This is a genomic window from Streptomyces sp. NPDC051776 (assembly GCF_040681345.1).
GTDB lineage: Bacteria > Actinomycetota > Actinomycetes > Streptomycetales > Streptomycetaceae > Streptomyces.
On sequence record NZ_JBFAYQ010000045.1, the window covers coordinates 1 to 54,413 of the forward strand.

At 68.3% G+C, this 54,413-nt stretch carries 48 protein-coding genes and 5 pseudogenes; 29 read left to right on the forward strand and 24 right to left on the reverse strand.

Annotated elements, in window-relative coordinates; genetic code table 11:
• Window positions 1–355: 355 nt before the first annotated feature.
• Complete coding sequence (locus AB0M26_RS26165) at window positions 356–913, reverse strand: hemerythrin domain-containing protein (protein WP_365264524.1); 558 nt, start codon at window positions 911–913, stop codon at window positions 356–358.
• Window positions 914–1,220: 307 nt separating this feature from the next.
• Between AB0M26_RS26165 and AB0M26_RS26170 the strand changes: the two are divergent.
• Window positions 1,221–1,655 (forward strand): annotated as a pseudogene (locus AB0M26_RS26170) (DUF6098 family protein); the annotation flags it as partial.
• An 81-nt stretch (window positions 1,656–1,736) separates the two neighbouring features.
• Window positions 1,737–2,069: a plasmid stabilization protein gene (locus AB0M26_RS26175; protein WP_365264635.1), complete on the forward strand. Its 333-nt coding sequence runs from the start codon at window positions 1,737–1,739 to the stop codon at window positions 2,067–2,069.
• A gap of 205 nt (window positions 2,070–2,274) precedes the next feature.
• Here AB0M26_RS26175 and AB0M26_RS26180 read toward each other — a convergent pair whose 3' ends face one another.
• The 4 genes from AB0M26_RS26180 to AB0M26_RS26195 form a co-directional block, all read right to left on the reverse strand.
• Window positions 2,275–3,315: a Ku protein gene (locus tag AB0M26_RS26180; RefSeq protein WP_365264527.1), complete on the reverse strand. Its 1,041-nt coding sequence runs from the start codon at window positions 3,313–3,315 to the stop codon at window positions 2,275–2,277.
• A gap of 123 nt (window positions 3,316–3,438) precedes the next feature.
• Window positions 3,439–3,609 (reverse strand): hypothetical protein, encoded by a 171-nt coding sequence (locus tag AB0M26_RS26185; protein WP_365264530.1) that lies wholly within the window; start codon window positions 3,607–3,609, stop codon window positions 3,439–3,441.
• Window positions 3,610–3,619: 10 nt separating this feature from the next.
• Complete coding sequence (locus tag AB0M26_RS26190; protein WP_365264532.1) at window positions 3,620–4,210, reverse strand: MOSC domain-containing protein; 591 nt, start codon at window positions 4,208–4,210, stop codon at window positions 3,620–3,622.
• Window positions 4,211–4,213: 3 nt separating this feature from the next.
• Window positions 4,214–4,771: a hemerythrin domain-containing protein gene (locus AB0M26_RS26195; RefSeq protein ID WP_365264535.1), complete on the reverse strand. Its 558-nt coding sequence runs from the start codon at window positions 4,769–4,771 to the stop codon at window positions 4,214–4,216.
• Between the two features lie 493 nt (window positions 4,772–5,264).
• On the opposite strand from AB0M26_RS26195, the pseudogene AB0M26_RS26200 reads away from it, so the two are divergent.
• From AB0M26_RS26200 to AB0M26_RS26215, 4 genes and pseudogenes are all read left to right on the forward strand, one after another.
• Window positions 5,265–5,666: pseudogene (locus AB0M26_RS26200) on the forward strand (Ppx/GppA family phosphatase); the annotation flags it as partial.
• A gap of 191 nt (window positions 5,667–5,857) precedes the next feature.
• Window positions 5,858–6,682, forward strand: coding sequence for a SigB/SigF/SigG family RNA polymerase sigma factor (locus tag AB0M26_RS26205; RefSeq protein WP_365264538.1), 825 nt, complete (start codon window positions 5,858–5,860; stop codon window positions 6,680–6,682).
• A 36-nt stretch (window positions 6,683–6,718) separates the two neighbouring features.
• Complete coding sequence (locus tag AB0M26_RS26210) at window positions 6,719–6,910, forward strand: hypothetical protein (protein WP_365264541.1); 192 nt, start codon at window positions 6,719–6,721, stop codon at window positions 6,908–6,910.
• Window positions 6,911–7,225: 315 nt separating this feature from the next.
• On the forward strand, window positions 7,226–8,326 hold the full coding sequence (locus tag AB0M26_RS26215) for an aromatic ring-hydroxylating dioxygenase subunit alpha (RefSeq protein WP_365264543.1): 1,101 nt from the start codon (window positions 7,226–7,228) through the stop codon (window positions 8,324–8,326).
• Between the two features lie 60 nt (window positions 8,327–8,386).
• On the opposite strand, the gene AB0M26_RS26220 is transcribed toward AB0M26_RS26215, so the two are convergent.
• Window positions 8,387–8,944 carry a hemerythrin domain-containing protein gene (locus AB0M26_RS26220; RefSeq protein WP_365264546.1) on the reverse strand — a complete coding sequence of 186 codons (558 nt, stop codon included), beginning with the start codon at window positions 8,942–8,944 and terminating at the stop codon, window positions 8,387–8,389.
• A 357-nt stretch (window positions 8,945–9,301) separates the two neighbouring features.
• Here AB0M26_RS26220 and htpG point away from each other — a divergent pair, with 357 nt between their 5' ends.
• Complete coding sequence (htpG, locus tag AB0M26_RS26225) at window positions 9,302–11,212, forward strand: molecular chaperone HtpG (protein ID WP_365264549.1); 1,911 nt, start codon at window positions 9,302–9,304, stop codon at window positions 11,210–11,212.
• Between the two features lie 125 nt (window positions 11,213–11,337).
• Here htpG and AB0M26_RS26230 read toward each other — a convergent pair whose 3' ends face one another.
• The gene (locus AB0M26_RS26230) at window positions 11,338–11,517 is read right to left on the reverse strand and encodes a hypothetical protein (protein ID WP_365264552.1); all 180 of its coding nucleotides are present in this window, start codon (window positions 11,515–11,517) and stop codon (window positions 11,338–11,340) included.
• A 195-nt stretch (window positions 11,518–11,712) separates the two neighbouring features.
• On the opposite strand from AB0M26_RS26230, the gene AB0M26_RS26235 reads away from it, so the two are divergent.
• Together AB0M26_RS26235 and AB0M26_RS26240 are read left to right on the forward strand one after the other, a co-directional pair.
• A complete protein-coding gene (locus AB0M26_RS26235; protein WP_365264555.1) occupies window positions 11,713–11,856 on the forward strand; it encodes a hypothetical protein in 144 nt (47 codons plus the stop codon).
• Between the two features lie 24 nt (window positions 11,857–11,880).
• Window positions 11,881–12,195, forward strand: coding sequence for an ANTAR domain-containing protein (locus AB0M26_RS26240; protein WP_365264638.1), 315 nt, complete (start codon window positions 11,881–11,883; stop codon window positions 12,193–12,195).
• Here the strand turns inward: AB0M26_RS26240 and AB0M26_RS26245 are convergent.
• On the reverse strand, window positions 12,123–12,926 hold the full coding sequence (locus AB0M26_RS26245) for a helix-turn-helix domain-containing protein (protein ID WP_365264558.1): 804 nt from the start codon (window positions 12,924–12,926) through the stop codon (window positions 12,123–12,125). The genes AB0M26_RS26240 and AB0M26_RS26245 overlap by 73 nt on opposite strands.
• Before the next feature lie 67 nt (window positions 12,927–12,993).
• On the opposite strand from AB0M26_RS26245, the gene AB0M26_RS26250 reads away from it, so the two are divergent.
• Window positions 12,994–13,647, forward strand: a complete 654-nt coding sequence (locus tag AB0M26_RS26250) for a flavin reductase family protein (RefSeq protein ID WP_365264560.1) — start codon at window positions 12,994–12,996, stop codon at window positions 13,645–13,647.
• Window positions 13,648–13,729: 82 nt separating this feature from the next.
• Here the strand turns inward: AB0M26_RS26250 and AB0M26_RS26255 are convergent, their stop codons facing one another.
• Window positions 13,730–14,377, reverse strand: a complete 648-nt coding sequence (locus AB0M26_RS26255; RefSeq protein ID WP_365264563.1) for a dihydrofolate reductase family protein — start codon at window positions 14,375–14,377, stop codon at window positions 13,730–13,732.
• A 26-nt stretch (window positions 14,378–14,403) separates the two neighbouring features.
• Window positions 14,404–15,231: a methyltransferase domain-containing protein gene (locus AB0M26_RS26260; protein WP_365264565.1), complete on the reverse strand. Its 828-nt coding sequence runs from the start codon at window positions 15,229–15,231 to the stop codon at window positions 14,404–14,406.
• A gap of 102 nt (window positions 15,232–15,333) precedes the next feature.
• Between AB0M26_RS26260 and AB0M26_RS26265 the strand changes: the two are divergent.
• A pseudogene (locus AB0M26_RS26265) lies at window positions 15,334–15,516 on the forward strand (SAM-dependent methyltransferase); the annotation flags it as partial.
• Window positions 15,517–15,599: 83 nt separating this feature from the next.
• Here AB0M26_RS26265 and AB0M26_RS26270 read toward each other — a convergent pair.
• The 7 genes from AB0M26_RS26270 to AB0M26_RS26300 all read right to left on the reverse strand — a co-directional run bounded on the left by AB0M26_RS26270 (window position 15,600) and on the right by AB0M26_RS26300 (window position 21,996).
• Window positions 15,600–16,835, reverse strand: coding sequence for a serine hydrolase domain-containing protein (locus tag AB0M26_RS26270; protein WP_365264567.1), 1,236 nt, complete (start codon window positions 16,833–16,835; stop codon window positions 15,600–15,602).
• A gap of 549 nt (window positions 16,836–17,384) precedes the next feature.
• On the reverse strand, window positions 17,385–17,945 hold the full coding sequence (locus tag AB0M26_RS26275; RefSeq protein WP_365264569.1) for a hypothetical protein: 561 nt from the start codon (window positions 17,943–17,945) through the stop codon (window positions 17,385–17,387).
• Window positions 17,946–18,313: 368 nt separating this feature from the next.
• On the reverse strand, window positions 18,314–18,505 hold the full coding sequence (locus AB0M26_RS26280) for a hypothetical protein (protein WP_365264572.1): 192 nt from the start codon (window positions 18,503–18,505) through the stop codon (window positions 18,314–18,316).
• A 147-nt stretch (window positions 18,506–18,652) separates the two neighbouring features.
• Entirely contained in the window at window positions 18,653–19,558 is a 906-nt protein-coding gene (locus tag AB0M26_RS26285) for an amino acid ABC transporter permease (protein WP_365264575.1), read from the reverse strand.
• Window positions 19,555–20,220, reverse strand: coding sequence for an amino acid ABC transporter permease (locus AB0M26_RS26290; RefSeq protein ID WP_365264578.1), 666 nt, complete (start codon window positions 20,218–20,220; stop codon window positions 19,555–19,557). Before AB0M26_RS26290 ends, AB0M26_RS26285 begins: the two co-directional genes overlap by 4 nt.
• Window positions 20,221–20,310: 90 nt before the next feature.
• Window positions 20,311–21,144 carry a glutamate ABC transporter substrate-binding protein gene (locus AB0M26_RS26295; protein ID WP_365264581.1) on the reverse strand — a complete coding sequence of 278 codons (834 nt, stop codon included), beginning with the start codon at window positions 21,142–21,144 and terminating at the stop codon, window positions 20,311–20,313.
• Window positions 21,145–21,213: 69 nt separating this feature from the next.
• Entirely contained in the window at window positions 21,214–21,996 is a 783-nt protein-coding gene (locus tag AB0M26_RS26300; RefSeq protein ID WP_365264584.1) for an amino acid ABC transporter ATP-binding protein, read from the reverse strand.
• A gap of 927 nt (window positions 21,997–22,923) precedes the next feature.
• On the opposite strand from AB0M26_RS26300, the gene AB0M26_RS26305 reads away from it, so the two are divergent.
• The 4 genes from AB0M26_RS26305 to uca all read left to right on the forward strand — a co-directional run bounded on the left by AB0M26_RS26305 (window position 22,924) and on the right by uca (window position 30,476).
• Entirely contained in the window at window positions 22,924–23,223 is a 300-nt protein-coding gene (locus AB0M26_RS26305) for a DUF4232 domain-containing protein (RefSeq protein WP_365264587.1), read from the forward strand.
• 922 nt (window positions 23,224–24,145) lie between these two features.
• Window positions 24,146–25,231 (forward strand): PP2C family protein-serine/threonine phosphatase, encoded by a 1,086-nt coding sequence (locus tag AB0M26_RS26310; RefSeq protein ID WP_365264590.1) that lies wholly within the window; start codon window positions 24,146–24,148, stop codon window positions 25,229–25,231.
• A 461-nt stretch (window positions 25,232–25,692) separates the two neighbouring features.
• Window positions 25,693–26,100, forward strand: coding sequence for an ATP-binding protein (locus AB0M26_RS26315; RefSeq protein WP_365264593.1), 408 nt, complete (start codon window positions 25,693–25,695; stop codon window positions 26,098–26,100).
• A gap of 779 nt (window positions 26,101–26,879) precedes the next feature.
• Window positions 26,880–30,476, forward strand: a complete 3,597-nt coding sequence (uca, locus tag AB0M26_RS26320) for an urea carboxylase (RefSeq protein ID WP_365264595.1) — start codon at window positions 26,880–26,882, stop codon at window positions 30,474–30,476.
• Between the two features lie 183 nt (window positions 30,477–30,659).
• Here uca and AB0M26_RS26325 read toward each other — a convergent pair whose 3' ends face one another.
• The 4 genes from AB0M26_RS26325 to AB0M26_RS26340 all read right to left on the reverse strand — a co-directional run bounded on the left by AB0M26_RS26325 (window position 30,660) and on the right by AB0M26_RS26340 (window position 35,855).
• A complete protein-coding gene (locus AB0M26_RS26325) occupies window positions 30,660–33,488 on the reverse strand; it encodes an AAA family ATPase (protein WP_365264597.1) in 2,829 nt (942 codons plus the stop codon).
• 319 nt (window positions 33,489–33,807) lie between these two features.
• The gene (locus AB0M26_RS26330) at window positions 33,808–34,026 is read right to left on the reverse strand and encodes a ferredoxin (protein WP_365264600.1); all 219 of its coding nucleotides are present in this window, start codon (window positions 34,024–34,026) and stop codon (window positions 33,808–33,810) included.
• A complete protein-coding gene (locus tag AB0M26_RS26335) occupies window positions 34,023–35,363 on the reverse strand; it encodes an NADH-ubiquinone oxidoreductase-F iron-sulfur binding region domain-containing protein (RefSeq protein ID WP_365264603.1) in 1,341 nt (446 codons plus the stop codon). Before AB0M26_RS26335 ends, AB0M26_RS26330 begins: the two co-directional genes overlap by 4 nt.
• A 66-nt stretch (window positions 35,364–35,429) precedes the next feature.
• Window positions 35,430–35,855 (reverse strand): hypothetical protein, encoded by a 426-nt coding sequence (locus AB0M26_RS26340; RefSeq protein ID WP_365264605.1) that lies wholly within the window; start codon window positions 35,853–35,855, stop codon window positions 35,430–35,432.
• A 418-nt stretch (window positions 35,856–36,273) separates the two neighbouring features.
• Here AB0M26_RS26340 and AB0M26_RS26345 point away from each other — a divergent pair, with 418 nt between their 5' ends.
• The 8 genes from AB0M26_RS26345 to AB0M26_RS26380 all read left to right on the forward strand — a co-directional run bounded on the left by AB0M26_RS26345 (window position 36,274) and on the right by AB0M26_RS26380 (window position 45,599).
• The gene (locus AB0M26_RS26345) at window positions 36,274–36,969 is read left to right on the forward strand and encodes a response regulator transcription factor (protein WP_365264608.1); all 696 of its coding nucleotides are present in this window, start codon (window positions 36,274–36,276) and stop codon (window positions 36,967–36,969) included.
• A 29-nt stretch (window positions 36,970–36,998) separates the two neighbouring features.
• Complete coding sequence (locus tag AB0M26_RS26350) at window positions 36,999–38,306, forward strand: HAMP domain-containing sensor histidine kinase (protein ID WP_365264609.1); 1,308 nt, start codon at window positions 36,999–37,001, stop codon at window positions 38,304–38,306.
• Between the two features lie 212 nt (window positions 38,307–38,518).
• Window positions 38,519–38,920, forward strand: a complete 402-nt coding sequence (locus AB0M26_RS26355) for a hypothetical protein (protein ID WP_365264611.1) — start codon at window positions 38,519–38,521, stop codon at window positions 38,918–38,920.
• On the forward strand, window positions 38,917–39,882 hold the full coding sequence (locus AB0M26_RS26360; protein ID WP_365264613.1) for an FAD:protein FMN transferase: 966 nt from the start codon (window positions 38,917–38,919) through the stop codon (window positions 39,880–39,882). The genes AB0M26_RS26355 and AB0M26_RS26360 overlap by 4 nt, the downstream gene beginning before the upstream one ends.
• Entirely contained in the window at window positions 39,879–40,517 is a 639-nt protein-coding gene (locus AB0M26_RS26365) for a ferric reductase-like transmembrane domain-containing protein (RefSeq protein ID WP_365264616.1), read from the forward strand. Before AB0M26_RS26360 ends, AB0M26_RS26365 begins: the two co-directional genes overlap by 4 nt.
• 315 nt (window positions 40,518–40,832) lie before the next feature.
• Window positions 40,833–43,652: an AAA family ATPase gene (locus AB0M26_RS26370; protein WP_365264618.1), complete on the forward strand. Its 2,820-nt coding sequence runs from the start codon at window positions 40,833–40,835 to the stop codon at window positions 43,650–43,652.
• A gap of 324 nt (window positions 43,653–43,976) precedes the next feature.
• Window positions 43,977–44,156 (forward strand): hypothetical protein, encoded by a 180-nt coding sequence (locus tag AB0M26_RS26375; protein ID WP_365264620.1) that lies wholly within the window; start codon window positions 43,977–43,979, stop codon window positions 44,154–44,156.
• Between the two features lie 1,014 nt (window positions 44,157–45,170).
• Window positions 45,171–45,599, forward strand: a complete 429-nt coding sequence (locus AB0M26_RS26380; protein ID WP_361006217.1) for a VOC family protein — start codon at window positions 45,171–45,173, stop codon at window positions 45,597–45,599.
• A 68-nt stretch (window positions 45,600–45,667) separates the two neighbouring features.
• Here AB0M26_RS26380 and AB0M26_RS26385 read toward each other — a convergent pair.
• A pseudogene (locus AB0M26_RS26385) lies at window positions 45,668–45,963 on the reverse strand (IS5/IS1182 family transposase); the annotation flags it as partial.
• A gap of 149 nt (window positions 45,964–46,112) precedes the next feature.
• On the opposite strand from AB0M26_RS26385, the gene AB0M26_RS26390 reads away from it, so the two are divergent.
• Window positions 46,113–46,463 (forward strand): hypothetical protein, encoded by a 351-nt coding sequence (locus tag AB0M26_RS26390; RefSeq protein WP_365264622.1) that lies wholly within the window; start codon window positions 46,113–46,115, stop codon window positions 46,461–46,463.
• 189 nt (window positions 46,464–46,652) lie between these two features.
• On the opposite strand, the gene AB0M26_RS26395 is transcribed toward AB0M26_RS26390, so the two are convergent.
• Complete coding sequence (locus AB0M26_RS26395; RefSeq protein ID WP_365264624.1) at window positions 46,653–48,119, reverse strand: hypothetical protein; 1,467 nt, start codon at window positions 48,117–48,119, stop codon at window positions 46,653–46,655.
• 592 nt (window positions 48,120–48,711) lie between these two features.
• On the opposite strand from AB0M26_RS26395, the gene AB0M26_RS26400 reads away from it, so the two are divergent.
• The 5 genes from AB0M26_RS26400 (at window position 48,712) to AB0M26_RS26420 (ending at window position 53,915) form a co-directional block, all read left to right on the forward strand.
• The gene (locus tag AB0M26_RS26400; RefSeq protein ID WP_365264626.1) at window positions 48,712–49,017 is read left to right on the forward strand and encodes a hypothetical protein; all 306 of its coding nucleotides are present in this window, start codon (window positions 48,712–48,714) and stop codon (window positions 49,015–49,017) included.
• A 48-nt stretch (window positions 49,018–49,065) separates the two neighbouring features.
• The gene (locus tag AB0M26_RS26405; RefSeq protein ID WP_365264627.1) at window positions 49,066–50,496 is read left to right on the forward strand and encodes an HAD family acid phosphatase; all 1,431 of its coding nucleotides are present in this window, start codon (window positions 49,066–49,068) and stop codon (window positions 50,494–50,496) included.
• Between the two features lie 184 nt (window positions 50,497–50,680).
• Window positions 50,681–52,108 carry a carboxylesterase family protein gene (locus AB0M26_RS26410; RefSeq protein WP_365264630.1) on the forward strand — a complete coding sequence of 476 codons (1,428 nt, stop codon included), beginning with the start codon at window positions 50,681–50,683 and terminating at the stop codon, window positions 52,106–52,108.
• Between the two features lie 434 nt (window positions 52,109–52,542).
• Window positions 52,543–53,190, forward strand: coding sequence for a DUF3105 domain-containing protein (locus AB0M26_RS26415; RefSeq protein ID WP_365264632.1), 648 nt, complete (start codon window positions 52,543–52,545; stop codon window positions 53,188–53,190).
• Window positions 53,187–53,915 (forward strand): DUF305 domain-containing protein, encoded by a 729-nt coding sequence (locus AB0M26_RS26420; protein WP_365264633.1) that lies wholly within the window; start codon window positions 53,187–53,189, stop codon window positions 53,913–53,915. Before AB0M26_RS26415 ends, AB0M26_RS26420 begins: the two co-directional genes overlap by 4 nt.
• Before the next feature lie 185 nt (window positions 53,916–54,100).
• On the opposite strand, the pseudogene AB0M26_RS26425 reads toward AB0M26_RS26420, so the two are convergent.
• A pseudogene (locus tag AB0M26_RS26425) lies at window positions 54,101–54,413 on the reverse strand (hypothetical protein); the annotation flags it as partial.

A 54,413-nucleotide genomic window follows, 5' to 3' on the forward strand; every position in this document is an offset into this window, starting at 1 on the left:
CAAGACCCCGGGGAGCTACCTTGCCGGCCTACACCTCCGCGCCTCGATGATCTGGATCAAGGACCTCACGCGAGCCGCCCCTTGATCACGACCAATTACGCTCCCTAGGGGCGCCCTCGGCCTTCCCGAAGGCTGAACGCGGGGCGAGCCCGGCCCCCGCATCTGTCCGGTCGCTCGATGGCCCCCGCATCTGTCCGGTCGCTCGATGGCGGGCTGCCTCGCGGCCCCTGCGGTCAGGCGCGGGCTTGAGCCGTCGGCCGTGCCCGAGCCTCAGCTGTGCCCGAGCCCACCGTGGGAGCGGGTCTGTTCGGTGGAGTGGAGATCCACCAGGGGCCCAGGCCACCTGGAGTGTTGGTTACTTCCCGCGTCCGGTGACGAAGTCGCGGGCCCGGTCGACGAGGCCGGCGCCGGGTGCCAGCAGCTTGTTTGCGGGCGGGGCGCTGGGGGCTGCGGGGTGAGGTCGGGTCGGGGCCGTCTTCTTGGCGGCCCGGATCTTGTCGCCGAGTTCGTCGAGCATCTCCTGCGAGCACGATTCGCGCAGCCGCACGAAGAGATTGTCCTCCTCGTCCTGCACGTGGTTGGTGACCTCCCGCTCGAGGCTGTTGACCATACGGGTGAAGTCCCCCTCGCCGGGTTCCAGCTGTTCCAGGCCTTTGAGGATTTCCTCGATCCGTGCGTGGTCGGCGAGCTCCCGATCGGCGAGGACCCCACCGTTCTGCACGTGCTCGCGTACGGCGGGGTAGAGGTACTGTTCCTCGGCCACGGAGTGGCGTACGAGTTCGATCGTGAGCTGATCGAGGAGGCTCTTGCGTTGGGGATCGCCCTCAGGCGTCGCCTTGATCTGGCCGAACATCTCCTCGACCTCGCGGTGGTCGCTGGTCAGCTCCGCGATGACGTCGCCGCCGTGTCCCATGGTGTGCCCTTCCTGGCTCGTGCCTGCCGGCGGATCTGTCGTCCGGCTGGACGATACGTCCCACGCCGCCGTTGACCACTAACCCCGCGTGCGCCGACTGACGGAGCGACACCCGCCCGCTCCACGCGGCGGGGCCGGTGAGTATGGAAGGAACTCTTCGCGCGCTCGTCGTCCGGCCTGCGTCCGGGGGATCTCGATTCCGAGGCTGCCTTCGGCGGGCTCGGCGGGCTCGGCGTCCGCCGGCGAATGTGGCGCCGTTTGCCTCATTGCGGTGAGCAAGGCCTGTGGTGGGGTACCCGTGGTGATCATGCCAGGACACCGGTTCCCCACCTACACCCGGCTCTCCCAGCTCGTCGAGGTGGTCGAGCACCGGGGGCCGGTCTTCGTGCGCTGGTCCCGAGGCCCCGGGCCGGATCTGGCCCGTGCACCCGAAAGCCAGGACACACTCACCGGAATCCGGATGTCCGGGCTCTCGGCAAATCCTCTGGACCCCGAGGACTGGTGGGACCGCCCGGCCAGGGTGTGGGTGGCGCGGCGGCTGTACGACTACAGCCACTTGGGCAGAGCCCACGGCCCGGGAATTCGCCCCTGGGTGCTCCATGGCCAGGAGCGCGGCCGCGGACCGGACAACGAACCTCTGGTGCAGAAAGCGGAGCCCATCGCCTGGATCGCGGACAGCGTGATCGAGGAAGCGGAAGCAGAAGTGGCTCAGCAGGCGGGCCCGTTGGGCCCGATGGACCGCCCGCAAGAGACCTCGACGAGCCGGGACAGCGAGCCGGCTGCGGACGTCGAGCACCGGTACCCCTATCAAGGAGGAGTGGACATGCCTGCAGGATCGAACCGCAAGCGTGAGCGTCAGTACGAGCACATCAAGGAGAGTCAGCAAGAGCGGGGCGCCTCCACCCGGCGCGCGAAGGAGATCGCCTCCCGCACCGTGAACAAGGAGCGCGCCCGCTCGGGCGAGTCCCGCTCGGCCAGTCGTACCTCCACCAAGGACCCCAAGTCCGCGCCCCAGCGCGGCGGCGAACGCTCGGGCAAGGGCCAGGGGCCGCAGGGGCCCACGCGCGACCAGCTCTACAACGAGGCCAAGCAGAAAAACATCAAAGGCCGCTCCTCCATGAACAAGGACCAGCTCGCCAAAGCCCTCGGTCGCTGACGCCCACGCCCAAGAAGCCGGACACCCGAAGAATGGGGCGTGGCCGCCGCTCACCCGCGCGGGCCACGCCCCTCTGCGGTGCACCACGGCGTCCGCCGAGATCGCCTGATCCTTCTCGTCCCGGCCGCTGGAGAGCGAACAACGGGAGACGGCCGGCTCGCGTCGGCATCCGGGCCGGCGCAGGCCAGGTCGTGTCCGATGCGGGTCAGGACGCCTTCCGCCTGGAGCGCGCAGTCTTGCCACCCGACGTACGGGACCTGCGGCCGGCTCCCGCAACGGCTTCCTGGAGCTCGTCCCGGCTCATGCCGGAGCGCCCCGGGATCCCCTCCTGCGTGGCTCGCTCGTAGAGGTCGGCCTTGGTCATCTCGCTGAGGTCTTCCGAACGGCTTTGGCTTCGCGACCGGGTTCGCGAACCACCTCGAGTACTGGCGGGTCTCCTGGTTCTGCTGGACCTGCGCTCGCCGCTGCCGCCCCGGGCCTGATCGACCGAGGCTTCCAGGGCGGACATGAGGTCGACGACCTTGGTCGAATCCGGTGCGGGCTCGGACTTCTCCACGGACTTCCCGGACTGTTTGGCCTTGACGAGGTCGCGAACGCGCTCCTGCGTGCGGTCGCGATAGTCGTGCGGATCCCACTCCATGGCCATCGCCTCGATGAGCTGCACCGCCATCTTGCGTTCCTTCGGTGACGCCTTCGCGGCGGAGGGCAGGTGCTCGAGGGTCGCGTGCGGATCGCGGACTTCGTCGGCCCAGTGCAGCGTGTGCATGACGACCACGCCGCCCTCGGTGTGCACCGCAACCAGGTACTCCTTCTGCCGCATGGTGAGCGTGGCGATCCCCGCGCGGCCGGACTCCTCCAGTGCGTCGCGCAGCAGCCCGTACGTCTTGCTGTCCGCATCCGATTTCGGCTGGACGAAGTAGGTGGCGTCGAAATAGATCGGCTCGATCTCTTCAAGATCGGCGAAGCCGGTGATCTCGATCGCCTTCGAACGTCCCGGAGTGATGTCGTCGAGCTCATCCGGCTCGATGATCACGTACTCGTCGTCGGCGTCGTAGCCCTTGACGATCTTTTCGTACGGGACTTCCTTGCCGGTGCGTTCGTTGACCCGCTTGTTCCGGAGCCGGTCGGAGGTGCCGCGCTCGAGTTGGTGGAAACGGACCGTGTGCGACTCGGTCGCCGTGACCAGCGCTACGGGCAGCGTCACGAGGCCGAAGGTCAAGGATCCCGACCAGACCGCGCGTGCCATGCTTGCCCGCCTTCGTCCATCGGCTCGCAACCAGGTGAGAGTCCCGAGGGGCCCTCGTACCCGATTTCCTCGGCTTTCCTTCTTTGTGCGCGGGCCGCGCACAAAGGCCGGGTGGCGAGGCGACTATTCGCCGTGACTCTGCTGTTGAGCGTCGATATTGGTGCTCAGCGCATCACCGGCTTCTCCGTCACCGGCATCCTCGGTGGTCTCCTCGGCCACTCCGCTCTCAGCGTCGCGCACCTCACGTTCCACCTCATCAGCCGCGGACTTCTGCCTCTTCTTGTGATCGCCCATCACAGGAACCTCACCTCTCCTTGAGAACGCGGTGCTGCCGGACATGAGCTGTTCGGCAGAGCGCCTCGCAGGGTGCGAATGACGAGGCGCGAGATGTGCAGAGAGACGTGTGCCCACCGTCCGAAGCACAGGATGCGAGTGCCCGGCGACCCCCGCGGGAAACCGCGCCGCGCTCAGGTCGCCGACCGATCGCAGCAGGTTGCGCGAAGGTGCGGCAGGGGATACGGGCGCCGGTCACCTCCAGTACGACGGCGGGCCCTATGCGCCAGCGTTCGCCGACCAGGGCCGCGCGCACGTCGATGCCGAGGGTGGTGAGGTTCTCGCCGAACGTGCCGTTGGGCAGCCGGCGCCCCAATTCGGATTCCCAGCCGTCCAGGTCCTCGCGTGCAAAGGCGTACACGGCCCGGTCGTCACCCCCGTGGGAGCGCAGATTGCACACCGCGTCCCCCGCCACGCCGCTGCCTCCCACCCCCGGACGGCCAGGCGGGCTCACCTGGACCGGTGTTTCGACCGGCTGCTTGTCGATGCCGGTGGTGTCGCACGGGGCATTGCTGCAGGCCGCGGGCTCGGCCGATCCCACGTTCACGCTGAGGATTTTCACGGCCTATTTGCCGCGGCCGGAGACGAAGTCGCGAGCCCGGTCGACCAGGCCGGCGCCGGGGGCGAGCAATTTGTTCCCGGGCGGGGTGCTCGGGGCGCCGGGGTGAGGCCGGGTGGGTGCGATCTTCTTCGCGGTGCGCACTTTCTCGCCGAGTTCCTCCAACGCGGATGGGGGACAGGCGTTGCGCAGCTGGACGAAGAGGTTGGTCTCCTCGTCCTGGACGTGGGAGGTGACGTCGGTCTTCAGCTTGATGACGAGGCGGTCGAAGTCCTTGTCGTCGGCGGTGCGTTCTTCGAGGTCCTTGAGGAGTTCTTCGACCCTGGCGTGGTCGGCGATTTCCCTGTCGGCGAGGTTGTCGCCTCCGGCGAGGTGTTCGCGGACGGCCGGGTAGAGGTACATCTCCTCGGCGACCGAGTGGCGCACCAGCTCAATGGTCAGCTGGTCCACCAGCCGTTTGCGCTCGCTGTTGCCCGGAGTTGTCTTCTCGATCTGTTCGAAGAATTCGTCGACTTCGCGGTGGTCCGTGGTCAGCTCCGCGATGACGTCTCCGCCGTGACCCATGACGGTCAGCCTCCTTCGGGTCGGTGCCTCCGCCGCCGTGGCAACCAGGCCGGTCCGGCGACGCGCAGCACGGGTTCCCAGGCGCTGGCGATGTCAAAACGTTGAAGGGACGGCTTTCTCCGAAGATGGCCCGACGTTCGCGAACTCGGCTGACACAGACGGGCCGGCGGACCCCGGAGGAGTGGGACAAGGCGCGACCACCGTCCAGGCGGCGATCTTCTTGTGCGCGGGCCCGCCGCTTCCCCCCGGCCTCTTCCCCCGCCTATTCCCCACCCCGTAGCCGGATTCCGAATGAAGTTTGTACACGGCGCGGCTCCTTAGGGGGCGAAAGCTGCATACAGGTCACCCGCAGCAGGCAACAGGCCGCTGCGTTCGGTCGGGCTTGCCCCTTGAGTTCACGGGTAATCGGTCCCCATGCGTCTTGGTGTAGTGGACGTCGGCTCGAACACGACACGTCTCGTGATCGCGGACGGAGAAGGGACGATTCCCTTGCCGGACCGCCGTGGCCACGTCGCGCACGTTCCAGCAGTTGGCCCAGCTGTGCGGGGCTGCTCGGGGCCGGGAGGGCCCGTTCGTCCACCGTGAGCTGTCGCGCAAGGCCCTTCGCGCGGCCACGAAGAAGCTGGCCTCCGCGCCGGCGGCCGAGCGGGCACGAATGCCGGGCATCACCCGTCCCCGTGCGAGGCAGTCCCTGGCCGGAGCTGTGGTCGCGGGTACGACGATGAAGATGCTCGGCATCGAGACCGTCACCATTTCTCCCTGGGCGCTTCGCGAGGGAATCCTGATCACCTATCTCGAAGGCGGTGACGTCACCTGGCAGGACGAGCCGACCGGCAACGGCGCGGGCGGGTCCGACCACGGGCCGGTCCACTTGCCGTCACCGCGGACCGCGTGACGCCCCGTCGGGGCCCGAACAAGCTCTCAGGAGCGGTCGGTTTTCCTCGCATGGTCTCGGGCATGCGCGAAGAAGTGCTTCGGAACGTAGGCACATCCGCGGGAGCAGCATGCTCCCTCGCATGCGCCCGATCGGACTACGGGCTGGGCTCTCGCGGCGGTCATGACGCCGTAAGGGGAGCTGTTTCTTCCATGCCGATCGCGCCCGCACAGGCCGGCACGACGATACGAGCAACACGATCCCGAAAGCACCCGCATGACGATGCGCCAGATACGTCGGCGGAGTTCGAGGAGATTGCCCGCCTTCCCGATGGCCCGGAGAAGGAAGGGCTGCGTCAGCAGGTCGTGGAGGCCTGGATTCCGATGGCGGACCGGCTGGCGCGCCAGTTCCGTCATCGAGGAGAGGCCCTGGAGGACTTGGAACAGGTGGCCGCCCTCGGTCTGGTGAAGGCGGTGAACCGCTACGACCCCGATCGCGGCGTTGCCTTCGAGAGCTTCGCCGTGCCCACCGTGGTCGGCGAAGTCAAGCGCCACTTCCGCGACTACACCTGGGGCATGCACGTCCCTCGCCGGGTTCAGGAACTGCGCAACCGAGTTCGCGCCGCACACCGCGAGCTCTCCCACTCCGTCGACGACCGGTCACCCGTCGTCGAAGAGGTCGCGGAGCACACCGGCCTGAGCGAGGACGAGGTCCGCGCCGGCCTGGAGGCCATCAACAGCTACAGCCCCCTCTCGCTGGATGCGGAGGCCCCCGGCTCCGACGACGGCTTCAGCCTCACCGACACGCTCGGTGCCCAGGAGACCGGCTATGACCGCATCGTCGATCGCGAAGCCGTCAAGCCGAAACTCGCGCTCCTGCCCGAGCGCGAACGGGACATCCTGTACATGCGGTTCTTCCAGGACATGACCCAACGCAGCATCGCCGAACAGGTCGGCCTCTCCCAGATGCACGTCTCCCGCCTGCTCAACCGCACCTGCGCCACGCTCTGCGAGCAAGTCCTGGCTGACGCGCGCTGAAGCAAGCGGATGCCGCCTTTCGACCGGAGGCCGGTCATGGGTGATCACGAAAAGCAGCACGAATCGGCAGCGGGCGAGGTCGAGGGTGAAGTGCGGGACGCCGAGAGGCGGATGGACGAAGGCGACGGGAGAGGCGAAGGAGAAGCCGGTGACGCACTGAACGTGAACAGTGACGTTCATTGGCTGAGCCGCGGCGAGGAACCCCCTCAGGGCAGTGATGGCCGGTGACGGAGCGGCAGGCGGAGGCCCCGGGCCGGGCCGTTCAGCTTGCCGACCGCAGCCCGGGCATTATGTCGGTGTCTTGGGTGGGAGCGAGGTCGGGGACCGGGGCCCCAGTCGGCTCTCTCCGCGGTCAGGGGCAGGGGCTCTCAACCGCTGTTGCGTGAGCGCTCCTCGATCACGTCGGTGACCGGCTTGGTCGTGCACTCTCTCTTGACAAGCGGTGACGAGAGCCGGTTACCTGACTGATCAGTTAGTCAATCCGTCCATGTGGCCCCGAGGTCCGCATGGAGGGTTCGGAGGGCCGAGAGGAGGGGGACCACAGTGCGAACAACCCTGCCCGGGACCGACTACCACGATCCGGCGATATTCGAGCTCGACCGTGAGGCCATATTCTTCAGGTCCTGGATCTGCGTGGGGCGTACTGAGGATCTCCTCGAAGCGGGGCAGTGGATCACAGCCGACGTCGCAGGTGAAAGTGTCCTCATAGCGCGGGGCAAGGACGACGCTCTCCGGGCTTTCTATAACGTGTGCCGCCACAGAGGATCCCGGCTGTGCGACGGAGACTCCGGCCGCGTGGGGTCTGCTTTCAGTTGTCCTTACCATGCATGGAGCTACACGCTCGACGGCAAACTGCGGGGGACTCCGAACGTCGACCGCAGTGAAGTCGTACGCGAGGACTACAGCCTCTGGCCGGTCCACATCGACACCTGGAACGGGTTCATCTTCGTCAACCTCGACAGAGGCGCACCGGCATCACTTCGCTCGGAACTGGCCAAGAGCAGTGGAGTCCTCGATCTTGAGCGGTTCGACCTGGCCGCCCTCCGGCGAGGATTCCGTACGGCCCATGATGTGCGGGCCAACTGGAAGATTCTCGTTGCCAATTACAACGAGTGTCTTCACTGCCCCACCGTGCACCCGGAGCTGGTGGACCTGGTCCCGGCCTTTCGCTCAGGATCCACGTTCGAGGAAGGACGAGACGATGGAGGCGTTTCCCTGGCCGCGGGGAGGAACAGCGTGGCCGACGCCCCGGACTCGAAGCTCCTTCCCATCCCCGGGATGACGGAGGAATCGGCCACCTCGTACTACGGGGCTCTCGTTTTCCCGGCCATGTTTCTGGACGTCAGCGGATGCGAAGCCATCGCCAGCATGATCCAACCGACCGGTCCCACGACCAGCAGGATCGTGACCGACTATCTGTTCCATCCCGAGAGCGTGAGCAGTCGGAACTTCGACCCCGGCCCCGTGGTCAGGTTCAACGAGCTGGTGGCTCAGCAGGACAACGCAGTCTGCGAGCGTGCCCAGAAAGGGGTCACGTCGAGAGCTTTCACCCACGGGATCTACCCTGAGAAAGACGCGGAGGTGTATGCATTCGACCTTCGCTATCAGCAACTACGCGACGGCATCGACGTCGCGCAACGTTGACGGCCCGGCTGAGTGCGGGCCTGCGCCGGGCTGTGTTCTCAAGAGGCCCACATGACGTGCTTACCTGCCGCGGCCGGAGACGAAGTCGCGAGCCCGGTCGACCAGGCCGGCGCCAGGGGCGAGCAACCTGATTCCGGGCGGCGTGCTCGGCGCGCCCGGGTGAGGCCGGGTGGGAGCAATCCGCTTGGCGGTGCGCACCTTCTCCCCGAGATCGTTGAGAGCCGACTGAGAGCACGCGTTGGCGAGCTGCGGGAAGAGGTTGGTCTCCTCGTCCTGGACGTGGGAGGTGACTTCGGTCTTCAGCTTGATGACGAGGCGGTCGAAGTCCTTGTCGTCGGCGGTGCGTTCTTCGAGGTCCTTGAGGAGTTCTTCGACCCTGGCGTGGTCGGCGATTTCCCTGTCGGCGAGGTTGTCGCCTCCGGCGAGGTGTTCGCGGACGGCCGGGTAGAGGTACATCTCCTCGGCGACCGAGTGCCGTACGAGCTCGATCGTGAGCTGATCGAGCAGGCGTTTCCGCTCGCTGTTGCCCGGGGCGGTTTTCTCGATCTGCTGGAAGAGCTCGTCGACCTCGCGGTGGTCGGTGGTCAGTTCCTGGACGACGTCTCCACCATGTCCCATGTCTTCAGCACCCTTTCCTGGTCTCTCGCCGCTCGCGCACCGCACCGGCCGGTGGCGTGCCACCGGTTCCCCCGCACCGTCACCCGCAAAACCCCGCAATCCGGACACCGTCCCAACAGGGGACACGAGCCGGAGCAGGCGGCTGTCTGCGGCCGGTGACCGAGCCTGGCCGGTCGGGGTGCCCCGCGCCCGGCCCCGGCTGCCGGGTGGCGCACCGGGTTCGGTAGGGCTGAACCGAGCGCTGACGCCCGGTGCGGAACCAGCCAGCGCTCACACATCCCGGTCACTGCTCTGACGTGGTGTTTTAGAGTGGAGTCCATCAGTTCCGGTGACAGGACCCGTGAGGTATTCGCGAACATGGCGACTGAAACGTTTGAGTTTCAGGTGGAGGCCCGTCAGCTGCTGCAGCTGATGATCCACTCGGTGTATTCGAACAAGGACGTCTTCCTGAGGGAGCTCGTCTCCAACTCCTCCGACGCGCTGGACAAGCTGCGCATCGAGAAGCTGCGGGACGATTCGCTCGACGCCGACGTGTCCGATCTGCACATCGAGATCGACATCGACAAGGACACCCGCACCCTCACGGTGCGGGACAACGGCATCGGCATGTCGTACGACGAGGTCGGCCGGCTCATCGGCACCATCGCCAACTCGGGCACCGCGAAGTTCCTCCAGGAGCTGCGCGAGGCCGAGGACGCGGGCGGGGCGGAGGGGCTCATCGGCCAGTTCGGCGTCGGGTTCTACTCCGGCTTCATGGTGGCGGACGAGGTCACTCTGGTGACCCGGCGCGCCGGCGAGAGCCAGGGCACCCGCTGGACCTCGCGCGGCGAGGGCACGTACACGCTGGAGACGGTCGGCGACGCGCCGCAGGGCACCTCGGTCATGCTGCACCTCAAGCCGGCCGACCCGGAGGACCAGCTCCACGACTACGCCTCGCCGTGGAAGATCAGGGAAACCATCAAGAGGTACTCGGACTTCATCACCTGGCCCATCCGGATGGTGCCCGAGGGGCCTGCGCAGGCCGACGAGGGCGACGACGCACCCCGCCCCGAGACGCTCAACTCCATGAAGGCGTTGTGGGCGCGGTCGCGCGACGAGGTGTCCGACGACGAGTACCACGAGCTCTACAAGCACATCGGTCACGACTGGCGCGACCCGCTGGAGACGATCCGGCTCCAGGCGGAGGGCACCTTCGAGTACCAGGCCCTTCTGTTCCTCCCCGCTCACGCGCCCCACGACCTGTTCACGCGGGACTTCCAGCGGGGGGTGCAGCTGTATGTCAAGCGCGTGTTCATCATGGACGACTGCGAGGCGCTGCTGCCGCCGTACCTGCGGTTCGTCAAGGGCGTCGTCGACGCGGCGGACCTCTCGCTGAACGTCTCCCGCGAGATCCTCCAGCAGGACCGCCAGATCGAGATGATGCGGCGACGGCTGACGAAGAAGGTCCTGTCCACGGTCAAGGACATGATGACCAAGGACCAGGACCGCTACGCCACGTTCTGGCGTGAGTTCGGCGCGGTCCTGAAGGAGGGTCTGGTCACCGACTCGGAAAACCGCGACGCCATCCTCGCCGTCGCCTCGTTCGCCAGCACGCACCACGACACCGAGCCGACCACGCTCAAGAGTTACCTGGAGCGGATGAAGGACGGTCAGGAAGACATCTACTACCTGACCGGCGAGTCCCGGCAGAGCATCGAGAACTCCCCGCACATGGAGGCCTTCCGGGACCGGGGCATCGAGGTGCTGCTGCTCACCGACCCCGTCGACGAGGTGTGGGCCGACGCCGTCGGCGAGTACGAGGGCAAGAATCTGCGGTCCGTCGCCAAGGGCCGGATCGACCTCGACACCAAGGACGAGGACACCCCCGACGGCGAGCGGGAGAAGCAGGCCGAGGAGTACGCGGGGCTGCTCGGCTGGATGAAGGAGCAGCTGGACGAGGAGATCAAGGAGGTGCGCCTGTCCTCCCGCCTCACCGTCTCCCCGGCCTGCGTCGTCTCCGACGCAGGCGACCTGCCTCCGGCCCTGGAGAACATGTACCGAGCGATGGGCCAGGAGGTGCCCAGCACCAAGCGGATCCTGGAGCTCAACCCGGACCACCGGCTCGTGAAGGGCCTCAACCGTGCGTACAAGGAGAGCGGGGAGCGGACGGATCTCGCCGAGACCGCCGAGCTCCTGCACGGCCTGGCGGTGCTTGCCGAGGGCGGTCAGCCCAAGGAACCGGCCCGGTTCGCCAAGCTGATGGCGGACCGTCTGGAGCGCGTGCTGTAACTCGGCGCACCCAGGCGTCGGAGGCCCGGCCCGAGAGGAATCGGGCGGGGCCTCCGACGCCTGGGGTTCGCCTTTTCCGGGCCCCTGTTTTGCCGTAACCGGTGGCATTCGGGGCCTGAGGTTCGTCAGCCAGGGTGGGCGGGGGTCTTGAGGACCCAGGAGTGGCCGGTGCACGCGCTGGGGAGGGGTGGGAATGTCTTGCCTTCCACATCGGTGCTGGTGAACTCGTGGCTCTCGCTGCAGTCGCACCGGTAGATCCCGCTCTGGGGGACCTTCTCGCCGGGGTGGTAGGTCTTCTCGTTCATGATCCTGTTGTACTGCCGCCCGGAGTGCCGGGCGGCAGGATCCCAGCACATTGGGGGAGCGGGGACGGCAGCCGACGGCGGCCGTCCCGGCCGGTGGAGGGGCACGGCGTCGCAGACGGGGGCCGGTTCCGCCCCATGGTGTTTCGAAGTACGGACGCTGATGCTGAAGGGGGGACACCTGGGAAGGAACCGGGTATGCGGCACTCCAAGCGCGTCTCCGACCGTCGGTCGGCCCGGCGAACATCACAAGGCGCCGACCCCCACAACAGCGCCCTGGAAGCGCTCCCCGCCGCCGCGTCCATGGAGCAGTCCGCCCCGCCCACGGAGCAGGAGGCGTAGGGACTGCGAGCGGAGATCGCCCAGCTGCGCGAGGCGATCGACCGGCGCCCCGTGGTGGACCAGGCCCGCGGCGTGATCATGGCCCTGGGCCCCTGTACGCCCGAAGAGGCCTGGGAGGTCCTGGTCGACGTCTCCCAGCACACCAACCGCAAGCTCCACGCCATCGCCTGCAGCATCGTCGACAGCACCGCCGGGCCCGATCTCTCCGAGGAGATACGTACCGGCTGCGCCAGGCGCTCCTGCGGGCACAGGCCCGCAGGAAGGCCTCAGGTGCGGCCGCCGACGACGGGCCCGGGGCCTGACCGAGGCGCAGCCGTTCGCGCCCCGGCCGGCGGGTGAGGGTGGAGAGCCGGTAGGGGAGCGCGGATGTCGTCGGACAAGCGGAGGTGGTCCCGGAGAGCATGCCGGCCCAGGTCGGTGAGAGCGACGGCGCGGCTGGTGCCGATCCGCTTGATCCAGCCGGAGTCGAAGGCATGCGTGCACAGGGCGGCTCCGACGGCTCCGGCCAGGTGGGGGCGGCGTTCGGTCCAGTCCAGGCACGAGCGGACGGGTGGGCGCCGTGTGGCGGATTGCTGCGCGATGCCGAGTTCGGCCAGCCAGGCGGTTCCGTCGGCGGTGAGCGTCAGCCCTCGCTCCCAGTCCAACATCCCCTTCTGGGTCATTGCGTCGGTGATCGCGACCCCGAGAGCGCCGGCGAGGTGGTCGTAGCATGTGCGGGCGTCGGCCAGTGCCCGGTTGCGGTTGACAGCGGACAACGAGCTGGGGGGAGCAGGGCGTCGAGGAGCCCTGGAGGCAAGTGTCTCGATCAGTTCGGCCGTCTCGGGATCGGCCAGGCGAACGTAGCGATGGCGCCCGTGGCGCTCCTGGCTGAGCAAGCCTCCTTCGACAAGGAGGTTCAGGTGCTCGGTCGTGGTCGAGGCGGCCACCCCGGCATGGCGCGCCAGTTCGGTCGCGGTCCACGCGCGACCGTCCAGCAGTGCCAGGCAGAAGCCTGCGCGCGTGCCGTCGGCCAGGAGTCCGGCCAGGGCGGCCAGGTCCGGGCCCTCGATGTGCGCATCATGGCTGTTCATCGCCGTCCATCATCCACCCGTGATGCTTCGGGGGGAACCGAAGGATCTCCGCCCTACCGTCGAGCCCATGAACACCGCGACGCCCGGCGGCGTGCTCAACGGCACGTCGGCCGATCACGTGACCATCACGCCGAGCATCCTGTACTTCGGAACGCCGGTCGTGCTGCTCTCGACGGAGAACGAGGACGACTCCTTCAACCTGGCGCCGATGTCGTCGGCCTGGGCACTCGGCCAGGTGCTCGTCCTGGGCGTGGGGGTAGAGGGACAGACCGCGCACAATCTGTGCAGCCGCCAAGATCTGGTGGTCAACCTGCCCGCGCCCGCTCAGTGGCCGGCGGTGGAACGGCTGGCGCCGTTGACCGGGCGCACCCCGGTACCCGTGGGCAAGCGCGGCACCTTTCGCTTCGAGCGGGACAAGTTCGCCGCTGCAGGCCTGCGTCCTGAGCCCTCCGAGCTGGTCCGGCCACCGCGAGTTGCCGAATGCCCCATCCAGTTGGAGGCCCGCGCGGCCCGGGTCCGAACCGACGCGACCGGAGCGTTCGTCATCGTCGAAGCCCAGGTGCTCAAGGTTCATGCCGATCCACGCATCGTCGTCCCCGGTTCCCAGCACGTCGACCCGGGCAAGTGGAGCCCACTGATCTACAACTTCCGCCACTACTACGGACTCGGGACGGAACTCGGCCACAGTTTCCGTTCGCAGACACCTCGGCGAAACCAGTGACTCGCCCGAAGCCGGGTGCCCGGGCGGGGGGACAGGAAAGGCATGGCCCCCGAGCCCCCTGGGGGTCCTCGACGGAGGCGGTTCACAGACCTGCACGGGTGAACGTCACATGCGTGACTCCGCTGGGCGAGGAGACGGCCTCGACCTCGTAGTCCTTCTCGAGGCCCTCCACTCCGTCCCAGAGGCGTACACCTCGGCCGAGCAGGATCGGAACCACCACGATGTGCATGTGGTCGATGAGCCCGGCGGCGAGGAAGTCGCGGATCAAGGTGGGTCCGCCGCCGATGCGTACGTCCTGGCCGCCCGCAGCCTCGCGGGCCGTTTCGAGAGCCTTGGCGGGCGAAGCGTCGAGGAAGTGGAACGTCGTCCCGCCTTCCATCTCGATCGACGGGCGCGGGTGATGGGTGAGGACGAAGGCCGGTGTGTGAAACGGCGGGTCGGCCCCCCACCACCCCCTCCACTCCGGGTCCTCGTGCCATCCGGGGTACCCGAACTTGCCGGCGCCCATGATCTCGGCGCCGATCCCCGGCGTGAACTGCCGCACGAAGGCGTCGTCGAGGCCGCTGCTCCCGCCGGGCCGGTCGGTCATCCGGTGCCACCACCGGGTGGCGAACATCCACTCGTGCAGCCTTTCGCCGGCGTGGCCGAAAGGCGCGTCATGGCTCAGACCCTCACCGGTGCCGAAGCCGTCGAGCGAGATGGAGAAGTTGTGGACGCGGGCGAGTGACATGACTGGCGACTCCTTCCCTCTGCTGGTTACGACTCATGAAACAGGCCCTGGGCGGGCTGCCCGGGGAGGCGGCCCCGGGCGGAGATCATGGGGGAGGTGGCGAGATCGAGGCGACCGGCCGCGATGTTGGCGAGGTGCCGCTCGATTTCCTCGTCCGTGGCGAGCCCTGCGGCGGTGAGACTGTCACGTACCTGGTGGACGGTGGCCGCCTCGAGAACGTCGCACTGGGGCGAGGCGATCGGGAAGTAGGCGTCGGCCCGGACGTCGTCGAGCCCGGCCTCGCGCAGCAGCCGCGGCAGTTTGCGTCCGTAGGCGAGGTCCGCGCCACGCTGCCGCAGCAGCTGACGGAAACCGCGGCGCAGCCGGTTGGCGAGCTCCTGCTCGGGACCGTACTCGTCTGGGCAGATCAGCGGCTGCAGGGCGGGGTCGGCGTCCTCGACCAGCAGCCATCCGCCGGGGCGCAGCGCCTTGACCATGGAACGCAGCGCAGCATCGCGGTCGGCGACGTGGACGAGGACCAGGCGGGCATGGACCAGGTCGAAGGCCCCGGCGGGCGGTTCGTCGAGGGCGACATCGTGGCGGAGCACCTCGACCCCCTCGGCGGCCGCCGTCTCGGTCCAGGAGATGTCGATGTCAGTGGCGAGCACGCGCCCGCGGGGACCGACGCGCTCGGCGAGCCACGCGGCGACCGTCGGCCCGCCGGCACCGACCTCCCAGCACTGCCACCCTTCGTCGATCCCGACAGCGTCGAAGTGCCGGAATGTCGAGGCGTCGAAGAGGGCCGACAGCGCATCGAAGCGGGTGCCCGCCTCGACCTGCCGATTGTCCAACAGGTATCCCTCGTCCTGACCCATGAACCGATCCTGCCACGGCCGGACGATGGTGGGGTTGCGCAGGTGGTGCCAGGGAGTGCCGCCTCGTGTTCGCAGAGCAGGTCGTGCCTCGCGCCGACCCGGAGTCAGAGGGCTCCGGTCACGGCGTTCGACCACAGAGTGCGACGCTGGCCGATCGACGACCTCGCGGCACAGGCCCGCGAAGCAGGATTCGCCGAAGTCGGCCGGATGCTGCGTAAGCCGCGCCAGGGGGAACGCCACCGCCCGGGACATCTGCTGCTGCGCGAAGGCAGGCAACCCGGGTGAAGGCCTGCCCGTCCAGGGCGTGGGCGTTCGCGTACTGATCGTGCAGGGCCCGGAGTCCGGTTGGAGGCGCGACCCCGCGGCGGTCAGCGGCAGAACTCAGCCGCCAGGATCGGCACTCCGCTCTCTTCGGGCGCCCCTGGCCAATCGGCGTTGTAGTTCAGCGCCACGACTCGGCTGCCGTCGCGGGTGGCGAAGGCTTTGCCCAGAGAGCCGGTGATGCGGGGGCCGTCGCCCCAGATCGCCTTCCCACAGGGCATGCGGAAGCGCACCAGCCCCAGCCCGTACCCTCCGGCCTCGGGATTCCTGGGATCGATCGGGACGGTCGAGGTCATCTCCTTCATCTGCTGGCGCGGCAGCAACTCGCCGCGGAGCAGGGAACGGTAGAAGCGGGTGACATCGGCGCCGTCGGAAATCATCTCCCCTGCCGCTCCGGCAGAGGACGGGTTCAGCTCGGTCACGTCCCGGGGCTTCGCGCCTTTGGAGAACTTGGCGTACGCCCGGCTGCTGGGCTGCGGCAGCCGGGGGTCGGTGCCGGGGACAGACGTGTTGCGCAGTCCGAGACGGTGGAGGATCCTGCGCTCGATCTCCGTGCCGTACGGGCGCCCGGTCACGCGATCGACGACCATCCCGGCCAGGATGTAGTTGGTGTTCGAGTAGTCGAAGCCTTTGCCCGGCCGGAACCGTGGCTTGTGCCGCATGGCGACGTCCACCAGTTGTCGCGGCGTCCAGGTGTCGTAGCGATGCTCGAAGAAGCCTGTGCCCGCGGTCTTCCGGGCGAACTCCTCGTCGGTGTTGTAGCTGAAGATGCCGCTGGTGTTGCGCAGGAGCTGTCGCAGCGTGACCCGTTGCCCGTCGTGGCCGTTGCCGCGCACCACACCGGGCAGCCACTTCTCCACGGTGTCGTCGAGGTTCAGCCGGCCCTCGGCCTCAAGTTGGAGCAGCACCGTGGCGACGAACGTCTTGGTCACCGAGCCGATGCGGTAGTGGTCGTGCGGCGAGCGCTCGCGGCCGGTCCGGACATCGCCGACGCCGGCCGCGTGGCGCCAGGAACCCTGCCGGTCGCGCACCTCGATCACGGCCCCGGGCACCCCGGAACGTACAGCGGCGTCGACCGCCTCCCGGGTCTTCGTATGGCTCTCCGGTGCGGAGTCCCGCACGGTGTCGGGTTCTGCGATCGCGGCGCGGGCGCCGAGAGCGGCGGCAGCCGCAGCCGCGGCCACCAAGGCCGCGGTGAGAACCTTCCCCGCCCTGGTTCGGGGCCGGTTGGGCCTCTGCCCGCCTGAATTCTCGGCCTGTGCTTCCGGCGTCGGCGGTGTCATGCATGCCTCCAGTGCGAATGTGGGGGATTTGGGGCACCGTCAGGCTAGAAAGCCGGTCCCACTCGCATCATCCGTCTCCGGACCGATTCACACCCGAGGTGATCGCCACCAAGTCCCCTAGGGGGCGCGGCCGTTGGCAATGTGAAGCGACGTCCATGCCCCCCCCGCCAAGGTCTGTCCGCCCGCGAGGCGTTCTGGTTGCGGTCGGATGCAAGGCGCGGCTGGATGCTCGCCCTCTCCGGGGTGTTCGGCCTCGCCGTGCTGCTCCTGCCGGGGCGGTCGGTGTCTCGCACTGTGCGTATGGCTCTCCTCGTCGGCCAGTGCTGATGGCTGTGGCCCTGATCCTGGCCGCCGCGGCGTAAGGCCTGACCGCTCGCTCCCGGAGCCCTGTTCTCGTGGAGGAGTTCGGCCCTCCACCTCCCTTCTCTGCCGATGGCATCCGACGGAATGGCACGGCCAACGCAAGCCCCGAAGGAATACGGCCGATCGGCCGGGTGGGGGACAAGCGCCCCCGGCCCGGCCGATCGTCATGCGTTCCCGCGCTTCACGCTACGGCTTGGGAGTGCACGGATTCCTGGAGACGCATTCCGCGAAGTGAAGCGAGGAGGTGATGCCCTTCAGGACTCCGTAGCTCTTGAACCAGTGGTGCTGGCAGTCCTCTCCCTGGACGTACTCGTCAATCATGAACTTGCGGTACTCGACCATCGGTTTGGTGTACCCGCGCTTGCCCGGGCCGACCTTCATGGTGTTCGTCACCGACCTGCCCCTGGTCACGGTCTTGGTGATGTCGTAGCTGGTCTTCGCCTCCACCTTGCCGATGCCCCAGTCCAGGCCGCCGCCGGCTTCGCGGCTGTAGGTGGACGAGCGGGTCTTGTCGGTCTTGATCTTGTACTTGAGCGTGGAGGTGGAAGAGCCGCCATTCCTCTTGCTGGCCGTGGGGCCGATGGCCTTGTACGTCGGGCGGCCCAACTTCGACACCTTGAAGTAGAACACCTCATTGCAGCGAGTCGGTTCCGCTGATGCCGTCGCCCCAGGAATCACGAACGACCCCAGAACGAGTGCGGAGGTCGCGAGGCCTGCGCCGACCAGTCGCCTCTTTACGTGGTTCATCTTTCCCCGTTTCTCCTGTGCGGCCCGCGAGTTGATCTCGCCGACCGGGGGATGGGGAGTCAACGGCGCTACTGCGGTCAACAGTTGCCCCTCCATCATCCCTCCTCGAGTCCTTTCTGCCGCATTGCTCGGTCGGACACTTCGAGCATCTGCGCTTGGCGCAATCATTCCGCGCCTCTGGTGGCGGAGTCGTTAGCGCAGCGTTCACAACTCTCTTGGCAATCCGTCTACTTGTGGATTGCCTGGTACTCGCGGATTGCCTGGCCTGGATGGCGGGGGACCGCGCAGTCGACGGCGGCAGCCATGACGTGCCGGTCGATGACAGCTCGGTCATCGGCTCCTGGCGCAGCCCCGCCGAGGCAGCGAGATCAGGCCCGGTCGTGGGCGCCGCGGATGCGCAGGATCCGATGCACCGGCACTCTCGGCAGCGGTTCGATCGCCAGCGACGCCAGCAGGCTGACGAGCGCGATACCGGCCGCGATCGTGAAGACGTTTCCGATCGCCTCGGCGTAGGTGTGCGGCGCATGGAGGCCGTGTTGCTCGACCCCGCGACACGTCATGGGCGGCCCGGACCTGCAGGCCAGGTCCAGGCTGGAGTCCAACCCCACGTGCGGTCTCCACAACATGGCACCGATGTGCCCGGCAACCACCCAGGCTGATGTCGACACCCATCTGTCCGTCTTCGAGGAGGTCGTCCGCCCGCTGACTCACTTCGCCTCGTCGCTCGGGCCGATGTGCTCACCGGGCGTGGAGAGCTCGTCGATCGCCCCTGCGGTGACCACCGCACCCGTGGTCTTCCTGCCGCGACGCAGCCTGCCCTCCAACCAGGTCGCGAAGGTCGTGAGCGCGAAGTTCAGCAGGACGAAGATGACTGCCACGACGGTGAAGCTGGCAATGGTGTTGGCACCGTAGTTCGCGCTCATCGGGCGGACGGACGCCAGCAGTTCGGAGAAGCCGAGCAGCGCTCCACCGAGGGCGGTGTCCTTCACGATGACCACCATCTGGCTGACGATCGCGGGCAGCATCGCGGTCACCGACTGCGGCAGCAGCACGTACCGCATGGTCTGGCCCTTGCGCATGCCAATGGCCTTGGCCGCGTCGGTCTGCCCTGTGGGCAGGGACAGGATGCCGGCGCGCACCACCTCGGCGAGCACCGACCCGTTGTAGAGGACGAGGCCGGTGACCACGGCGTACAGCGGCCGGGATTCCGGGCTGATGTCGGTGTACTGCGCGTACGCCGCGTTGGCGAAGAACATCAGGATGAGTACGGGGATGGCACGGAAGAACTCCACGACGGTGCCGCCCACGCCGCGCACCCACCAGTGGTCGGAGAGGCGCGCGATACCGAAGAACGCCCCGAGAGGCAGTGCGATGACCATGGCGAGCGAGGCGCTCTTCAGGGTGTTCTCCAGTCCCGGCAAGAGGTACGTACTCCAGGCGCGGGAGTCGGTGAAGAACGGCTTCCACTTGACCCATTCGAGCTGGTCCTTCTCGGCGAGACTCTGGACCACCCACCACACGAGTGCCGCGAGGGCGACGAGGAACACCACTGTGTACACGACGTTTCGCCGCGCGGCACGCGGGCCCGGGGCGTCGTACAGGACGGAGGTCATCGCTTGACCGCCACCTTCTTGCTCACCCAGCCGAGGAACAGACCGGTCGGGAGGGTGAGGCAGATGAAGCCGAACGCGAAGATGGCGGAGATGAGAAAGAGTTGAGCCTCGTTCTCGATCATTGTCCGCATCAGCAGAGCCGCCTCGGCGACACCGATCGCTGCCGCCACCGTGGTGTTCTTGGTCAGCGCGATCAGCACGCTGGCCAGCGGACCGACCACCGAGCGGAAGGCCTGCGGAAGGACGACCAGCCGCAGCACCTGGGTGAAGTTCAGGCCGATGGCGCGCGCCGCTTCCATCTGACCGACGGGCACGGTGTTGATGCCGGACCTCACCGCCTCGCACACGAAGGCGGAGGTGTAGAGGGTCAGGCCGAGCACGGCGAGCCTGAAATTGATGGTCTCGAAGTCGCTGCCACCGAGCCTGACGCCGAGCGTCTGGAAGAGGCCCAGTGAGGTGAAGACAATGATCACAGTCAGCGGAATGTTCCTCACGACATTGACGTATCCGGTGCCGAAGGCGCGCATCAGCGGCACCGGGCTGACTCTCATGGCAGCCAGGAGCGTTCCCCAGACAAGTGAGCCGATCGCGGAGTAGACGGTGAGCTGCACCGTCACCCAGAAGGCTCCCAGCAGGTCGTAACCCTCAAGAAAGTCGAACACGATTTCCCGCGCTTCCGCGTGTGTGGACGGGGTGGCGCGCCGCCCCTGCGGGCGGCGCGCCGGTAGTGCTCAATTCCAGCCGACGGTGTTTCAGCTGACGATGTTTCCGATCTTCGGGGCGGGCTCGTTCTTGTAGTTGGCCTCGCCGAAGTTGGCCTTCACGGCCTTGTCCCATGAGCCGTCCGCCACCATCTTCTCGAGGGCAGCGTTGATCTTGCCCTGGAGTTCGCTGCCCTTCTTGACGCCGACGCCGTAGTTCTCGTTGCTCAGCTTGAAGCCGCCCAGCTTGAACTTGTCCTTGAACTCGGGTTGCGCGGCATAGCCGGCGAGAATTGCGTCGTCGGTTGTCAGGGCGTCGATGACCTGGTTCTCCAGGCCGGTCAGGCACTCCGAGTACCCGCCGTACTCCTGCAGTTGGGCCTTCGGCGCGAGCTTCGTCTTGACGTTCTGCGCGGAGGTCGATCCGGTGACCGAGCAGAGCCTCTTGTCGTTCAGGTCTGCGGGCTTGGTGATGGAGTCGTCGTCCGCCCGGGTCATGATGTCCTGGTGTGCCAGGAAGTAGGGCCCGGCGAAGTCGACCTTCTCCTGGCGCTCCGGGGTGATCGAGTAGGAGGCCGCGATGAAGTCGACATCGCCACGCTGAAGCAGCGTCTCGCGGTCGGCGCTCTTGGCTTCCTTCCACTCGATCTGGTCGGGCTGGTAGCCGAGTTGCTTGGCGACGTACGTGGCTACGTCGACGTCGAAGCCGGTGTACTTGCCGTCCGGAGTTTTCAAGCCGATGCCCGGCTGGTCGTACTTGATGCCGACCGCGACCTTCTTGCCGCCGCCCGTACCGCCGTCGCCTCCGTCACCGCCGCAGGCCGAGGCGGTCACGGACAGCACGACCGCAGCGGCGGCCGCGATGGAGACCTTCAGAAGTTTCATGGTGCATTTCCCTAGGGATTGACATGTGGAAACAGAGCTTCGGAGCGGGACGGGTTCATGGCGTCGGGCTCAGTGGTGAAGGATTTTCGAGAGGAAGTCCTTGGCACGGTCGCTGTTCGGGTTGCTGAAGAACTGGTCCGGCGTCGTCTCCTCCACGATTCGTCCGTCCGCCATGAACACGACGCGATTGGCGGCCGAACGGGCGAATCCCATCTCGTGGGTGACGACGACCATCGTCATTCCGTCACGGGCGAGTTGCTGCATCACCTCCAGCACTTCATTGATCATTTCTGGGTCGAGGGCCGAAGTCGGCTCGTCGAAAAGCATGATCTTGGGGTCCATCGCCAGCGCTCTGGCGATCGCCACACGCTGCTGCTGGCCGCCGGAGAGCTGCGCTGGATACTTGTCAGCCTGAGAGGCGACACCCACCCGGTCGAGGAGCGAGCGTGTCCGCCTCTCGGCCTCCTTCTTGTCCTTCTTGCGGACCTTGACCTGGCCCAGCATCACGTTCTCCAGCACGGTCTTGTGCGCGAAGAGGTTGAAGGACTGGAAGACCATGCCCACATCGGCTCGCAGGCTTGCCAGCTCACGGCCCTCTGCGGGCACCGGCCTGCCGTCAATGGCGATCCCGCCCGAGTCGATGGTCTCCAAGCGGTTGATGACGCGGCACAGCGTGGACTTTCCGCCCCCGGAGGGTCCGATGACGACGACGACCTCGCCGCGGGCGATGGTCAGGTCGATGTCCTGGAGCACATGCAGCCTGCCGAAATGCTTGTTGACCCTGTGCAGCACGACGAGGGCGCTCTCCATGCCCGGCACGGCGACTTCCTCTGCCGCTGGTACTTCGCTCATCGGCTTCTTCCTCCGTCCTCCTCGAGTCGGCCCGCACGCTGACGTCCCACCACGAAACGGGCGCCGCGGCGAGGAAGCCGAGGTCAGGGAACGAGGACTGACCGAGGTGCCCCGGACCTTCCATCGGATTGAGCGCACGCTCGATCCGGAAGAATGCAGCACTATGAATATTTTGACCCTTTCGGGTCGGTATGTGTGAGCCCGCCACGCTGAAAAAGAGCTGGTACGAGAGCCGGCGAAGGCGCGGGTGAGCACTGCTGCACATCCGGCACGGGCGTTGGGCCCGGCTCGTGCCGGTGTCGTCGCTTTCGGTGACCCTCGTACCGGCGCCTCGCTGCTCGTACCACCAGCCCCACCAGTCCGCCTGGTGGTCGCGCTTGCGCAGGTCGGGCTCCCTGTGCCGACGTGGATGGGACGCGGTGGGGAATTCTCACGCCCCGGAAACTTCCCCGCCCGGTGATGAGGGGGCGCCCGCCCTGTGATGAGGGGGCGCGTGCATCGCTCGCCAGGGCAGGACTCTTGCCGGTCCGGCCGACCGCCGTGCCGGACAGTAGATGCTCGGTGAAGCCTTGGTGAAGCGGCTCGGTCGGCTCCCAACCCGGAGCCGGGAAGGCCCACTCCTGCCTACGTGATGTGGCCATGCCCAGCCGATACGCGGAGGGCGTGGCCGGGACCCCGAACAAACGGAAAGGGAGAGACCCGCCATGCAACGTCGAGCCGGCACCATCACCGCGGGCGCAGTACTCCTGGCGGCCTTGAGCCTCACCGCCTGCGGCCCCGAGGACGGCAAGGCCGCAGGCAGCGGGAAGAGCTCCTCCTCGCCGAACTCCTCCGCCCGAGGACAAGAGCGGAGGCCGGGGCGAGGACAACGGCCAGGGTCAGGGCAAGAGCGGCGGCCAGGGCAGTGACTCCGGCGACTCCGAGGTCGTGGACAGATGCACGACCAAGAACACGGAACTGGAATTCCTTGTTGTGCAGCACGGCAATGACCAGCAGGATGCGCAGGCCAACGTGCGGATCACCAACACCGGGTCCAACACGTGCACCATCGTCGGTGTGACCACGCTCCTCGCCGAGGACATCACGGGCAAGTCCGCCAAAGTCGAGACCGACAACGCCGGCGGTAGCGACGAGGCCGCCGACGTGGCGCCGGGGCAGACCGCCGTGGCCCTCGTCGAGTATCCCGACCACAACAACGACGGCACGGGCAGCGAGGAGTGCCCTTGAGGCCCACGAGGTACAGGTCGCCCTGCCCGAGGACGACACTCGCACCGTGGAGGTCAAGCGGGAGGGCGGCGAGATGGCGTCGTTCCTCGCCTGTGCGCCCGACAAGGTCAAGCTCGGCGACTTCAGCAGCTGAGCCCGGAGCAGCCCGCGCTCCGGGCCGAACCGACCGGACGACTGGACCGGCTGGACACCGCGTACCGGACCCGCCGGCGGGAGAACCTGGTGGGTACCGGGCAGCTCGAGCGCCTGTTGACGAACGAGGGCCGCGGCCGCCGCGTCAAGATCCACCCGGTCGACCGGACCCACGTGATGCCAGGCCGCGTACGGGAGTTGGAGCAGCGCAACCTCCAAGTCCGTTACGGCTGGGACGACATCGCCGACGCCTGGTCCGCACACGACCTCGAGGAACTCGCCCCGATCCGGGCCATCAACGAACTCGGCTACGACCTCGCCGCGTACGCCTACGTCTCCCCATCGGCATCGGCGTCTGACGCCCATCGCAGGAATTCCCCTCCGCTTTCGCCGGCGCGTACCGCATCTCGATCAGGTCGTAGGCTGTCGGGCCCGGCATGGGCATGTCGATGCCCATGCCGGGCTCACTGGGCTCGCGGACCAAGTACGACCGCGGGACGGGTGGGCGTTGAGCTCGTCGGGCCGGGACGGCGCAGGGACAGAGCGGACGCGGAGCCGCGATCGGGCCGCGTGCACCGTTCAGTGGGTGGAGAAGACTGCCGCCCCTCCGCTGCCCGACCGGGGACGCTGCCGCGCACGGCGCGATCGTACGGCCGCGACGCCGCCCGGTCCGGCTGGGCCGCTGCCTGTCGGGCGGATGCGGCCGCGTACCCGCAGCGGCATCCTCGAAAGGAGCAGCAGGGGCGAACCACCTCCCGATGCACAGTTGCCGCATACAGGGAGAGCGATCGTGACCAAGGCCATCGGACAGCCCGGGCTAACCCGGCTCCTGGTGGTCCTGCTGCTTCTGGCAGGCGCGGCGGCAGACATTTTCGGGCCCGAGCCCTACATGGGGCTGCCCCTGCTGGCCGCCACCCCCTTGGTCGCGGCTGCGATGCTCTCCTTCCGGGAAAGCCTGGCCTTCGCAATCCTGGCCTGCGTCATCTCTGTCGTGCTCGACGTCCATCTCGGGCGGGCGGTCACCGCACTGGTCGTCGATCTGGCCGATGTGGCTTTGACCAGCTGCCTTGCCCTCCTGATCAATGTGCTGCTCACCCGGCACCGCCTGCGCCTGGCGCAGGCCCGTGACGTGGCGGAGGCGGCCCAGCGCGCGCTGCTGCCCGATCCGCCGGCACGTGCCGGAAACCTGGAGGTCGCGGCGCGATACGAGGCGGCGCAGGCCGAAGCCCGGATCGGTGGCGATCTCTATGCCGTGCAGCCCACGCCCTTCGGCGTACGAGCGATCATCGGGGACGTAAGGGGCAAGGGCCTGCAGGCAGTGGCCTCTGTCTCGGTACTGATCGGGGCGTTCCGGCAGGAGGCCGATTACGCACCCACCCTCGGCGAACTCGCCCAGCGGCTGGATGCGGCTCTGCGGCGTGACAACGAGCGCCGAGCGGCGCCCGCCGGCATCGAGGACTACACGACAGCCCTGCTGGCGGAGATCGTCCCGGGCAGCGACACCGTACGGCTGATCAACCGCGGGCACCCGGCCCCGTTTCTGGTGCATGACGGCGGCATCGTTCGGCTCGATCCCGCGGAGCCACAGCTTCCGCTGGGCATGAACCTCGGCGGACCGGGGGCCGACGGAGCAGGGACGGCGGACACCTTCACGATGCCGCCGGGGGCCACGCTCCTCCTGATCACGGACGGGGTCACCGAGGCGCGCAACAAGAGCGGAGCCTTCTACGACGTCGAGGACGCCGGCATCGGCACACGCGTCTACCGGCACCCCCGCCAGCTGATCGACACACTTGTTCAGGACGTGGCGAACTGGACGGCCGGGCCCTATCAGGACGACATGGCGATCATCGCGCTGACCCGAACCCCCGGTTAGGTCCGCTTCAACGGATCCTGCTCAGCGCAGAACGGGATAAGGGGAGCGTGCCTGCTGCCCCCGGGGAGGCCTCGGGGATTGTCCCCAGTCACCCCCTGGGGCGCCTCGCTGACCTGGTCTTCAGCACGTTCACCCAGGGGATCTTCCCCCCGGGACTGGGGAGAAGCTCTGATGGCAGAGCGGAGGCGGCCGGACAGGCTTAAGGAGCAGGAGTCACCGTTCCTGGAATTTGCCCGAGGAGGTGCCCAGCTCGCGCGGCGTCGCATGGTGCGGCCGTGAGCGGATGTCCGGCGGCGCGCGCACCGTTGCAGGCCGCAAAGGAAGGCCTCACCGGCCGCGCACCGGCCCCGGGACCAGCACAAAATCCACCCCTTCGGAAGGTGGTTGTCATGTGCAGCCCGCCGATTGCGCCTACCGTCGCTGCATGGTGGTGCGAGGCGGGCCGTGAGGGGTACCCCGCGGTGGCGCAGGCCCGTGCAATCTCCCACCGGTTCGCCGCCCGGGCCGGTTGGCCGCTTGAAGCCCAGGAGAATCTGGCGCTGATCGTCTCGGAGCTGGTCACCAATGCCTGCCGCCACGCCCCAGGGCCATGCCGTATTCGGCTGCAAGCCCTATCCGGACGAGTAGCGGTGGAAGTGTGGGACACCAACCCCCTGCTTCCATGCCTCAGCATTCCGGACACAGATGTTGCCGTGGAGAACGGCGAGCCGCCGTGCGGCGGCTACGGGCTGGGCATCGTGGCGCGGCTGAGCGAGGAACTGCTCGGCTTCGCCGGACCGGCCGGCGGAAAGACGATACGCGCGGTCGTGACCGGGTCCATGGAATCCGGCGGGGCCGACCTCAGCGGCACCGACGATCAGGACGCGTGATTGCCGTCGAGAGCGCTGATTCTCGTTGACACCCGGGGGACTGGGCCGGGTCGCGCCGACCTCGGCGTCCGGCACCTCTACCGGCTCGGTCCTGGTCGTCGACCGGGAGGGAGTGGTCCGAGCTGATACGGCCCTGAGCCCGGAAGCCCAGGGCAAGCCGTGACCGGTGACCGTGTTACAGCGGTCGGGCACCGGCTGTGCCCGGCGCCCAGATGCTGTACGGGCGGTGGTCGGATGAACCCGGTGGGCGTGCGCCGGGTCAGGAAGCGTCGCCGCCCGCGCATTCTGGGGCACTGGGTGACCACCCCCGTGGGACTCCGCGCATCTTCCTGTGGTCGAAGGCGCCCCGGCGCCCCCAGGTCGGCGGGGGACGGAGACGTGCCCGGGGGCTGTTCCGCGAAGCCGTAGGGGAGGCGGGCAAGCTACCCGGCGCCGAGTGGAAGCGGCCTGAACGGCGGTGACGCTCCTGTGGCCGCTGCCGTGACATGCCAGGAGTGTGAGAATGCAATGGAGACCTCCGGGACGGATAAGGGATGACATGCCTGTTGTCCGGCCGTCGTCCGCCCGGGCGTACCCGGGTACGGCCGGCGGCAAGGATGGCGACTGCGACGCTAGGCGGGCCGGCGACGGAGATGTTTCTGCGAGGCTCGCCGGTTGCCGGTGACGGGCTGACTCCCGCGAGGGACTGTCTCCGGCCGTGCTTCTCCGGCGCGTTCTGAGACCTGCCGCCCACGCGAGGTCGGCAACAGTTGTGCTGTGGCGCGTCAAGGGCGTTTGCGATGACCGACACCGTGCTGGTCGCCAACCGCGGGGAGATAGCCTGCCGGGTCATTTCCTCTGCCCGGGTTCTGGGCTGGCGCACCGTGGCGGTGTATTCCGACGCCGATCGCTCGGCGCCCCATGTGCGAATGGCCGATCAGGCATTCCGGATCGGACCCGCCCCGGCGGCACAGAGCTATCTCTCACCCGAGCGGATCTTGGGTGCGCTCGCGGCCAGCGGAGCGGACGCCGTTCACCCCGGGTACGGCTTCCTCTCCGAGGACTCCCGCTTCGCCGCAGCGATCGAGGCGCGCGGAGTGTCGTTCGTCGGACCCCGCCCGGCTCACCTGGAAATCTTCGGGGACAAGAACACCGCCCGCCGGGCGGCCGAGAAGGCCGGCATTCCCGTCCTGCCCGCCACGGGGCTGCTCAGGGACACCCCCCAGGCGCTCCGTGCCGCCGGGCAGCTGGGATATCCGCTGATGGTCAAAGCCGCCGGCGGCGGCGGCGGTATCGGCCTGCGCGCCTGTTCCGGCCCCCACGAGCTGCCCGCAGCGATCGAGTACGTGGCCGGCCCGGCGCAGACCGGATCCGGCGGAGGGGGTGTCTTCCTCGAACGCCTGGTGCCCAGTGCCCGTCACATCGAAGTCCAGGTCTTCGGCGACGGAGCCGGGCGTGTGGCGGCGTTGGGAAGCCGCGACTGCAGTCTCCAGAGGCGCCACCAGAAGGTCATGGAGGAAGCCCCAGCTCCCGGCCTGCCGGCCCCCCTTCGCCACCGGCTCCAGGACTGGGCCCGTCGGCTGTGCCAGGCGATGGACTACCGCTCCGCGGGAACCATCGAGTTCCTCCACGATCTCGACAGCGACCAGACCTGGTTCCTGGAAGGAAACCCGCGTCTACAGGTGGAACATCCGGTCACTGAAATGGTCACCGGCCTGGATCTGGTCGCATTGATGCTGCGCCTGGCCGGAGGGGAAGAGGACGTGCTGGCAAGGCCGCTGCCCGCCGAGCGACCCGTACACGCACACGCCGTCGAGGCTCGCGTGTATGCCGAAGACCCCAGCCGTGATTTCCTGCCCAGCACAGGACTGCTCACTCTCGTGGAACTGCCCACCGACGTGCGGGTCGACGGATGGGTGGAAACCGGTCAGGAAATCGGCAGTGACTACGACCCGCTCCTTGCGAAGATCGTCGCCGGCGGGCGGGACCACCGCGAGGCCTTCGCCACCCTGCGCGGGGCGCTGGAGCGCACACGCATCGAGGGCGTGGAGACCAACCTCGGCCTGCTGCGACAGGCCTGCACCAACGAAGAGGTCATCGAGGGACCTACCCGGACCACCACACTCTCCCGTATCACCGACGGGCGCCCACGGATCGAGGTCGAGCGGGCCGGGACGCTGACCACGGTCCAGGACTGGCCCGGCCGTATCGGCTTCTGGTCCGTCGGAATCCCGCCCAGCGGCCCGATGGATGATCTCTCCTTCCGCCGGGGCAACACCATCCTGGGCAACCCCGAAGGGGCGCCGGGCCTGGAGTGCACCTGGGAAGGGCCCGTCCTGCACTTCACGCAGGCAACCCTGGTCTGCGTGACCGGCGCCCCGGCAACGGTGAGGATCGACGGACATCCGGCCGCCCAGTGGGAGCCCCTGCTCGTCAAGGCCGGATCGCGCCTGGAGGTCGGATCCGCCACCGGTACGGGCGTCCGTACCTACGTGTTGTTCGACGGCGGCCTCGAGGTGGTGCCTGCCTATCTCGGCAGCACCGCCACATTCCCCCTCGGCGGCTTCGGCGGGCACGCCGGGCGGGCACTGCGCGGTGGTGATGTCCTGCGGCCGCACCCCTCACCGCACTCCGAACCCCAGCCGGCCGGAGAAGCCGACCCGGTGCCCGAGTTCACCCACGAATGGGACATCGCCGTATGCGAGGGGCCGCACGCCGCCCCGGACTTCCTCACCCCGGAGGGGATGGAGGAACTCTACGCCGGCCCCTGGGAAGTTCACGCCCATTCCGCTCGCAGCGGGGTGCGGCTGACCGGCCCCACTCCCCATTGGTCCCGTGTGCATGGATCCCAGGGCGGATTGCACCCCTCCAATATCCACGACACCCCCTACCCCCTGGGCGGTGTCAACTTCACCGGCGACATCCCCATCATCCTCGGCCCGGACGGACCCAGCCTGGGAGGTTTCGTCTGCCCCATGACGGTCGTGGCAGCCCAGCGTTGGAAGACCGGACAGATGCGTCCCGGTGACCGGGTGCGCTTCCACCCTGTGACCGGAGAGACCGCCGACCGGCTGCGCACCGCATGGTCGCACCGCCGCGCCCTGCCCGTTCCGCGGACACGCGCCGTCGGGTCCGGTGATGGCGCGGTCCTCGCCCGTGACCAGGCAGCCGACGACACCGAGGTGGTCTACCGCCGTGGCGCAGACGACAGCATCCTGGTCGAATACGGCCCGCCCGTCCTGGACTTCGGGCTCCGCCTGCGGGTCCATGCCCTTCAGGAGCGCCTGGCATCCGCCGGCCTGCGCGGCCTGACCGACCTCACCCCCGGCGTCCGCGGCCTGCATCTGCACACCGATCCCGACGTCCTCCCGCTCAGGACGCTGCTGGACGCCCTTCGCGAGGCCGAGCAACTCCTGCCGGACACCTCGCAACTGACCGTGGACAGCAGGGAGGTCCACCTCCCCCTCTCCTGGAACGATCCCAGCATCCAGGACGCCATCTCCCGTTACGCGGCGACCGTCCGCGCTGAATCCGCCTGGGTGCCCTCCAACATCGACTTCATCCGGCGCATCAACGGCCTGGACACAGTGGGCGATGTACGCGCTACCGTCCTGGCCGCCCAGTACCTGGTCCTGGGACTGGGAGACGTCTATCTCGGAGCCCCCTGCGCCACCCCCGTCGACCCACGCCAGCGCCTGATGGCCACCAAGTACAACCCTGCCCGGACCTGGACGCCGGAAGCCGCCGTGGGCATCGGCGGAATCTACTTGTGTGTCTACGGCATGGAGAGCCCCGGCGGCTACCAACTGGTCGGCCGCACCGTGCCCATCTGGAGCGGATTGCGCCAGCCCGTTTCCTTCGAGTCCGGCACACCCTGGCTGCTGAGAGTCTTCGACCGCCTCATCTGGCACCCGGTCAGCCCCGAGGAACTCCTGGACCTCCGCGCGGACCTCCAGGCGGGCCGTACCACCCTCGATATCCGTGCCGGAACCTTCGACATGGCTGCCCACCTGCGGTTCCTCAACGAGCACGCAGCCTCCATCACCGCGGCTCGGCGGCAGCAGAAAGCCGCATTCGACACCGAACGCCCGCAGTTGGAGGCCGAGGCGGCCATCTCCTACCAGGAACCGGCCCCACCGTCCTCGAAGGACGCCTCCATACCGTCCGGGGACGCACTGATCACCGCACCGCTGACCGGAAGCGTCTGGCGCATCCACGCACGACAGGGAGCCGTGGTGAGCGCAGGTCAGCCACTGCTGAGTCTGGAGGCGATGAAGATGGAGATCACCATCCGCGCTCCGGCAGGAGGCGTCGTCGACCGTGTCATGGCCAGCCCCGGGCAACAAGTCGGTGCCGGAACACCCTTGATGGCTCTCGGCGGCCGTGAGAGGGAATGAGCGGACGTGCCTGTATGCGCGACCTCACCCCGGCAGCGTTTGTACGGGCGAGATCACCGCTCGTACGGGCGAGAGCAACGCCCGTACTGGCGAGAGCAACGCCCGTACCGGCGAACACAACGCTCGTACGGGCGAGCGCGCGGCCGGGCCGCGAATTCTGCCGCTTCAGCGGCGGATCGCGCTTCACCGCAAGGCGCCGGCGACCTGGTCGCTTTCCTGGCGCATCCGGTTCCGCAGCTCCCGCCGCCCGGTCAGACCGTTTCGCGCGTAGATGTTTCCGAGGTGGTATTCCACCGTCTTGGGACTGATGATCAGCTCACCTGCGATTTCGTTATTGGTCATCCCACGGCCCACCAGTACGGCGATGTCCCTCTCCCGCGCTGTGAGTTCGATCAGGTCCTTGCCCGTTTCTTCCCGTGCCCGGCTGCCGCCGGAGACACGTCCCAAGGCGGCTTCGCAGCGCTCGGCATACGGTGTCGCGTGCAGGGCGTTGAAGCGTTCCAGTGCCTGTAGGAGCCACTCCTTCCCCTCCCGGTGGCCGCTGCTCTGCAGGGCCTGCCCCAGAGCCTGCTGCACAAGAGCCCGCTGCAGTGGCGCTTCGTCGGGCGTGGCCGTGGTCGCTGCGGCTTCCCGGTAGTGGAGGATGGCACTGTCGATGTCTCCGTTCTCCTCGGCCAGGCGGCCGCGGAGACGCCCCAGCGGCAACTGGAAGCACGGCGAGCCCTCTCCCAGCGCCTCCAGCTCGCCGAGCAGCCGGCCCGCCTCCTCCCGCTCACCGTTGGCGATGAGAGCCTCCCCCAGCAGCGGGCCCCACCAGCGCAGCCAGCGGGCGTATCCCCTCCGCTCCTGATCCCCCGCAGGATGCCGCAACGGTGCCAGAGCGGTGAGCATCCGCCGGGTGTCGCCGGCCGCCTGAGCCAGGAATGCCTCGGCCATCGCGGTGTAGAGGATGTCCAGCGCCGTACCGCTGTTCCGCGTCTTACGGTGCGCTGCCTCGAGATGCCGGTCGGCCCTCGCCCAGTCGCCCCGCCCGGCAGCGGCATAGCAGACCGCGGCCTGGCTGGCGGCCACCTCCAGCCCCCGCTCCTGTGAGGAGGCGGTGGCGATGGACAGCCCACGCGCGGCCAGGATGGCCGCGTCATCCCATTCACCGCGCATGTACAGCACGAGCGGCAGCACGTAGTAGGCCCACATACCCCACCGCAGCTTGGCCCCCGCTTTGCCACGGGCCACCACGGTGGACAGATCCTGGTCCGCCTGTGCCAACTCGCCGGCCATGGCGTTCGCCATCCCGCGGTAGGTCAGTACTTCGGTGGCCTCCAGCGGGACGTCCTGGCCGGCCGCCGGCAGCCACCTCAGATGCTCGAGGCACGCCCGTGGCCCGTCGGTGAGGGCGTGTCCGCAGGCGAGAATGTAGTGGATGGAATCCGCCATGCTCGCACCGAGCCGGTTGGACGACAGCGCACGGCTCGCCGCCTCCACGCAGTCCGTGCCGCGGTTGTCGAGCACATAGGCATAGGACAGAAACGCTGCGGCATAGGCCTCGATCCAGTCCAGCGAACCGGCCTCCGCCCCCGGCCTCACCTCCGCCTTCGTCGGCAGCGTGCCGGAGAAGGCCAGCCAGTGCTCGGCCGAGGCGATGTCACCGCGGATGACGGCCATGATGCCCAGTACGCAGTCGCGCAGCCGGCCCTCGCTGCAGGTGTCGATCTCCTCTTGATGCCGCGCAGCCCATGCCGTGCTGAGGGTGGAGAGCGAATACAGACAGCCTGTCAGCAGCCTCTCCTCGTACAGTGCTCGGGTGTCGGAGAGCTGAGCGGCCCACAACAGGTGGGTTGCCGCCGTGAGCCAGTCACTGCGCTCGGCCTCGACTGCTGCCTGGGTCTGCAACTCCCCGGCAAGCTCCGGGTCCACACTGCTGGCCGCCGCCACCCTGTGGGCCCAGGCTGCGGTGGAGTCGACCATGGCGGCGGCGGCTGTGTGCAGCTCCCGCCTCAGCCCGGGCGGGATGCTTGCGTAGATCGCATCGCGCTGCAGCAGATGAGTGATCGCCACCGGGCAGCCGGCGTCCAAGGGCCACCATTCCACAAGGCCTTTGGCGAGAGCCGGTTCCAAGGCTCTCCCGGCATCGTCCAGCCCTGCCACATGAGCCGCTCGCACCAAGGGAATCCGCAGGTCCAGTACCGCAAGTGCCTCGATGAGACGCTGGCTCTCCTGCGGCAGACTGTTCAACTGGTCCTGGGTGACCGCGGCCAGGGAAGGGGGCACGCCCATCCGGGACTTGGCCACATCGTCCGCCAGCTCGGTCAGCAGGGAGCGGGCGTACAAGGGATGGCCCCGGGTGTGGGTGTACAGCAGGTCCAGGGCCTCGCCGCTGAGTGCATCGGCCCCGAAAGCCTTGGCCAGTGCGCCCACTTCGTCCTCGGAGAGGCCGGTCAGGGACAGCTCCGCGACATGGTCGACGTCCTCCACCATCCGCCGTGTCGATGCCGCCGCAGCCTCCTTGCCGCTTCGCGAAATGAGCACGAGAAGCACACGGTCGGCCACCAGCCGCCGGGCCAGGAAGCTCAGAGTCCGGATGGAGGGCCGGTCGGCCCACTGGACATCGTCCACCACCAGGGCCACCGGGGCGCGCTCTTCGAGTTCCCCCAGCAGCAACAGCAGTTCGGCTCCCACCGCATACGCGGCCGGCTCGGCACGAAGTCCCTCCGACAGCAAAGGAAAACGCTTGAGAGTCTCAGGGGCGACATGGCGGAGCATACTCGCCACGATTTCGAAGGAAAGATCGCTTTCCGCGGCATCGCCACGTGCAGAGAGGGCGACGAAGTTCGGCAGAGAGTTCAGCCAGTGGCGCACCAGTGTCGTCTTCCCGATGCCCGGCTCGCCCTCCACCCACACCAGCCAGGGCGTACCCTCTTCCACCCCTTTGGCCAGGCGGCCGAGCTGATGCAGCTCACGTTCCCGGCCGACGAACGTCCTAGCCGCTCGCGCGACGAGGGCCCCTTCATCCATGGCACACCTGCCCAGGCTCCTTGCCATTCCAAAGTAACCGAAAGTCCGCCCTGAGTGCTGAGTGACATGAGCCCGTCGAGATCCCACTGATCTGCGCCGGAGGGTTCGTCGGAACAGCTTCTCAAGGAGGGTTCAACCAAGGGTGCTCGATCCGCTACCCACGGCAACAGGGGCGTCGGGAATGCGTTGCTCGCCGACTTCGCGAAGGCGTCCCGGGACGGAACGCCGGGCAACCGCTGAATCGCGGAGCACTATGTCGCCCTCATGTCGCCCTCGACGACCGGGGGCGCCCGCGACTTCGCGGTTCCGGCCCCACCGGTCAGCACGGGTCCTCATCCGTGTGCACTGCCAGGACCGGGCAGGCGGCGACGGCCCGGCGGGCCGGTCCGTTCAGCCGAGGAGGGATGGTCCTGTCCGCGATGATGGGGAATCCCCATTCGTCGAGATCGATGAGTTCGGGAAGCAGTTCGGCGCACAGACCGCTGCCGATACAGGAAATGCGGTCGATCCGGAGGGTTTTGGGTTTGGCCGAGCTCATCGCCATATTTCCGGTGCTTTTGCAGGGGGGACGGGGATCCTGGGCTGCTGATCCGCGGCAGGGCAGGCGCCGTGGGTGAGGTGGTGGCCGACATCCTCGGCGAAAGTCTGGAGGGCGGAGGCGGCCAGGCGGGCGGCGCCGTCGGGGTGGTGGCAAGCGCCCCTTTGCGGGAGCAGGGAGGTCCGGCGGTGCAGACGGGAAAGCAGTGCGGAATCGGTCTGTCCTTCGGCGAGGGCGGTGAAGTCCTTGGCCACGGCAGGAAGTCCGAGCCGGCACGGGCCGCACTGCCGGGCACGATGTGCGGTCAGGTAGGCAAGGATGCGGGCAGTCTCGGCCAGCCCGCAGGCGGAAGTGGGGAGCGCGATGAGCACGCCGGCCCCCGGGGTCGCTCCCAGCGGGGCCAGGTCGTTCCGGGTGAGGGGGGTGAGCAGCTGGCTGGGCAGCCAGGTGCCCGCGAATCCACCGACCAGGACGGCCCCCAGAGACTCCGCGGGCCCGCCCGCATGGCCGAGGATCGTGGCCAGCGGCGTACCGAGCGCGACTTCCACGACGGCGGGGATACGGACGCCACCGGAGACGGTGACGAGCATGGTGCCCGGCTCGTCCGGTGTGCCGAACTGCCTGAACCAGTCCGCTCCGTATCGGGCGATGAGGGCCAGATGGGCGAGGGTCTCGGCGTTGTGGACGAGGGTGGGGCGCCGTACGACCCCACGCTCGTACGTGTGCGGCGGACTGCCCTGAGGGCGGGCCGGCCCACCGTTGAGCCAACGCACGAGAGCGGTTGATTCGCTTGAGACGTAGGCGTGGGGCAAGGTGTGGAGGCGCAGCTGGACGCTGTCGAGACGCGTACGTCGGCGGTCGTCCAGGGCGGCTCTCAGTTCCCGGTACTGAGTGGAGCGGCCGCGAGGCAGGCATACGTGAACGGTGTCGGCGCCGACGGCTGCCGCGGCCAGCACGGCTCCGTCGAAGACCAGATGGGGAGCGACCGTCATCAGGAACTCGTCCTTGGCGCTTGCGGGTTCGCTCTCCATGGCGTTGACGACGACCACGGCGCGATCACTCCGCTCCGCAACTGCGCGCAGCTTCCGGTCGGTCGGGAAGGCGCCGCCACCCCGGCCGGTGAGTCCGGCCGCCTTCACCGCTTCGACGAGCGGCATGGAGGAGCCGTCGCCGGCCGCTGCGCCGACCGGGGGAGGCCCGTAATCCCTGAGGTGATCGGCCAGGGCGGCCGGCCGGCCGGTCGAGTACCAACCCGCCAGCAGCCGCGCAGCGCCGGTCTCGGATGAGGGGGGTGCGACGTGATGCGGCGCGATGGGCGTCATGTCCGGGCGTTTCATCGTCCACCTCCAAGAAGGTGGTTGTCGTAGCCGGCGCCACGAGCGGGGTGGCTGCGGCGTGCGGCGTCAGGGGAGGGGGGACCGCGCCCCGCCGCGGCCGACGAGGCGCCTGGCGGCCCGCCGCGAAGCGGCCGTCGCCAGCCGCCACCAGGGGGCCCTGATACGAGGAGCGCGGTGAGCACCACGGGGCCGACGCTCGCCTCTCGCCACGCCGGCGAGGCGCCGAGTGACCCGTCCAGGGCCGGCTTTCGCCAGCCACCACACCGAGGCCCCGACCACCACACCGAGGCATACTGCGTAGAGCCATGGCTGGAGGGTCGGCCGGACGGGCAGCAAGCCGCTGTAGAGGCTGCCCAGGGCCGCTGTGCCGGTCATCGCGGCGAGCGCGATCCACTGGGTCAGGCGGCGGGCCCGCCGGAGACCGCGATCGCGTGCGGGGACCGAACCCGCCCGGGGGAGGGACTGCTCGAGGCCGTCGTGCGAGGGAGACATGGCAATGTACTCCTGGTGAATCGGCTGCCTTGTCACACCAGCTTGAGCACGCCGCACTCCAGAACTCGCTCACCTTTTCCTCAGAACCGGTAAAGATCTACCGGTTTGTGAGTCCGGGTCCTGTCACCGTCCCGATCGTGGCCGCCGCGTAGAGCCCCGCCTGCACAAACGTGGGCGCGTGACTGCCGAAGGCCGGGATTTCCGGGATGCGGAAGACGGGGGTTGCGACGCCTGCACGCACATGCGTCTCTGCTGGTCAGCCAGGGGCCTGGTGATGGCAGCGCATGGACGGGGCGTGATCACCCGTCGAAATGATCTTTCCACAGGGACGAACGGCCCATGTCCGGATGCCGACGCCCGGCGCAGACTGACTACGTCTGCCGGTGGGTCACAGCCGGCAAGGAGGCTGATCACACGGATGAACGGGCAGGTCACACACCCGACCGAAGAGACGCGGGTACTGATCGTGGAGGACGACCGCGGCATCGCGGGTTCCCTTGTACGCGGGCTCCAGCAGGCGGGTTACGTCGTCGACGGTGTTCGCACGGGCCGGGAGGCCCTGGCGGTGCCGTCACCCGACGTCGTACTGCTCGACCTCGGTCTGCCCGACATCGACGGGATCGAGGTGTGCCGGAGGCTGCGCGCACGTTCGGATGCCGCGATCATCGCCGTCACCGCGCGCGGCGAGGAAGCGGACCGCGTGGTGGCCCTGGATGAGGGCGCCGACGACTACCTGGTCAAGCCGTTCGGCCTGGCGGAGTTGCTCGCACGGATCCGGGCCGTACTCCGCCGCCGGCGCCCTGCCGGGCCGGAGATCCTGCGGTACGGGCCACTGGAACTCGACATGCGCACCCGGCAGGTGTCGTCGGACGGCCGACCGGTCGCGCTGACACCCAAGGAGCTGGGCATCCTGGAGTGCCTGGCCGCCGACCCGGGGCGGGTGGTGAGCAGGCAGCAGATCCTGGAACGTGCCTGGGACGCCCACTGGTACGGCCCCACCAAAGTGCTGGACGTGCACATCGCGGCGCTGCGCCGCAAGCTCGGCGTGCCAGGGTTGATCGAGACGGTGTACGGGCTCGGTTTCCGGCTCGGGGCGCCCGGGGAGCAAGGGTGACTCGCCGGATCACCTTGACCTTTCTCGCCATGACCGCCGTTCTCCTGGTGCTGGCGGTCGTACCGCTGGCGGTGCTGATGACTGCGCGTGAGCGAGCGGACTACCGGGATGATCTGCGATCCGGCACTCGCGTCGTGGCCGCGGCGGCCGAGGAGCACCTCTCGGACGGCCATGCGCCGACGCTCATGCGTGAAGAGCTGGACGCCGTGGCTCGCACAGGCGGCTGTGCCGCGGTGTACGACGCCGAAGTGCGCCTGGTGGCCAGTACGCCGTGCCCGGCGGCTCAGGGCGATGAAGCGGAAAAGCTGGTGGGGACGGTACTGTCCGGGCACGAGCCCGAGCCTGCGGAGCAGGGCGGTCGGCTGCTGGTCGCCGAGCCGGTCGGCGAGATCCGGGGACCCGTCGGTGCCGTGGTCCTGGCCCGTTCCGCGGCACCGCTCGACGCCCGGATCGCTGCGACCTGGGGCTGGTCCGCGGCGATCGGCGCGGCCGGGCTCGCTGCGTCGGCGTTGTTGTCCGTTCGCCTGGCCCGCTGGGTCAGCCGCCCGCTGTCGACGCTGGACGCCACGGCAAAGAAGCTCGGCGAGGGCGCTCTGGAGGAGCGGGCCGATGTCGACGGCGGACCACCCGAGGCACGTAGTTTGGCCGCCACCTTCAACGCCATGGCAGCCCGCACGGAAACCCTGGTGCACGGCCACCGTGCCGTGATCGCCGACGTGTCCCACCAGCTCCGCACCCCACTGGCCGCGCTGCGGCTGCGACTGGACCTCCTCGCGGCCGAAGCCGAGGGCGACACCGCCGTGGAGCTGGCCGCCGGCCAGGAGGAGATCGCACGGCTGTCCCGACTGGTCGACGGACTGCTGGCGGTTGCCCGTGCCGAGCAGGCGGTGCCCAGCCCGACCGCCGTTCAGGTCGATGAGGTCGTGGCCGAACGAGTGGCCGCATGGGCGCCGGTGGCCGAAGAACGCGGAGTCCGGCTGGCGGCACCCGACGGGCTCGCGCTGTGCGCATGGATGGGGAGCGGCCATCTGGAGCAGATCCTCGACAACCTGATCGCCAATGCCCTGGAGGCGGTTCCCGACGGAGGAAGCCTCACGATCGACCACCGGGCAGTGGCCGACTCGGCCCGTGTGCAGGTGAGCGACGACGGGCCGGGCATGAACGCCGAGGCAAAGGCGTTGGCGTTTCGACGGTTCGGCAATCCGCAGGCCAGGGGGACAGGTCTGGGGTTGGCCATCGTTCACCGCCTCGTCACCATCAACGGTGGAACCGCTGAGTTGACGGACACGCCAGGAGGAGGACTGACGGTGGTCCTGGATCTGCCGGCCTACCGCTGAGGACGCGAGGCAGGAGTCCCGCGGAGTTCTGTGACGGGCAGCCGGAATCGGTCGCGCCAGGGCGATGACGGCTGACGGGGCCCAGAAACCGTGAACCGGTAGATCTTTACCGGTTCTGAAGAAAAGGTGAGCGAGTTCTGGAGCGGGGCGCGTTCAGGCTGGAGTGGCACGCACCGATTCCGGGCCGCCGACTTCACCAGGAGTACGCTGCCATGGCTCTCTCGCACGACGGCTTCAAGCCGTCCCTCCCGCGGGCAGGTTCGGTACACGCACGCGATCACGGTCTCAAGCGGGCCCGCAGCCTGACCCGGTGGATCGCTCTCGCCGCGATGACCATCGCAGCAGCCCTGGGCACCTTCTACACCCAGCTTCTTCCAGGAAGCCCCGGCTCCGCCGACCCGGCGGGCCCACCCGCCCCGGCCTCATCGACCAGCATCCGGAACGACGATGACGATGCCATCGGCGAACAAGCCGGGCAGCGCGGCGAGGAAGAGGATGAGGACGAGGACGAGGACGAGGGCGCGGCCCGTATCGAACAACAGACGCCTCAGCCGCCGGTAGAGCCGCCCACCGCTACACAGCAGCACCCCGACACCATGACGGGCGCATCATGACCACCCGCGCGACGACGCCGTCCCCCGCCGCGGTCGCCTTCCCCGCGCTCGGCACCACGGCCGCAGTCCTGGTGACCGACCCGCACGCCCTGCCCACCGCGGAGTCGATCCTGCGCGCCGAACTGGCCACCATCGACATCACCTGCAGCCGGTTCCGGCCGGACTCCGAACTCAACTACGTGAACCTGCATGCAGGGGTCCCGACGAAGGTCAGCGAACGTTTCGCCGAGGCCCTCCTGGTCGCACTGCGTGCCGCTGAAGTCAGCGACGGAGCCGTCGATCCCACCGTCGGCTGCGCGGTGACCGCCCTCGGCTACGACCGCACCTTCGCTTCCTTGCGACCCGACGACTCCCGCCCCCTCCCCGTGGCCCGGCCCGCGCCCGGCTGGCACAAGGTCGCTTTCGACCCGCGTAGCCGGCGGCTGCTTCTGCCGGCGCACGCGCGCCTCGACTTCGGTGCCACCGCCAAGGCCCTCACGGCCGACCGCGCGGCCCTGCACACCGCTGTCACCACCGGCTGCGGGGTCCTCGTCAGCCTGGGGGGCGACCTGAGGGTCGCCGGCGCCGCACCCGAGGGCGGCTGGAGGATCGGCCTCGCCGACGACCACACACTGCCAACCTCGGCGCCGGGCCCGGCAGTCACGATGACCGGCGGTGCGCTCGCCACCTCCGGCATCGGGGTACGTACCTGGCGACGCGGCGGACGCATCGTGCACCACATCGTCGACCCGGCCACGGGCGAACCCGCCACGCCTGTCTGGCGAACCGTCACCGTCGCAGCCGCCACGTGCGAGGGCGCCAACACCGCAAGCACCGGGGCAATCGTGAAGGGTGACAGGGCTGTTGACTGGCTCCACCAACTCGGCCTGCCCGCACGGCTGGTGGACCTGGACGGGAGGGTCGTACAACTCGGCGGCTGGCCGCCGGACTCACCGGCCTCCCCCTGCGAGGGCCCTCGATGACTGCACTGGCCGTCACGGGCAGCCCTTTGTGGTACGCGAGCCGGGCGAGCGGCACCCTCGCCGTGCTGTTGCTCACGACCACCGTGGTACTCGGCATCGCCTCCGGCAATCGCTCCGTGCCTCGCCGGATGGGCCGATTCGAGATCGGCCTGCTGCATCGCAACCTGGCCCTGCTCACGTCGGCGTTCCTCGCGGTGCATGTGGTGACCGCCGTCTTCGATCCCTTCACCAGCCTGGGGTGGACGGTGGCCGTGGTGCCCTTCGTCGCGTTCTACCGCCCGTTGTGGCTCGGGCTGGGCGCGGCCGGGCTCGACCTGCTGCTCGCGGTGCTGATCACCAGCGTGCTGAGACAGCACCTGGGAGCCAGGCGCTGGAAGGCGGTGCACTGGTTCACGTACGCCGTCTGGCCGCTCGCCCTCTTCCACGGGGTGGGAAGCGGTACCGACATTCAGCTGCCCCTTCAACTATGGCTCTACGCCGGTTGTCTTGGCACCGTTGTCGGGGCTGTGTGGTGGCGGCTGGTGAGGGCCGGCCCCGGACGGGTCAGCGTGCGCATCGTGGCGGCGGTGGTCACGACCGCCGTACCGGTGGTGCTCACGATGCTCCTTGCCACCGGGCCTCTGCAGTTCCGCTGAGCCAGCCGCGCCAGGAGACGACACCGGCCCGCGTGTGGCTGCGCCGGAACCGTCCCCACGACCAAGACGCCACCGTGAGTGGTGCGTCGCAAGCCTTGAGGCATCCCCGGCCACGCCACTCGCGGGGGCGCAGCACACGGCTCACCGGCCACCGGCGAACCCTGTGATCACCCCCTCACGCTCAGTGCCCAGCCGTGGACCTTTGAGCGATGTGTGAAAAGCAGGAGACTTATGATGTTTGGGAGAGATGCCGGGTAGGTGCCGCTGTGACGGGCGGCGGAGGCTCCGGCATCTGTACGCGGATCGGTGGGCGACATGGGAGTGGCACCAACCGGGCTGGCAGGACGTTCCCAGGAGCTGCGGGAGCTGGACACCGCCATCACCAGGGCCTCCTCCGGACTCGGTCGCGCCGTCCTCGTGGAAGGCGAACCGGGGATCGGCAAGACCGCGCTGCTGCAGGCAGCCGCGTCCCGTGCGCGGGAGACCGGGCTACGGGTGCTGTACGGGTCGGCGGAAGAGCTGGAGCAGCGTCTTCCGTTCGCCGCGATCGGGCGGTGCCTCGGTATCGACACGGCCCGAGCCGACCCGCAGCTGCGCGCGCTGGCCGGGCAGATCCGCGGCGAGGAGCGGCCCGACGGCCTCCCGGGACTCGAAGCGGACTTCGCAACGGTGGAGGCCATCCTCGCCCTCCTCGACGACTGGTGCTCCGCTGGCCCCGTGGCACTGATGCTCGACGACCTCCAGTGGGCGGACCACGGCACGCTCGTCCTGCTCAACCAGCTCGGTAAGTCCCTCCCCATCCTGCCTCTGGTGCTGATCACGGCAGCCCGCCCCGCCGCGGCCGGCAAGGAGCTGGAGCAGCTGCGTCACAGTCTCATCGGCCGCGGCGCCGTGCTCGTGGAGGTCGGGCCGCTCGGCGAGCACGCGGTGTCCCAGGTCGTAAGTGGTCTGCTCGGCGCGCCCGCGGGGCCCACGCTGCGAGAGCTGTTGCGGGACGCGGCGGGCAATCCGCTCTATGTCACGGAGATTCTCGGTGCTCTGGAGCGGGAGCACGCGATCCGCATCATGCAGGGGTCGGTGGAGGCCGACACCTCCGCCGTACCGGCCTCGCTCGGCTCCGCGATCGTGGGGCGGCTGGACTGGGTGTCTCCCGAGGGGCTGGAGGTTCTGCGAACGGCGTCGCTGCTCGGCTCGGGCTTCACCGTTCCCGAGCTGTCGACCGTGACGGGTAAACGGGCCGCGAAGCTGGTGGACTCGATCACCGAAGTCGTCCGCTACGGCCTGCTCAGAGAACAAGGCGAACGGCTGGTGTTCCGCCACGACTTGATCCGGCAGGCGCTGTACGAGGCGGTCCCCGCGCGCGCCGCCTCGCACAGCGCCGTGGGCCGTGCGCTGGCCAGAAGCGGTGCCCCGGTGGAACGCGTCGCGGAACATCTGCTGATGAGCGCCGATGGGGGCTGGGAGGCGCTGGTCGACTGGGTGGCCGACCACGCCGCGGTGCTGACCCTGCGCGCGCCGAGTCTCTCCGTCGAACTGCTGCAGCACACACTGCACGTTGCCAGGCCCGGGAGCCAACAAGCCGGTCGCCTGGCGAGCCTGCTCGCGTCGGCACTGCTGTGGGCGGACCGCGCCCCGGAGGTTCAACCGCTGGCCGAGCGGGTCCTGCCGCACATCCACGATCCGGCACAGCGGAGCGAACTGCTCTGGATCGTGGCCCAGGCGGACATCGCCTGCGGTCGCCCGGACCGCGCCGCGCAGCGGGCCGGGGACGCCCTGGTCTCGGGAAGCCTCTCGCCCCCCGAGACCCGGCGGTACCAGGCCTTTCTGTCCACCTGCCTCTTCCGCCTCGGCGATTTGGAACGGGCTGTGGCCGTGGCGGAGGAGGTCCGCCCCGCCGCCGCGCGGCACGACGAGTACTACGCCACGGTCGACGCCCTTCTCACCATCGCGATCGTGCGGATGTTCCAGAGCCACTACGCGGAGGCGCTGGACGCCGCCGACCAGGCGCTGCGGAACGCGCCGGGACAGGCCGTACCGGCGTACAGCCTCATCGGTCTCTACCTCATCCGTGGGCGCAGCCTGTTCGAACTCGACCGAGCCGAGGAGGCACACCACTCCACCGGGGAGGGCATGCGAATCGGTGAGAGCAGTGGGGCCATGATGCTCATGCTGTGTCATGCCAACCGGGCTGCCTTCATGTTCCATTCCGGCAGTTGGGATGACGCGCTGGCCGAGGCCCGGGTCGGGCTGGAGCTGCCGGACTACCTGAGCAGCAAGACGCCCAGGGCGCTCCACGGTCTCATGGCGCTGATCGCCGGGTTCCGGGGCGACTTCGCGACCGCCGACGCGCGCATCGCGGAGGCCGACGCCGCCACCGCGTCGTCGCCGACCATCCCGTTCTTCGAGTACCTGCCCCGCTGGGCGAAGGAGGTACGGCTCGAGTCCCAGGGCAGACGACACGAGGCGCTTGCCGACCTGTTGGAGGGGTGGCGGCGGGGCTTCGGCCCGTTCAGAGGCGTCGGGCTGCTTTTCCGGGGCGTGGACCTGGTACGGCTGGCCGTGGATCTCGGTGAACTCGACACGGCACGGGAAGTCATCGCGGATGCGGAACGCAGCGAGGGTACGTCGGGTTCGACACCGCGGTCCCGCGCCATCGTGGACCACTGCCGGGGGCTGGTCGACCGGGATCCCGAGACCATCGCCGCCGCTGCCGACTACTACTGGCAGACCCCATGGGTGTTCTCCCGGGCCCAGTACTACGAGGACTACGCCGCGGTCCTTGCTGGGGCAGGTCGCCTCAACGAGGCCCGGACCCGGCTCGACCAAGCGCTCGACGCCTACGGTCGGATGCGCGCCGACTGGTCCATCAGGTGTGCGGAGGAGCGGCTGGAGGCCGCTGGTCTGCACAGGAGGCGATCCGATCGCAGGCGGCGGCCCGCCAGCGGCTGGGAGGCTCTCACCGATACGGAGCACAAGATCGCGGAATTGGTGGCGCAAGGGCTCTCCAACCCGGCCATCGCCGCCCGGATCCTCATCTCCCGCCGGACGGTGCAGTCGCACGTGTCCAGCATCCTCGGCAAACTCGGCCTCACCTCGCGCGTCGAGCTCGCCACCGCCATGACCCGGCAGCGCTGACCGGCAGCGCTGGCCGGCCCGCCGCCGCGGGGACTCCGCCGTCGACTGCGGAGCCCCGTCAGAGGCCGCGTCCGATGCTTCCCGGACAGCCATGCCGTGGGGGGCGCGGATGGTGCATTGGAGGAGCGCACGAAGGCAATGTGCTGCTAATACCTCACCATGCTTTCCCCAACTCCTCCGTGAACAGGACCGGTTGGGGCATCGCTTCGTTGCCGGGTGCGGTTCCAAGGGGGGCAGGCGATGGAAGACCGGGAGACTATGGCCCAGCGGTGCGCTGCGGCTGATGAGGCGGACCCGACGCCTTGTCAGGGAGCATTGTCGGCGGTGACGGTGGTCACGGCGGACGGGAGAGAGATCACCGGCTGTGTTCAGCACAGCGTGCGGCAGCTCGCCAGCCTGGAGGGCGCCCGGTTGCATCCGGTGGCAGCGCTGCTGCCATGGGTGTTGGACATCTACTGCCGCGCGGCGGAGCTTCCGCCCTTCCCATGGCAGATCGGACTGTAGCGCGGAACGCGTCCGGGCTCCGGACACGCATGACCGGTGCGCGCCGGCGGTGGGGGAGTGGAAGTGCCATCGGAAGATCGAACGCCATGGCCAGGCCGCAACGCCGTAGTGATCGGGAACTGCCGGACGTCCGGGGTGATTTGGACGAACGGGGTGACGCAGCAATATTGTCGGCCGCTGCCGTGCGGGCTGCCGTTGCTTCCCCAACTGGTCACGCGGAGATACCGTCTTCGGGGTTTGGAAGGCGCATGGCGACGAGTCCCCGTTCGGGGCGACGTTCGACGGCTCCGGCTGGTCGGACATCAAACCACTGCATGTCACCGGCGGCACCGTACTGCTGAGCGACACCCCATCGCTCATCGCCTCACAGTCCGGCCTGACCATGGCCTACCGGGGCACCCGCGACGATTCCCGCATCTTCCTCGCAGACTTCCGGCCCGGGGGGAACTGGTCCGCGCCCCGCCATGCCGTTCCGTCTGACGGCGCCATCCTCACCAGCCACGGCCCCGCCGTCGGCACACAGTCCGGGGCGCCCACACTTGCCTGGAAGGGAGTGGAGGGAGACCAACGGGTCTTCTCCGCGGCCCAGGACGGCCAAGGCTGGGCCGTACCCGACCTGATCAACCTAGGCATCAACTCGGCCGCCTCGCCTGCCATGGCTCCCTGGATTGCGCTTCACCCCTAGGGGATTTCGCAGCACTGACCGATGGCTGGCCGAACCCAGCGCGGCCGCGCGGCTCGCTGTACACGCCTGGTGGCCCTCCGCGGACAGCCCACGCTGGTCCTGGTCGTCATCGATCTTCGTCAGTGGCGCAACCACGGATGTTGGCACAAGGGTGGTCGGTCAACGCTGGATCCTACGGCTCACTGGGGCATTCCGCCGCCACAGTCGGGGAGTTCTCGTGGTCCGTCCGGTTTGATCACTTGGTGTCCAAGGTGGCACAGGGCGCGACGGGTGGTGGGTCGATCCGCCTGGGGCAATGAGTGGCAGAGTCCCCCTGCTATGGTGCGCCGATGTCAGCGATCAAGAAGTTTCAAGTCACCTTTGACTGCGCAGAACCTGAGCGCCTCGCTCGCTTCTGGTGCGAGGTGTTGGGGTACGTCGTACCGCCGCCACCGGAGGGGTTTGCCACGTGGGACGATTTCAATCGTTCGCAGCCACCTGAGCAGCGGGATTCATGGTTCGCCTGCATAGATCCCTCGGGTGTGGGCCCGCGACTGTACTTCCAGCGTGTCCCCGAAGGGAAGGCTGTCAAGAACCGGGTGCATCTTGATGTGCGGGTCGGCACCGGTCTCGTGGGTGAAGCGCGCCTCGCAGCACTTGAGGCCGAATGTGCGCGGCTGGTCCCGCTCGGCGCGGTACACGTGCGAACGCTGTATGACGGCAATGATGCGTGCATCCCGATGCTGGACATCGAAGGCAACGAGTTCTGTATCGACTGAGCATCCTCCCGAGCCGGAGAGGTGGGGAGCCGCCTGTGTTGGACCTCTGGTCTCGTATGGGGCGGGAGTCAACCCGTGAGGGCGAGGTTGTGCAGCCGGGCGATGTCAAGCATGACGGTGTGAACGCCGTCGCCTTTCGGACGGCAGTCGCGAAGGGTCTTCCAGGCCTTCATCCGCGCGAAGTGGTGTTCGAGGCGGGCCCGTTGAGGTGGGAGGCGTTGTGCTCCTCCTGCCAAGCGGGCAACTCGATCTGCCCCCGTTCACGGCGGTAGGGGATGAGCAGGCCGGTGCCCCGGTAGCCGCTGTCCTCGATGACCGTGGCCCGGCCGACGGCGGCCTTCGCACCGGAATGCGCCCACGCCTTGCCGCGACCCGGGCAACCGGGACCCGAGTGGCACAAATGGGCTAGTCGCCTGAGACTTATCTGTGCGCCTGGGATTGGACGGTTCGCGCGAGCAACCAACCTCCCTTCGAAAGCGTTGGACGCTGCCGTGAAAATTTACGGAGGTGTGTATGTCCACGCTCACCATGGAAGAGTCAAGGCCCATCAACGCGTTCCACCCTGATGACGGCTCGTACACGGCGTATCCCACCTCCACTGTGCACGTCCAGATCAAGGGACTCCAGATCCCCCCTCCACCCGAAGGTTGGGACGTGTGTGTCCATGTTGGGCTCACCCGCCACGAGGCTGAACATGCGGAGATAGGGATCATGTCGGTCACCAAGGTTGGCCTTGGGCCGGATCTGACGTTCGACCCGTGGGAAACAGCTGCCTACGGCCAAATCCTCGGGTTCACGGTAGGGGCGTACGCCCGCCATGGCGCCGTACGGGGCTGGTGGCTCTGGCAGCTGTGGAAGACCTGACACAGTGAATCCTCCATCGCGACGAGGTACTCGGCGCACAGCACCGTACGAAGCTCCAGCCGCGTGACCGCTCGGTCCGGAACCCGGGGGCGTGGCCCCCCCGGGTTCCGGAAAAATGGCGCCTCTTGTCGAGGCCGGCGGACAGATGCTCCGAGGTGAGTGGCATCACCTGTCCGGCCGGTCACGGGGCTACCGGTTGACGGACTTGAAGTTGCGGGAGGCGTCGGTGGCCTGGCAGTGCGTGGTGTTCCGGCTGCTGGACAGGGTCAGGGTCAGGCTGTTGGGGTTGGCGCAGTAGTTGTTCTGCCGACCTTCCTGGGCGACGTTCTGCTGGAACAGGCCGAGAACACTGGAGCCTCCCTCGGCTCCGGCGCCGCCGCCGAAGTCCGCGGTACGAACGTTCACGGAATGGTCGGTCGTGCCACAGTGCGTCCGGTCGCGGCTGCCGGTGAGCGTGGCGTCGCCACCGTTGGGGTTGGCGCAGATGTTGTTCTGCTTTCCCTCTTGGGCGATGTTGCGCTGGAAGATGTCGCCAGTGGTGCTGGAACCGCCCTCGGCCCGGGCACCGCCGCCCTTGACCAGAGCCTTGTAGTTGAGGGAACCGTCCTTGTTGCTACAGCGGACGGACAGCCGACTCCCGGTCACCTCCACCGAAGAATCGTCGGTGACGCCGTTGGGGTTGTGGCAGTAGTTGTTCTGGCGCCCCTCCTGGGCGGCGTTCTGCTGAATCACCGTGGCCGTTCCGGAGCCGCCGCTCGCTTCGGCACCACGCCCGCGGTAGAAGGTGTGCACGTCGGCGGACACATCTTTGTTCCGGCACTTGGCCTCGACGCGGCCGCTGACGAGGTCGAGGTCCCTGTCGTTGGGGTTGTCGCAGCTGTTGTTCTGCCGTCCCTCCTGAGCGATGGTCTGGGTGTTGAGGTTTGTGCCGGTGGTCGATCCGCCCTCGGCCTTGGCGCCGCCACCGTGGACGAAGGCGTACTTGGACAGGGAACCGTCCTTGTTCACACAGTGGCCGGAAAGACGCCCCCCGGTAACCGTGATCTCCGTGTCGTTGGGGGATGAGCAGTTGTTGTTCTGCCGGCCTTCCTGGGCGACGATCTGCTGATCCACGTCGACGGTCCCGGAGCCACTCGTAGCGGCCGCCCCTCTCGTCTTGGTCACGCTGCCCTTGTTGTGCGAGCGGTCCCGGTCGATGCAGGCGGCCGTGACCTTGCCACCGTCCACAGTGAGAAGGCCTGGAGCATTGCTGTCGGCACAGTTGTTGTTCTGACGGCCCCGCTGAGCAGTGTTCTGCTGGGCCACACTGACCTCACCCGAACCGCCCTCGGCGACCGCCGGGCCCTGATGGACCCTGACGAACTTGTTGAACGAGTCGTCCACGGTGACACACTTCGCCGACGCCCGCGCGCCGTTCAGCGTGACGATCGGGGGCTCTTCGTCATCGTCGGCGTTGGTGTTGGCGCAGTTGTTGTTCTGCCGACTGGACTGGGCGGAGTTCTGCTGAAACACGGAGCCGCCTGTGGCCGAGCCACCCTCTGCACGAGCCCGCGGACCGTCCTCGGCGAATGCTGCTCCCACGCCCAGCGATGACCACCCCCCGGCCGCCAGGACCACCATGGCCGCCGCGGCAACCTTATGTCCGTGCTTATGCATTCCGGCCTCCTGTAGTGAATCCATCAGCTTTTGGATGACCGACCAACGAGAATGCCGACATTCAGGACATGGGGCGGAACGCGACTCCGCCCGAACAGCCGAAAACAAGGAATGGCGGTTGGCCCGCATCAGGAGGCGATCAGCCGCACGCACCGGCCCTGGAACATGTCGCGCCGAGGACAGCCACGCCGCCGGAATGCCGCCCGGGACCAAGGGATCAACCCCTGCATCGGCGGGGAGTCTCAACGCTCGCTGAATTCGGCCCCGGGTGCTCTCCGAGAAATGACCCTTCGTGGATAGGCCCAGCGAGGTGTGCTCGGTTCACCTTGGCGAGAAGTACGCGTCGTGGGCGGGCGCGGCAGGAGCCTGCGTTCGAGTGCCGGCCGCCTGCACCGGCTCCCCGGCGTCGCCCTCGTCGAGGTGGACTCGCCTCTCCACCCTGCCGAACCGCCCTTGCGTGGCGTCTCCAGGACGGTGGCTGCCCGGTTGCCGCCGCTCACAAGTCGGCCAAGTGGCGGATGTTACTCACGAGTTGGCTCCCGACGATGGGTGCCCGCGGAGGATGTTCCGCAAGGGTTCGCAGGAGGTGGCAATGAGTACGTACTGGGTGGACGCGAACGGCTTGGATGACGTGGCGTTCGGCAGCCGTGCCGGCGCACGGGACCACGGCGCCGTCGCCGACGCGTGGCGGGCGCGCGCATCGGCGGCGTTGGGCGCCTTCGCCAACGACGAGGACAACGCGAAGTTCGAGAAGACCTTCGGTGAGGTCAGGGCCACCGAGGTCCAGGTCTCCAGTCTCTTCGCGAATGTCGCCGACCGCATCGGCGGCGCTGCGGCCAACTACCAGGCCGCGGAAGCGTCGGCGAAGGAGGCGTCGGACCGGTTCCAGCAATCGTGATCGCACGACGCGCCGTTGGCGGCGTCGAGGCGGGAGGAGGAGACGACAGTGCCCTGCGGAAAACCACCGGGCAATCCGGCGGCGATACGCGACGCCGCCCTGGCGTACGAGATGTACGCCGATTCCATCGACCGTTTCTGGAGCACGGCCGATACCAGGGCCGGGGAAGCCTTCTCCGGATTGACCCCCGTACAACAGCGGATCGACGGTTCGCCCGTCTTTCAGACGAACACGGTATCGCTCGCGCAGACGTGGACCGGTAACGCGGCGAACCGGGCCGCCGGAAATCTGAGTGAGACACGGGTGCAGCTCAACGACTACACGCGCCGTTTGCGCGAATACGCCAAGCAACTCGCACAGTACGCCGACGAGTTGGCGAAAGCGCAACAGTGCCGCATCTGGGACGTCCTGTCCTGGGTCCTTTTGATCATCTTCACGGTGGTCGAGATCATCGTCGGGTTCTTCATCAGTGCGGTCATCTCGAAACTGCTCGAAATGGTTGTCCTCGGCGTCTCCCGGATCGTCTTCACAGCGAGCTTCCGTGCGGGCAGCCGCCTTGCCCTCAGCAGCGCTGCCCGCGCGGGATTCGGTGCCGGGACACGCATGCCGACCACCCTCGCCGGCGCCGGCGGGCGGGCATCCCTCCGAGTCCCGCAGGCTTTGAGAAGCGCTATGAGCGGCACCAGGCATCTCGATCCGGGCGGCTTCGTACGGGGCCGGAACTGGCATCCGCTGAGGAATCTCCTCCATCAGGAAACGGACGTGCCGGGCGCCGGGCAGAAGGGCCTCGGCTCCGTGTGGGACATCACGGAGGCGGAGGCGGAACAGGTGGAGGAGCAGGCGCTGCGCGGATGGCAGAGAGGAACGAAACTCAGCCTGAAGCCTCTGACGTCCGGCGGCAGTTACCTCATCAAGGACGCACTCGGGGTCCCGGGCTTCGGGGATCTCGCCCGACTGATCCGTGAAGGGCCCTCCGGTGGTTCGGACGCGCCGGGTTACGACACCTGGCGACGCGATCTTGTGCCGGTCGTCGCCGAGGCGCGCACCTACATCGACCAGCGCACGCGCGTACCCACGCAGCAGAAGTTCGCGATCGTGCTCGACATCGACAACACATCACTGGAGACGCACTACAACCCCTCACATCCCGTACCGGCCATTCCCGAGATGCGTGATCTGGCCGCATTCGCCAGATCCCGGGGGGTGGACGTCATGTTCGTGACCCACCGGCCCGCAGAGGCGAACGCCCTGACCTTGCACAACCTGCTGCACGAGGGCTATCCGGTCGACGGACTGTACAACCCGCACGTCCGGGAACTGGGCACCCCAAAGGGCGAACTGAAGCTCGGTAAACGCCTGGAGATCGAGAACCTCGGCTACACGATCATCGCCAACATCGGTAACACGCCGACCGATTTCCAGGGCGGCCACGCCGAACGGCAGTACAAACTCCCCGACTATGACGGGAAGTTGTCCTGATGAGAACAAGGCGGGAGGCCGCCCGCCCCGCCCGTGGGCCGCCTTGGTCGCTTTGCGAAAAACTGTTGGCACACCCCGGATCGAGCAACCTGGGCCGAATGAGCAAGGGGCTCTCGCTGGTGCCTGTCGTAAGATCGCGTTGGCCTGTCGTGGCCAGGAGACCGCCTTGGCTTGGGAGGACCGCATGAATCCAGTGGTGGTGACGTCCGCGGGCATGGTCCGCGGGACCAGCCGGGCCGGGATCGTGTGCTTCCAGGGCATCCCCTTCGCCGCGCCGCCCGAAGGCCCGCTGAGATTTCGGCCACCGGCACCACCACTGCGTTGGGACGGGATCCGGGACGCTGTCGCATTCGGGGCCGCGCCCCCGCAGCTGGCACCGGCGCCGGGGGCCCCGGCGATGTGGCGGCCCGGCGACGGGCTGGACTGCCTAACGGTGAACGTGTGGACCCCCGACGCGGGTGCGGCTGGCCTGCCGGTCATGGTGTGGATCTACGGGGGCCTGTGGAAGCACGGCTCGGCAGGCATGCCTCACTACGACGCAACCGCGCTCGCCGGCTCTGGAGTCGTCGTAGTGACTTTCAACTACCGGGTCGGCTTCGAGGGCTTCGGACACCTGCCCGGTGTCCCGGACAACCGCGGGCTGCTCGACCAGGTCGCTGCCCTGGAATGGGTCCGGGACAACATCGCCGCCTTCGGCGGTGACGGCGGCAATGTGACCGTTTTCGGACAGTCCGCCGGAGCCTCCTCCGCCGTCCTTCTCATGGCCGCACCGGCAGCACGGGGCCTGTTTCGACGAGCAATCGCCCAAAGCATCCCGGCAGGTGCCCGCACCCGAGAAGAAGCCGAAACGGTCACTGCCACGATCGCGCAGGCCGCGGGGGTCCCGGCGACATGGGACGGGCTGGCCGGCCTGCCGCCCGAGGCGCTCCTGGCGCTCCAGGACACTCCGTTGCGCGGCCGCACAGACGGCTTCACCGCTTTCGGGCCCGTCGTCGATGACGACCTGGTGACCGGACAGCCCTGGACCGCCCTCGAAGCAGGTACGGGCCATGATGTCGATCTCGTCTGCGGGTTCACGCACGAGGAGTACCGGGGCCAGGGCCCGCTTCCCGCCGCAGGAGTCGATCTGGGGGCGGTCGCCGAAGCCCTCGGCCTCGGCAAACCGGCGGGCACCGCGTACCGCCGGGCCTACCCGACGCTCACCGACACAGACCTGTTCACGGTCCTGCTGTCCGACGCGCTCATCCGGATGCCGACCACCCGGGTCGCCCGGGCCCACGCACACGCAGGGGGCCGCACCTGGCTGTACGACTTCACTTGGGAAGGCGCCACACTGGGAGCCGCCCACGGCATCGACATCCCGTTCACCTTCGGCAACGCCACCAGCCGCTTCGCCACTCGGTTCCTGGGCTCACCACCGCCCCCCGACTTCGGTGAACTGTCCGGGCAACTGCGCACCGCCTGGACCTCCTTCGCCACACACGGCGACCCAGGATGGCCGCGCTTCACCCTGGACCAGCAGACCACCAGGCTCTGGAACCTCCCGCCCGCCGATACCGCCTACCCGTTGGAAGCATCCCGGCAGATCTGGGACCGCACTGCTCCTGCATAGCACCGCTCGGCGCACAACACCGGACGAAATCAGCGAGCGGGACCTGGGCACCGCATGGCAGACCGGACCGACACGAGGTTGCCCGTGCCGTCCGCGTGTTGTCCGCCCGCATGACGGGGGTCCAGCATGAAGTCCTTCCGGTTGCGCGTGCTGCCTCCGCCGCCGGCCGGCGCTGCTGCCCCCGGTTCGCATTCCTCGTGCTACGGGCGATTCAGCCGCTGAACGGGTCAAGCTGAACAGGACACCCGTGTCCGGTCTGGTGTCTGCGCCGTTGACCAGCGGTGAGGTAACGGTGACGGCCACCGAATCCGGGCCGTCGCGTAGATCGACAGAGATCGACCGACCCAGGAGGGGGCGTTGTGCACGCAGGCAAGGTGAGGGCCGTGGCCATCGGGGTTTCTTCCGTCATCAGCCCTCTGACCGCCGTTACGGCCATGGCAGCACTCGTAGCCCTCGCCACCCCGGCACCGGCTGCTCCGGCGGAGACCCCGGCGGCAGTCCGGGCCGCCTCGGTCAGCGGCCCTGGGACGCTCGGCAGCCCTGGCACCCACGCGGTCAGCCAAGCACCGGCGAAAAGGGAACCAACCGCCCAGCAGGCGGCGAAGGATCCGGAGGACAACGCCGCGGCGACCGATGAGCCCATCAGGGGCGAGGAGTCCTGGGACGCCAGGAAACTCGGACGTAATCACCTCACCACCCCCGTGAATTACCCGATGAAGCCGCCGGTTGGCGGTGACCACCACCCGCGGTGGATGAACTGCGACGGCAACGTCTACGACAAGCCGATCCCCGAGGGGAACGCCGTGCACTCGCTGGAGCACGGCGCTGTGTGGGTGACGTACAACCACAGGGCCCCAGCGGCAGACGTGCACAAGCTCGAGGACAAGGTCGCCAGGACCTCGTACGCGATGATGAGCCCGGTGAAGGACCAGGCCGGGGCCATCATGCTCACCGCCTGGGGCAAGCAGGTGACGGTCGATGGAGCGGACGATCCCCGGGTGGACCAGTTCCTCACCAAGTACGCGCAGGGCCCGCAGACACCCGAGCCGGGAGCCACTTGCACGGGCGGACTGGCCGAATGAAACGGACTTGGACCAGGGCCCGCGGGCTCGCAGTCACGGCCGCCGTGCCGGTGCTGCTGTTGGCGTCCGCGGGTGCGGGCGCTGTCGTGTCCGCGGGCGGCGACGACAGCCACCGGGCCGGACATGACGGCACGGCGGCCATCCCCGCGCCGGACTCGGCCGATGCCGGCTTCGCCCGTGACATGGCCGTCCACCACCAGCAGGCGGTGGAGATGTCCTTCATCGTCCGCGACCGCACCCAGGACGAGGAGGTCCGGGGGCTCGCCTACGACATCGTCAACACCCAGGCCAACCAGCGCGGCATGCTGCTGGGCTGGCTGGACCTGTGGGGACTGCCGAAGGTTGCATCCGGAACAGTACCGATGGCCTGGATGACTTCCGGGAGGAGTGAGGGCCATGGCGATCACGAGGACCACGAGGACCACGAGGACCACGAGGATCCTGGCGGTCACCAAATTCGTGAGGGTTCACCGATGCCCGGTATGGCCACCCGGACGGAGTTGGAGCAGCTGGCGAAAGCGAGCGGCAAGCAGGCCGAAGTGCTCTTCCTGCAGCTGATGACCACTCACCACAAAGGTGGTATCGCGATGGCACGGGGCTGCACGGACCTGTGCAGCGTGCCGCAGGAGAAGGCTCTCGCCCGGAAGATGCTCGACGCCCAGAAGGCCGAGACACACCTGATGGTCGACATGCTGAGACAGCGGAACTCTGCGCCACAGCACTGAGGATCCACCATCTTGAAGGCCGGCTCCGCCTTGACTTCTCCCGTCGGCCGGGCACTTCAACAAAGTGCACTTGAGTGGGGGAGCTGTGCTGGCCCAACGGCCGTCTACCTCGGGGCCGCGCGGGAGTCGGTCTGCTCCACAGCGTCGCCGGATTGCTTGAGTTGAAGCAACCACTAACCGGACAGTCACCTGCCTCGCCGCCGCACCGATGGTCCCCCGGAACGCACCGTGGTCCTCTCGTCGTCGCCGCTGCCGGTGGTTTCCTCCTCGCCGCGCTCGCCTGTATGCGAGGACTCGGTGGCAGCGTCGAACGTCCAGTGCGGAACGTACGTCCCGTGCAAGGTTTCCGCGGAGCCCACCTTTTTGAGGCTGTTCGGCGCGAACCAGCGGGACTTGGCCCAAACGCGCAGGTTGTCCTGCGCGCTCCGCTCATCGACCCGGAACGGCACCATGGCCTCGGGCACGATCCGGTCGGTCGCAGCGGAAGCGACCATGGGT

Excerpts from the sequence above, each read along its gene's own strand:
- AB0M26_RS26165 (WP_365264524.1), bottom strand. The coding sequence starts at position 913 with ATGGGACACGGCGGCGACGTCATCGCGGAGCTGACCAGCGACCACCGC.
- AB0M26_RS26175 (WP_365264635.1), top strand. The coding sequence starts at position 1,737 with ATGCCTGCAGGATCGAACCGCAAGCGTGAGCGTCAGTACGAGCACATC.
- AB0M26_RS26180 (WP_365264527.1), bottom strand. The coding sequence starts at position 3,315 with ATGGCACGCGCGGTCTGGTCGGGATCCTTGACCTTCGGCCTCGTGACG.
- AB0M26_RS26185 (WP_365264530.1), bottom strand. The coding sequence starts at position 3,609 with ATGGGCGATCACAAGAAGAGGCAGAAGTCCGCGGCTGATGAGGTGGAA.
- AB0M26_RS26195 (WP_365264535.1), bottom strand. The coding sequence starts at position 4,771 with ATGGGTCACGGCGGAGACGTCATCGCGGAGCTGACCACGGACCACCGC.
- AB0M26_RS26205 (WP_365264538.1), top strand. The coding sequence starts at position 5,858 with ATGCCGATCGCGCCCGCACAGGCCGGCACGACGATACGAGCAACACGA.
- AB0M26_RS26210 (WP_365264541.1), top strand. The coding sequence starts at position 6,719 with ATGGGTGATCACGAAAAGCAGCACGAATCGGCAGCGGGCGAGGTCGAG.
- AB0M26_RS26220 (WP_365264546.1), bottom strand. The coding sequence starts at position 8,944 with ATGGGACATGGTGGAGACGTCGTCCAGGAACTGACCACCGACCACCGC.
- htpG (WP_365264549.1), top strand. The coding sequence starts at position 9,302 with ATGGCGACTGAAACGTTTGAGTTTCAGGTGGAGGCCCGTCAGCTGCTG.
- AB0M26_RS26230 (WP_365264552.1), bottom strand. The coding sequence starts at position 11,517 with ATGAACGAGAAGACCTACCACCCCGGCGAGAAGGTCCCCCAGAGCGGG.
- AB0M26_RS26235 (WP_365264555.1), top strand. The coding sequence starts at position 11,713 with ATGCGGCACTCCAAGCGCGTCTCCGACCGTCGGTCGGCCCGGCGAACA.
- AB0M26_RS26245 (WP_365264558.1), bottom strand. The coding sequence starts at position 12,926 with ATGAACAGCCATGATGCGCACATCGAGGGCCCGGACCTGGCCGCCCTG.
- AB0M26_RS26250 (WP_365264560.1), top strand. The coding sequence starts at position 12,994 with ATGAACACCGCGACGCCCGGCGGCGTGCTCAACGGCACGTCGGCCGAT.
- AB0M26_RS26255 (WP_365264563.1), bottom strand. The coding sequence starts at position 14,377 with ATGTCACTCGCCCGCGTCCACAACTTCTCCATCTCGCTCGACGGCTTC.
- AB0M26_RS26260 (WP_365264565.1), bottom strand. The coding sequence starts at position 15,231 with ATGGGTCAGGACGAGGGATACCTGTTGGACAATCGGCAGGTCGAGGCG.
- AB0M26_RS26270 (WP_365264567.1), bottom strand. The coding sequence starts at position 16,835 with ATGACACCGCCGACGCCGGAAGCACAGGCCGAGAATTCAGGCGGGCAG.
- AB0M26_RS26275 (WP_365264569.1), bottom strand. The coding sequence starts at position 17,945 with ATGAACCACGTAAAGAGGCGACTGGTCGGCGCAGGCCTCGCGACCTCC.
- AB0M26_RS26280 (WP_365264572.1), bottom strand. The coding sequence starts at position 18,505 with ATGACGTGTCGCGGGGTCGAGCAACACGGCCTCCATGCGCCGCACACC.
- AB0M26_RS26285 (WP_365264575.1), bottom strand. The coding sequence starts at position 19,558 with ATGACCTCCGTCCTGTACGACGCCCCGGGCCCGCGTGCCGCGCGGCGA.
- AB0M26_RS26295 (WP_365264581.1), bottom strand. The coding sequence starts at position 21,144 with ATGAAACTTCTGAAGGTCTCCATCGCGGCCGCCGCTGCGGTCGTGCTG.
- AB0M26_RS26300 (WP_365264584.1), bottom strand. The coding sequence starts at position 21,996 with ATGAGCGAAGTACCAGCGGCAGAGGAAGTCGCCGTGCCGGGCATGGAG.
- uca (WP_365264595.1), top strand. The coding sequence starts at position 26,880 with ATGACCGACACCGTGCTGGTCGCCAACCGCGGGGAGATAGCCTGCCGG.
- AB0M26_RS26325 (WP_365264597.1), bottom strand. The coding sequence starts at position 33,488 with ATGGATGAAGGGGCCCTCGTCGCGCGAGCGGCTAGGACGTTCGTCGGC.
- AB0M26_RS26330 (WP_365264600.1), bottom strand. The coding sequence starts at position 34,026 with ATGAGCTCGGCCAAACCCAAAACCCTCCGGATCGACCGCATTTCCTGT.
- AB0M26_RS26335 (WP_365264603.1), bottom strand. The coding sequence starts at position 35,363 with ATGAAACGCCCGGACATGACGCCCATCGCGCCGCATCACGTCGCACCC.
- AB0M26_RS26340 (WP_365264605.1), bottom strand. The coding sequence starts at position 35,855 with ATGTCTCCCTCGCACGACGGCCTCGAGCAGTCCCTCCCCCGGGCGGGT.
- AB0M26_RS26345 (WP_365264608.1), top strand. The coding sequence starts at position 36,274 with ATGAACGGGCAGGTCACACACCCGACCGAAGAGACGCGGGTACTGATC.
- AB0M26_RS26350 (WP_365264609.1), top strand. The coding sequence starts at position 36,999 with ATGACCGCCGTTCTCCTGGTGCTGGCGGTCGTACCGCTGGCGGTGCTG.
- AB0M26_RS26355 (WP_365264611.1), top strand. The coding sequence starts at position 38,519 with ATGGCTCTCTCGCACGACGGCTTCAAGCCGTCCCTCCCGCGGGCAGGT.
- AB0M26_RS26360 (WP_365264613.1), top strand. The coding sequence starts at position 38,917 with ATGACCACCCGCGCGACGACGCCGTCCCCCGCCGCGGTCGCCTTCCCC.
- AB0M26_RS26365 (WP_365264616.1), top strand. The coding sequence starts at position 39,879 with ATGACTGCACTGGCCGTCACGGGCAGCCCTTTGTGGTACGCGAGCCGG.
- AB0M26_RS26370 (WP_365264618.1), top strand. The coding sequence starts at position 40,833 with ATGGGAGTGGCACCAACCGGGCTGGCAGGACGTTCCCAGGAGCTGCGG.
- AB0M26_RS26380 (WP_361006217.1), top strand. The coding sequence starts at position 45,171 with ATGTCAGCGATCAAGAAGTTTCAAGTCACCTTTGACTGCGCAGAACCT.
- AB0M26_RS26390 (WP_365264622.1), top strand. The coding sequence starts at position 46,113 with ATGTCCACGCTCACCATGGAAGAGTCAAGGCCCATCAACGCGTTCCAC.
- AB0M26_RS26395 (WP_365264624.1), bottom strand. The coding sequence starts at position 48,119 with ATGCATAAGCACGGACATAAGGTTGCCGCGGCGGCCATGGTGGTCCTG.
- AB0M26_RS26400 (WP_365264626.1), top strand. The coding sequence starts at position 48,712 with ATGAGTACGTACTGGGTGGACGCGAACGGCTTGGATGACGTGGCGTTC.
- AB0M26_RS26410 (WP_365264630.1), top strand. The coding sequence starts at position 50,681 with ATGAATCCAGTGGTGGTGACGTCCGCGGGCATGGTCCGCGGGACCAGC.
- AB0M26_RS26415 (WP_365264632.1), top strand. The coding sequence starts at position 52,543 with ATGGCAGCACTCGTAGCCCTCGCCACCCCGGCACCGGCTGCTCCGGCG.
- AB0M26_RS26420 (WP_365264633.1), top strand. The coding sequence starts at position 53,187 with ATGAAACGGACTTGGACCAGGGCCCGCGGGCTCGCAGTCACGGCCGCC.